At 46.7% G+C, this 57671-nt stretch carries 57 protein-coding genes and 1 other annotated feature (1 of these 58 only partly in view); of the genes, 10 read left to right on the top strand and 47 right to left on the bottom strand.

Translation table 11 applies throughout. The features are described 5' to 3' along the window. The 13 genes from motS to BTA31_RS09725 form a co-directional block, all read right to left on the bottom strand. On the bottom strand, positions 1–13 hold the 5' portion of the coding sequence (gene motS, locus BTA31_RS09785; protein ID WP_076791153.1) for a flagellar motor protein MotS. The gene continues 680 nt to the left of window position 1, outside the view; the window shows 13 of its 693 coding nt (coding positions 1–13); it begins with the start codon at positions 11–13; the stop codon falls past the left edge of the window. Continuing rightward, positions 3–821: a flagellar motor protein MotP gene (gene motP, locus BTA31_RS09780; protein WP_076791151.1), complete on the bottom strand. Its 819-nt coding sequence runs from the start codon at positions 819–821 to the stop codon at positions 3–5. The genes motS and motP overlap by 11 nt, the downstream gene beginning before the upstream one ends. Positions 822–916: 95 nt before the next feature. Beyond that, complete coding sequence (gene ccpA, locus BTA31_RS09775) at positions 917–1918, bottom strand: catabolite control protein A (RefSeq protein WP_043928630.1); 1002 nt, start codon at positions 1916–1918, stop codon at positions 917–919. Between the two features lie 317 nt (positions 1919–2235). Beyond that, a complete protein-coding gene (locus tag BTA31_RS09770) occupies positions 2236–3312 on the bottom strand; it encodes a bifunctional 3-deoxy-7-phosphoheptulonate synthase/chorismate mutase (protein WP_076791148.1) in 1077 nt (358 codons plus the stop codon). A 213-nt stretch (positions 3313–3525) separates the two neighbouring features. Next, entirely contained in the window at positions 3526–3954 is a 429-nt protein-coding gene (locus tag BTA31_RS09765) for a hypothetical protein (protein WP_076791146.1), read from the bottom strand. Positions 3955–4101: 147 nt separating this feature from the next. Then, complete coding sequence (gene ytxJ, locus BTA31_RS09760; RefSeq protein ID WP_003184451.1) at positions 4102–4428, bottom strand: bacillithiol system redox-active protein YtxJ; 327 nt, start codon at positions 4426–4428, stop codon at positions 4102–4104. A 20-nt stretch (positions 4429–4448) separates the two neighbouring features. Next, positions 4449–4865: a YtxH domain-containing protein gene (locus BTA31_RS09755; RefSeq protein WP_076791144.1), complete on the bottom strand. Its 417-nt coding sequence runs from the start codon at positions 4863–4865 to the stop codon at positions 4449–4451. Positions 4866–4868: 3 nt separating this feature from the next. Next, entirely contained in the window at positions 4869–5291 is a 423-nt protein-coding gene (locus tag BTA31_RS09750) for a DUF948 domain-containing protein (RefSeq protein ID WP_076791142.1), read from the bottom strand. 167 nt (positions 5292–5458) lie between these two features. Next, complete coding sequence (gene murC / locus BTA31_RS09745) at positions 5459–6757, bottom strand: UDP-N-acetylmuramate--L-alanine ligase (RefSeq protein WP_043926826.1); 1299 nt, start codon at positions 6755–6757, stop codon at positions 5459–5461. Between the two features lie 265 nt (positions 6758–7022). Continuing rightward, positions 7023–9821, bottom strand: coding sequence for a DNA translocase FtsK (locus BTA31_RS09740; RefSeq protein WP_076791140.1), 2799 nt, complete (start codon positions 9819–9821; stop codon positions 7023–7025). Between the two features lie 185 nt (positions 9822–10006). Next, a complete protein-coding gene (gene ytpR / locus BTA31_RS09735) occupies positions 10007–10612 on the bottom strand; it encodes a YtpR family tRNA-binding protein (protein ID WP_076791137.1) in 606 nt (201 codons plus the stop codon). A gap of 18 nt (positions 10613–10630) precedes the next feature. Continuing rightward, entirely contained in the window at positions 10631–11440 is an 810-nt protein-coding gene (locus BTA31_RS09730; RefSeq protein ID WP_076791135.1) for a DUF1444 domain-containing protein, read from the bottom strand. Between the two features lie 19 nt (positions 11441–11459). Further along, positions 11460–11780 (bottom strand): thioredoxin family protein, encoded by a 321-nt coding sequence (locus tag BTA31_RS09725; protein ID WP_003184462.1) that lies wholly within the window; start codon positions 11778–11780, stop codon positions 11460–11462. A gap of 290 nt (positions 11781–12070) precedes the next feature. Between BTA31_RS09725 and BTA31_RS09720 the strand changes: the two genes are divergently transcribed. After that, positions 12071–12517, top strand: a complete 447-nt coding sequence (locus BTA31_RS09720; protein ID WP_020452614.1) for a YtoQ family protein — start codon at positions 12071–12073, stop codon at positions 12515–12517. A gap of 52 nt (positions 12518–12569) precedes the next feature. Here the strand turns inward: BTA31_RS09720 and BTA31_RS09715 are convergent, their stop codons facing one another. After that, complete coding sequence (locus BTA31_RS09715; RefSeq protein WP_043926821.1) at positions 12570–13643, bottom strand: M42 family metallopeptidase; 1074 nt, start codon at positions 13641–13643, stop codon at positions 12570–12572. Positions 13644–13779: 136 nt separating this feature from the next. Between BTA31_RS09715 and BTA31_RS09710 the strand changes: the two genes are divergently transcribed. Beyond that, on the top strand, positions 13780–14094 hold the full coding sequence (locus tag BTA31_RS09710; RefSeq protein WP_020452616.1) for a PepSY domain-containing protein: 315 nt from the start codon (positions 13780–13782) through the stop codon (positions 14092–14094). A 35-nt stretch (positions 14095–14129) separates the two neighbouring features. Here the strand turns inward: BTA31_RS09710 and BTA31_RS09705 are convergent, their stop codons facing one another. The 3 genes from BTA31_RS09705 to trmB form a co-directional block, all read right to left on the bottom strand. Next, positions 14130–15827 carry an NAD-dependent malic enzyme gene (locus tag BTA31_RS09705; protein WP_167370606.1) on the bottom strand — a complete coding sequence of 566 codons (1698 nt, stop codon included), beginning with the start codon at positions 15825–15827 and terminating at the stop codon, positions 14130–14132. Between the two features lie 72 nt (positions 15828–15899). After that, a complete protein-coding gene (locus tag BTA31_RS09700; protein ID WP_043926834.1) occupies positions 15900–16745 on the bottom strand; it encodes a YtnP family quorum-quenching lactonase in 846 nt (281 codons plus the stop codon). A gap of 95 nt (positions 16746–16840) precedes the next feature. Continuing rightward, on the bottom strand, positions 16841–17482 hold the full coding sequence (gene trmB / locus BTA31_RS09695) for a tRNA (guanosine(46)-N7)-methyltransferase TrmB (RefSeq protein ID WP_076791130.1): 642 nt from the start codon (positions 17480–17482) through the stop codon (positions 16841–16843). Positions 17483–17660: 178 nt separating this feature from the next. On the opposite strand from trmB, the gene BTA31_RS09690 reads away from it, so the two are divergent. Continuing rightward, positions 17661–17939, top strand: a complete 279-nt coding sequence (locus BTA31_RS09690; RefSeq protein ID WP_043926818.1) for a YtzH-like family protein — start codon at positions 17661–17663, stop codon at positions 17937–17939. On the opposite strand, the gene BTA31_RS09685 is transcribed toward BTA31_RS09690, so the two are convergent. From BTA31_RS09685 to thpR, 5 genes are all read right to left on the bottom strand, one after another. Then, positions 17934–18737 (bottom strand): phosphotransferase family protein, encoded by an 804-nt coding sequence (locus BTA31_RS09685; protein WP_076791184.1) that lies wholly within the window; start codon positions 18735–18737, stop codon positions 17934–17936. The genes BTA31_RS09690 and BTA31_RS09685 overlap by 6 nt on opposite strands. Positions 18738–18925: 188 nt before the next feature. After that, positions 18926–21058 (bottom strand): type I pullulanase, encoded by a 2133-nt coding sequence (gene pulA, locus BTA31_RS09680; protein ID WP_076791128.1) that lies wholly within the window; start codon positions 21056–21058, stop codon positions 18926–18928. A gap of 26 nt (positions 21059–21084) precedes the next feature. Continuing rightward, positions 21085–22005 (bottom strand): YegS/Rv2252/BmrU family lipid kinase, encoded by a 921-nt coding sequence (locus BTA31_RS09675; RefSeq protein WP_076791125.1) that lies wholly within the window; start codon positions 22003–22005, stop codon positions 21085–21087. A gap of 52 nt (positions 22006–22057) precedes the next feature. Further along, positions 22058–22999, bottom strand: coding sequence for a hypothetical protein (locus tag BTA31_RS09670; protein ID WP_076791123.1), 942 nt, complete (start codon positions 22997–22999; stop codon positions 22058–22060). Beyond that, a complete protein-coding gene (gene thpR, locus BTA31_RS09665) occupies positions 22983–23588 on the bottom strand; it encodes an RNA 2',3'-cyclic phosphodiesterase (protein WP_076791121.1) in 606 nt (201 codons plus the stop codon). The genes BTA31_RS09670 and thpR overlap by 17 nt, the downstream gene beginning before the upstream one ends. Positions 23589–23727: 139 nt before the next feature. Between thpR and cysK the strand changes: the two genes are divergently transcribed. Further along, positions 23728–24660 carry a cysteine synthase A gene (gene cysK, locus BTA31_RS09660; RefSeq protein ID WP_043926814.1) on the top strand — a complete coding sequence of 311 codons (933 nt, stop codon included), beginning with the start codon at positions 23728–23730 and terminating at the stop codon, positions 24658–24660. 40 nt (positions 24661–24700) lie between these two features. Here cysK and BTA31_RS09655 read toward each other — a convergent pair whose 3' ends face one another. The 3 genes from BTA31_RS09655 to pepV form a co-directional block, all read right to left on the bottom strand. Further along, positions 24701–25891: an MFS transporter gene (locus BTA31_RS09655; RefSeq protein ID WP_043926813.1), complete on the bottom strand. Its 1191-nt coding sequence runs from the start codon at positions 25889–25891 to the stop codon at positions 24701–24703. Positions 25892–26005: 114 nt separating this feature from the next. After that, complete coding sequence (locus tag BTA31_RS09650; protein ID WP_076791119.1) at positions 26006–26479, bottom strand: DUF2691 family protein; 474 nt, start codon at positions 26477–26479, stop codon at positions 26006–26008. A 16-nt stretch (positions 26480–26495) separates the two neighbouring features. Continuing rightward, positions 26496–27887 carry a dipeptidase PepV gene (gene pepV / locus BTA31_RS09645; protein WP_076791116.1) on the bottom strand — a complete coding sequence of 464 codons (1392 nt, stop codon included), beginning with the start codon at positions 27885–27887 and terminating at the stop codon, positions 26496–26498. Between the two features lie 107 nt (positions 27888–27994). Between pepV and BTA31_RS09640 the strand changes: the two genes are divergently transcribed. Next, a complete protein-coding gene (locus tag BTA31_RS09640; RefSeq protein ID WP_043926246.1) occupies positions 27995–29302 on the top strand; it encodes an NCS2 family permease in 1308 nt (435 codons plus the stop codon). Between the two features lie 20 nt (positions 29303–29322). Here the strand turns inward: BTA31_RS09640 and BTA31_RS09635 are convergent, their stop codons facing one another. Both BTA31_RS09635 and BTA31_RS09630 read right to left on the bottom strand, forming a co-directional pair. Then, positions 29323–30483: an ABC transporter permease gene (locus BTA31_RS09635; RefSeq protein WP_076791114.1), complete on the bottom strand. Its 1161-nt coding sequence runs from the start codon at positions 30481–30483 to the stop codon at positions 29323–29325. Beyond that, on the bottom strand, positions 30480–31187 hold the full coding sequence (locus BTA31_RS09630) for an ABC transporter ATP-binding protein (RefSeq protein WP_422109652.1): 708 nt from the start codon (positions 31185–31187) through the stop codon (positions 30480–30482). The genes BTA31_RS09635 and BTA31_RS09630 overlap by 4 nt, the downstream gene beginning before the upstream one ends. A 271-nt stretch (positions 31188–31458) precedes the next feature. Here BTA31_RS09630 and BTA31_RS09625 point away from each other — a divergent pair, with 271 nt between their 5' ends. Further along, positions 31459–31680: a DeoR family transcriptional regulator gene (locus tag BTA31_RS09625; protein ID WP_043926249.1), complete on the top strand. Its 222-nt coding sequence runs from the start codon at positions 31459–31461 to the stop codon at positions 31678–31680. Between the two features lie 119 nt (positions 31681–31799). Here the strand turns inward: BTA31_RS09625 and BTA31_RS09620 are convergent, their stop codons facing one another. Together BTA31_RS09620 and BTA31_RS09615 are read right to left on the bottom strand one after the other, a co-directional pair. Continuing rightward, complete coding sequence (locus tag BTA31_RS09620; protein WP_076791109.1) at positions 31800–32522, bottom strand: pseudouridine synthase; 723 nt, start codon at positions 32520–32522, stop codon at positions 31800–31802. 41 nt (positions 32523–32563) lie between these two features. After that, positions 32564–34192: a putative polysaccharide biosynthesis protein gene (locus tag BTA31_RS09615; RefSeq protein ID WP_043926251.1), complete on the bottom strand. Its 1629-nt coding sequence runs from the start codon at positions 34190–34192 to the stop codon at positions 32564–32566. 234 nt (positions 34193–34426) lie between these two features. Between BTA31_RS09615 and BTA31_RS09610 the strand changes: the two genes are divergently transcribed. Then, a complete protein-coding gene (locus tag BTA31_RS09610) occupies positions 34427–35701 on the top strand; it encodes a BaiN/RdsA family NAD(P)/FAD-dependent oxidoreductase (RefSeq protein ID WP_076791181.1) in 1275 nt (424 codons plus the stop codon). 230 nt (positions 35702–35931) lie between these two features. After that, positions 35932–37467, top strand: coding sequence for a glycine betaine transporter OpuD (gene opuD / locus BTA31_RS09605; RefSeq protein ID WP_094777423.1), 1536 nt, complete (start codon positions 35932–35934; stop codon positions 37465–37467). A 298-nt stretch (positions 37468–37765) separates the two neighbouring features. Here the strand turns inward: opuD and BTA31_RS09600 are convergent, their stop codons facing one another. The 10 genes from BTA31_RS09600 to BTA31_RS09555 all read right to left on the bottom strand — a co-directional run bounded on the left by BTA31_RS09600 (position 37766) and on the right by BTA31_RS09555 (position 44830). Then, positions 37766–37948, bottom strand: a complete 183-nt coding sequence (locus tag BTA31_RS09600) for a sporulation protein Cse60 (RefSeq protein WP_003184510.1) — start codon at positions 37946–37948, stop codon at positions 37766–37768. A 175-nt stretch (positions 37949–38123) separates the two neighbouring features. Beyond that, positions 38124–38438, bottom strand: coding sequence for a rhodanese-like domain-containing protein (locus BTA31_RS09590; protein WP_076791100.1), 315 nt, complete (start codon positions 38436–38438; stop codon positions 38124–38126). 82 nt (positions 38439–38520) lie between these two features. Further along, positions 38521–38655, bottom strand: coding sequence for a hypothetical protein (locus BTA31_RS23550; RefSeq protein WP_256700609.1), 135 nt, complete (start codon positions 38653–38655; stop codon positions 38521–38523). Further along, the gene (locus tag BTA31_RS09585; RefSeq protein WP_076791098.1) at positions 38652–39758 is read right to left on the bottom strand and encodes a response regulator aspartate phosphatase; all 1107 of its coding nucleotides are present in this window, start codon (positions 39756–39758) and stop codon (positions 38652–38654) included. The genes BTA31_RS23550 and BTA31_RS09585 overlap by 4 nt, the downstream gene beginning before the upstream one ends. Positions 39759–39866: 108 nt before the next feature. Then, positions 39867–40226 (bottom strand): DnaJ family domain-containing protein, encoded by a 360-nt coding sequence (locus BTA31_RS09580; protein ID WP_043926255.1) that lies wholly within the window; start codon positions 40224–40226, stop codon positions 39867–39869. Between the two features lie 37 nt (positions 40227–40263). Beyond that, positions 40264–40911 (bottom strand): YesL family protein, encoded by a 648-nt coding sequence (locus BTA31_RS09575; RefSeq protein WP_076791095.1) that lies wholly within the window; start codon positions 40909–40911, stop codon positions 40264–40266. Positions 40912–40927: 16 nt separating this feature from the next. Further along, entirely contained in the window at positions 40928–42205 is a 1278-nt protein-coding gene (locus BTA31_RS09570; RefSeq protein ID WP_076791094.1) for a Gfo/Idh/MocA family oxidoreductase, read from the bottom strand. An 18-nt stretch (positions 42206–42223) separates the two neighbouring features. Then, entirely contained in the window at positions 42224–42718 is a 495-nt protein-coding gene (locus BTA31_RS09565) for a lipoprotein YteS (RefSeq protein WP_076791091.1), read from the bottom strand. Next, a complete protein-coding gene (locus BTA31_RS09560; protein ID WP_076791089.1) occupies positions 42715–43836 on the bottom strand; it encodes a glycoside hydrolase family 88/105 protein in 1122 nt (373 codons plus the stop codon). Before BTA31_RS09560 ends, BTA31_RS09565 begins: the two co-directional genes overlap by 4 nt. A 28-nt stretch (positions 43837–43864) precedes the next feature. Further along, complete coding sequence (locus tag BTA31_RS09555; RefSeq protein WP_043926260.1) at positions 43865–44830, bottom strand: ABC transporter permease; 966 nt, start codon at positions 44828–44830, stop codon at positions 43865–43867. A gap of 215 nt (positions 44831–45045) precedes the next feature. Here BTA31_RS09555 and BTA31_RS09550 point away from each other — a divergent pair, with 215 nt between their 5' ends. After that, positions 45046–47355 carry a helix-turn-helix domain-containing protein gene (locus BTA31_RS09550; RefSeq protein WP_076791087.1) on the top strand — a complete coding sequence of 770 codons (2310 nt, stop codon included), beginning with the start codon at positions 45046–45048 and terminating at the stop codon, positions 47353–47355. 31 nt (positions 47356–47386) lie between these two features. Here the strand turns inward: BTA31_RS09550 and BTA31_RS09545 are convergent, their stop codons facing one another. The 5 genes from BTA31_RS09545 to BTA31_RS09525 all read right to left on the bottom strand — a co-directional run bounded on the left by BTA31_RS09545 (position 47387) and on the right by BTA31_RS09525 (position 52881). Continuing rightward, positions 47387–48892 carry an extracellular solute-binding protein gene (locus BTA31_RS09545; RefSeq protein WP_076791084.1) on the bottom strand — a complete coding sequence of 502 codons (1506 nt, stop codon included), beginning with the start codon at positions 48890–48892 and terminating at the stop codon, positions 47387–47389. 16 nt (positions 48893–48908) lie between these two features. Next, positions 48909–49787 (bottom strand): carbohydrate ABC transporter permease, encoded by an 879-nt coding sequence (locus tag BTA31_RS09540; protein ID WP_076791082.1) that lies wholly within the window; start codon positions 49785–49787, stop codon positions 48909–48911. A gap of 141 nt (positions 49788–49928) precedes the next feature. Continuing rightward, positions 49929–50693 carry an NAD-dependent epimerase/dehydratase family protein gene (locus BTA31_RS09535; RefSeq protein WP_076791079.1) on the bottom strand — a complete coding sequence of 255 codons (765 nt, stop codon included), beginning with the start codon at positions 50691–50693 and terminating at the stop codon, positions 49929–49931. 18 nt (positions 50694–50711) lie between these two features. Continuing rightward, positions 50712–51599 carry a dienelactone hydrolase family protein gene (locus BTA31_RS09530; protein WP_076791077.1) on the bottom strand — a complete coding sequence of 296 codons (888 nt, stop codon included), beginning with the start codon at positions 51597–51599 and terminating at the stop codon, positions 50712–50714. A 31-nt stretch (positions 51600–51630) separates the two neighbouring features. Beyond that, positions 51631–52881, bottom strand: a complete 1251-nt coding sequence (locus BTA31_RS09525; RefSeq protein ID WP_076791074.1) for an APC family permease — start codon at positions 52879–52881, stop codon at positions 51631–51633. Positions 52882–53008: 127 nt separating this feature from the next. Between BTA31_RS09525 and BTA31_RS09520 the strand changes: the two genes are divergently transcribed. Next, on the top strand, positions 53009–53902 hold the full coding sequence (locus BTA31_RS09520; RefSeq protein ID WP_043926265.1) for a LysR family transcriptional regulator: 894 nt from the start codon (positions 53009–53011) through the stop codon (positions 53900–53902). Positions 53903–53907: 5 nt separating this feature from the next. Here the strand turns inward: BTA31_RS09520 and BTA31_RS09515 are convergent, their stop codons facing one another. The 3 genes from BTA31_RS09515 to BTA31_RS09505 form a co-directional block, all read right to left on the bottom strand. After that, positions 53908–54315, bottom strand: a complete 408-nt coding sequence (locus BTA31_RS09515; RefSeq protein WP_076791073.1) for a VOC family protein — start codon at positions 54313–54315, stop codon at positions 53908–53910. Positions 54316–54442: 127 nt separating this feature from the next. After that, on the bottom strand, positions 54443–56857 hold the full coding sequence (gene leuS / locus BTA31_RS09510) for a leucine--tRNA ligase (RefSeq protein WP_076791071.1): 2415 nt from the start codon (positions 56855–56857) through the stop codon (positions 54443–54445). A 112-nt stretch (positions 56858–56969) separates the two neighbouring features. Then, positions 56970–57181 (bottom strand) — a binding site (T-box leader). A 103-nt stretch (positions 57182–57284) separates the two neighbouring features. After that, a complete protein-coding gene (locus BTA31_RS09505) occupies positions 57285–57614 on the bottom strand; it encodes a DUF4257 domain-containing protein (protein WP_016885609.1) in 330 nt (109 codons plus the stop codon). Positions 57615–57671 lie beyond the last annotated feature (57 nt).

Here is a 57671-nt window from a genome sequence, read left to right as displayed (position 1 = left end):
GTCTAAGCTTCATGAGCCCTGTCCTTTTGTTTTATGTGATCCGCCCGCTTTTTTGCCCATTCTTCTTTCGAACTGAAAACGACAAGCTGACTTTCCAGATTTCGAGGATTTCTTCCCGACTGGATGCCGATGATGCCTTCGATCATAACCTGTTTCTTAAAGATTTCATTCTCCGTCTTTTCTTCAAGCTTTGCGGCGATCGGTATAAACAGCATGTTGGCTAAAAGTGATCCGTAAAGCGTCGTCAAAAGGGCGATCGCCATATTCGGACCGAGCGTTTCCGGCTTGTTCAGGTTTTTGAGCATCATGACGAGTCCGACAAGGGTCCCGATCATTCCCCATGCAGGCGCAAATTCCCCCGCTTTTTCAAAGATCCTTCTTCCCTTTCTGTGCCTTTCTTCCATTGCGGCAATTTCCGAGATCATCACATTGCGGATCGTCTCCTCATCCCATCCGTCGATGGCAAGAAGCAGGCCTTTTTTCAAAAACGGGTCTTTCATTTCATTGATATTGGCGTCCAATGATAAAATTCCTTGTTTGCGCGCCTGTTCAGACAGGCTGACAAAGGTTTTGACCAAGTCGCGCACATCGTCTTCCTCCGAAATAAAGACCTGCTTCAGCACAGCCGGCGCTCTTTTTAAGTCTTTCGGGGAAAAGCTGATGAAAACAGCTGCACACAATCCGCCCGTCACAATAAAGAAAGACGTCAAATCGATAAACGAATAAAAACCGGAAAGCCCCGCTCCGGAGACAACGCCGATCACTAAAATGAAAATACCCAAAATAAAACCGACCGGTGTCAGATAATCAAATCGTTTCATTTTTTCATAATCTCTCCAGCTCAAGGAAAAGAAAGCAAGCCATTCACGAAAAAAGCTGTGAACACTTGCTTTCTTTCTCGTTTATTTAATGATGATCATTTTGTTGATTGTCTGAGTTCAATGCGATGCGGCAGTTGGACAATATGCTCTTCGACTTCCTCTTTGTTCATCAGCTTTGTCAGAAGCCTCATCGCTACGGCACCGATATCATACGTCGGCTGGACGACAGTCGACAGCTGCGGTCGAACCATTAATGAAAGCCTTGTATTGTCAAAACCGATCACTTCAAGGTCATCCGGAATAGCCAGTCCTTTATCCTGTGCTGCGTGAATAACGCCGAGCGCCATTTCGTCTGTCGCTGACAGGACAGCTGTCGGTTTTTCATCCAGCTTCAATAATGCCTCCAGCGCTTCCATTCCTGAATCGTACGTATAATCGCCTTCTGCGACATACTCTTCCTTAAATTGCAGCCCCTTATCCTCATGCGCTCTTTTAAAGCCTTGCAGTTTTTTCGCTTGATTGATCGGCTCAGTCATAGGTCCTGATACAAGCGCAAGACGCTTATGGCCTTTTTCAATCAGCATAGTTACCGCATCATAAATCGCCTGTTCATAATCGATCGCAACCGACGGCGTTTCCCCTTTTTCTTCAACAGATGCCGCAAGCACGATCGGAACCGGTGACCGCTTAAATTCCTCCACATGTTCTTCAGTGACATTTCCGCTCATAAAGACAATACCGTCAACTTGCTTTCCTAGCATCGTATTCAAAAGATGAAGTTCTTTGTCCATATTCTGGTCCGAGTTGCTCAAAATAATATTGTACTTGTACATCGTTGCGATATCTTCGATTCCCCTCGCCAGCTCTGAATAAAAGATACTGGAAATATCGGGAATGATTACGCCGACAGTCGTCGTCTTTTTGCTTGCCAGACCCCTTGCCACGGCGTTTGGACGATAGCCAAGGCGCTCGATGGCTTCAAGCACCTTCTTTCTCGTCGTCGGCTTGACATTCGGATTTCCGTTGACGACCCGGGAAACGGTTGCCATACTTACATTTGCTTCGCGTGCTACATCATATATTGTCACATTACTCATTTTTACCACTCCTTCAACTGGGTACACTTTTCTTTTCCTATAGCATAAACATTTTCATGTAGAGAAATGTCAAAATGTAAAACTTTATGTAAAATAAACAGAACACCAGTTTACATTATTTTTCATAACCTGCCAAAACAAAAGGGGCTCTCTGAAATTATACACGGTTTTACCTAATATGAAAACGTTCCCTTTATTTTTATAATTAATTTAAATAAGAATAAACAGCTTTTTAATTAAAAATAAGAAATTTTTTCGACAATTTTTGATGACAACGCAAAAAAAAGGACCGCTCGCAAGCGGTCCATAAACGAAGCTTATGCTTTTACTTGAACGAGCGGCTTCAGTTCATTTAACCATTTTTCAAAAGTCGGGATATCCATTTGCTGAGCAGAGTCTGAAAGCGCGACAGAAGGATCAGGATGGACTTCAGCCATGACGCCGTCAGCTCCGATCGCAAGCGCTGCTTTTGCTGTTGGAAGGAGCAGGTCGCGGCGTCCGGTCGAATGAGTGACATCCACGAATACAGGAAGGTGAGTTTCCTGCTTCAGGATCGGCACAGCTGAGATATCAAGCGTATTTCTAGTCGCTGTTTCATACGTTCTGATTCCGCGTTCACAAAGGATGATTTGATCATTGCCCTGTGACATGATGTACTCCGCTGCATTGATGAATTCCTTCAACGTTGCGGCAAGTCCGCGCTTCAGCAGAACCGGCTTCTTCACTGAACCGGCCGCTTTTAAGAGCTCGAAGTTTTGCATGTTGCGGGCGCCGATTTGGATGACATCGATGTAATCAATGGCTTCTTCAATATGCTGCGGGTTCACGATCTCACTGATGACGGCCAGATCATACTCATCAGCAACACGCTTTAAGATTTGCAGACCTTCAACGCCGAGACCTTGGAAGTCGTACGGGCTTGTACGCGGTTTGAAAGCTCCGCCGCGAAGCAGTTTCAAGCCTTGCTTTTTAGCTGCCGCTGCGACTTCTGCTACTTGTTCATAGCTTTCAACCGCACACGGACCGACGATAAATCTTTGTTCTCCGTCGCCGATTTTTTCGCCTTTCAGATCAACGATCGTATTTTCAGGCTTTTTCTTGCGGGAAACGAGCAGCGCTTTGCTGTGATCGTCTTCCTGCAGCTCAAGCCCGGCTTTGAAAACCTCTTTGAAAATATGCTGGATCGTCGAGTTTTCAAACGGTCCGTCATTATTTTCAATAATTTCGTTCAGCATCGTTCTTTCTCTTACTGGATCGTAGCGGTTGATGCCTTGTGCTTCCTTCGCTTTTCCAATCTCCTGAACGATTCTTCCTCGCTCATTAATCAGCTTTAATATTTGCAAGTTTAATTCATTCGCCTGCTGCCTCAGCAAATCAAGTTCAGTGTTGCTCATGTTATCCATCCTTTCTTTTAACTTCACCCTCTATGAAAATAAGAATGATTCAATTGATTAGGGTTTATTATAAACAATGTTTCTTAAAATGTCACGAAAAAATTCTTTATTACCCAAACGCTTTTAAGTGATAAAGTATCGTATGCAGTTTATCCCTTGCTGTGTGGGTGTTTATCGGGAATTTATAAAAAAAAAGAATCATGCGTTGATTCTTTAACTTGATAACTTGTATAGTCTTTGTATTGCGGTTTCAACGTTAAAAACCCTGTCATTCAAAGCCGCTGCCTTATCATCTGCATATTCGATGATGTTCTCCGTAAATTGTCCGATATTCTCGATGATCGTTTTCGGGAGCTGTTCTTGCCCTTTTTTCAGATCATTTACATCTGTCTCGAGCCTGTCAAGCCGCTCGTCCATTTCGTTGAAACGTTCTTCCACTGCATTGAAGCGCTCATCGATTTCTTTGAAGCGTTCGTCCACTGCATTGAAACGCTCATCGATTTCTTTGAAGCGTTCGTCCACCTCATCGAAGCGACAGTCGATCTTGTCTAAGCGCTTGTCAATCCCATCGAGCCGCTGAGTGATCGGAAGCAGTTCTTCTTTGAGAACCGACTGAAGCATGTCTTTTAATTCGGCATTCATCACATCACCTCCCGCTTGCTTAATTATAACGTACAACGATGGATCAAACGATACATTTTCCTAAAAAGGCATTTCCATGAGGCAAAAGCATCATAACAACATAGAAAACGGCCAAAACGCTATACGTCTTGGCCGTTTTACTGCGGATTATCTGCTGTTTTCCGCAAGTGCTTGAGCGGTAATTTGCGAATGGGAGGCATGCCATTTCACGTTCCCGTTTGTAAAAATGAAGGCTTGAGGACTTTCGTGCTTGATCCCGTACTGCTCAGCGATATAGTTTGACAGCGGTCGGCTTTCCTGCACTTTTAAATAATAAGCCGGTATGTCTTCATGCTGATTGGCGAATGATTCGAATTCTTCAAACGCGCGCCTGCTGATCGGGCATGTCACGCTGTGTTTCAAAAAGATAAATGTATCGTTGTTTTCTGCAAGCCTTTTAAATTCATCCTCTGTTTGAATGAGCTGTTTCGACACGGTGATCTCCCTTTCCTCAGTTATTTCTGGGCGGTATCTGCTGTTTCCCTTGCTTCATCTTCTATTTCATTTTTGGCTTCTTCAGCCTGTTCTTCGATTGCAGACGATGCCTCTTCCTTTAGTTCATTAGCTTTTTCGGCACCCTTGCTTCGCAAGTCTTTGACTTTATCCATAATCTGAGAAGACTGGTCGGCAACAAGCTGTGAAATCGAAGATGTCTTCTCTTTGGCGATGCTGACGTACTCAGAACCTCTCTCCCTCGCTTCGCTTGTAAGCTTTCCGGTCTTATCTTTTAAAACGACGGCCTGATTTCCAAGGTCATCGCGAAGCTCTTTCCCTGACTTCGGCGCTAAAAATAAAGCCGCAGCTGCCCCGATGATTCCGCCTACAAACGTGCCGATTAAAAAATCCTTAGTATTCATTCCATCTTTACTCATATATTATTCCTCCTTCATCTTCTTTTGTTTCCATCTATTCCAAATTTCCAAAGCTGCATTGCTCCAGCTGACAACTTGGGAAATTTTTTCACGATTTTGCTCTGTGGCTGATGTGACGGAGTGTGAAACCTGCTGAATGGAATTGTTAAACTGCCTGACCGATGTACCGACTTCCTGAACGGCATCCACGACCGTATTCAGCTTCAAAGATTTTTGCTGAATATCATCAGCGAGCCGGTTCGTCTTATTCAGGAGCTCCGTTGTTTCAGCGGTGATGCCTTTCATCTGTCCTTCAACACCTTCCAGCGTTGATGCAACATGATTGAGTGTGACTTGAAGCGATTTTAATGTTTTTGATAAATAGATAACCAAAATAAGAAAACTGACAGCGATGAGTGCGGCGCTTAAATATAGAATAATAATCATCTTATCCTCCTCGAGCTAAGGTCTTACAATTGATGTATACCCAATTGTTTAAATCGTAAACCTCTATATTTACTTTTTCTACACGCGCGGGTGAATTCCTTTAACAGAAACTCCCGGCTTCATATGTACAAAAAAGCAGCGGATTGACTCACACTGCCTTTTTCTAATTATGCTAATACATTTTCATATGCTTTTAAATACTTTTGAATGTCACCTGCGCCCATGAAAATTAACACCGCATTTTCATGCTCCTTTAAAATGGATGTGTCATTTTCATCGATCAGTTTCGCCTGCGGGATTTTCTCCTGCAAATCGCCGATCGTCAACTTTCCTGCGTTTTCCCGGGCAGATCCGAATATATCGCAAAGATATACATAATCGGCTTTCTTGAGGCTTTCGGCAAACTCATTCAGGAACGACTGCGTGCGCGTGAATGTATGCGGCTGAAATACTGCGACAATGTCCCGTTCCGGATACTTCTGTCTGGCTGCTTCAATCGTCACCGTGATTTCAGTCGGATGGTGGGCATAATCGTCAATCAGCACTTGGCTGCCGGCATGTTTTTCGTTAAATCTGCGTTTAACGCCGCCAAAGGTTTGCAATCCTTCTTTAATGATATCGACATCGACCTGTTCATAATGGCAGAGAGCGATGACGGCCAAAGCGTTCAGAACGTTATGGCTGCCGTATGCCGGTATATAGAAGGTGTCGTAGAATGTGTTCCTGACGAAAACATCGAACGTTGTGCCCTCAGTATTTTTGATGACATTTCTCGCCTGAAAATCGTTTTCCTCGGCAAAGCCGTAGTATACGACTGGAACGTTCGCATGGATTTTCATCAAATACTCGTCATCTCCGCATGCGATAATTCCCTTATTCACCTGTAATGCCATCGTTTGAAATGCATCAAATACATCATCGATATTTGCGAAATAATCGGGATGATCAAAATCAATATTTGTCATGATCGCATAATCGGGCTGATAGCTCAGAAAATGCCTTCTGTATTCACAGGCTTCAAGCACAAAGTACTCGCTGTTTTCGCAGCCTTTTCCAGTCCCGTCTCCAATCAGATAAGAAGTCGGTTTTGCTTTTTGGATGACATGAGACAAAAGGCCCGTCGTTGACGTTTTGCCGTGTGCCCCTGTAACGGCAATGCTCGTAAACTTCTTCAGATAGTCGCCGAGAAATTTATGATACCGCACGACTGGCAGGCCTTCGGCATGCGCTTTTTCAATTTCGGGATGAGTGTCGGGAAAAGCATTTCCGGCAATAACAGTCATTCCCGGCTTGATATTTTCCGGATCAAATGGATAAATCGGGATATTTCTCTCCTCTAAAGCGGTTTGTGTAAAAATGTACTTTTCGATATCCGATCCTTGGACATTATATCCATTATCATGGAGAATTTGGGCAAGCGGACTCATACCTGTCCCTTTTATTCCGACAAAATGATAAACAGTCATAATTGTACCTCCAACAAACGTCTATCTGCTTCCCAGTATATGACGCTTATTTCAATTTGCAACCTAAAGTCCGGCCGCATCGTTTTCTTCAAAGTCATAATTATATTCAGTATCAGGCATTTTCAAGAGTGAATAAACCTCCTGCGTAAAGGATTTTTTTGAACCCCTTCACGGAAGTGCTCTTAAAAACGGATTAAAACGCCGCTGACGGCGCTTTAATATGCGGCGCTCTAAAAAAACACGCCCATCAGCTATCATACCATGTTTAGCTGAAAAGTGAACTACTTTCTATTAACTGTTCCAGATCAGCCTTTGTAATCAGGACTTCTCTCGGCTTGCTCCCTTTCGCCTCAGAAATCATGCCTTCCCTTTCCATCATATCGATTAATCTGGCAGCTCTGTTATAGCCGATGCGGAAGCGCCGCTGCAGGCTTGAAGTGCTGGCGCTGTTTTGTTCCACGGCAAATTCGCACGCTTCAAGAAACAGTTCATCCTGATCAAATCCGGCCGGATTTTGTCTGACCAATTGTTCCTGTTCAAATAAATAGTTCGGCTCCTGCTGCCGTCTGACATGTGAAACGACACGATCAATCTCCCGGTCGGAAACAAAGTTGCCCTGCAGGCGGAGCGGTTTACCTGAACCGTTCTCCAAGAACAGCATGTCCCCTTTTCCAAGAAGCTTTTCAGCTCCCGCCATATCGATAATCGTTCTTGAATCGACAGCGCTTGAAACAGAAAACGCTATTCTTGTTGGAATATTGGCTTTAATCAAGCCGGTAATGACATCAACTGAAGGCCGCTGCGTCGCAATCAGAAGGTGGATGCCGCACGCTCTTGCTTTTTGTGCGATTCGGCAGATGCTCTCTTCCACTTCATTCGGAGCGACCATCATTAAGTCGGCAAGTTCATCAATCACGACAACAAGATAAGGAAGTTTTTCACCCATATTCTGTTCCCGGACTTTTTCATTAAATCGCTCAATTTCCCGAACACCGGAATGGGCAAATAATTCATAGCGCCGCTCCATTTCCTCGACAACCCATTTTAAAGCGGCAGTTGCCGCCTTTGCATCTGTGATGACAGGGCTGACGAGATGAGGAATTTTATTATACGGAGCAAGCTCCACCATCTTAGGATCGATAAGCAGAAGCTTTACATCCCTCGGCGCCGCTTTAAACAGCAGGCTGACTAAGATCGTGTTGATGCATACGCTTTTCCCTGATCCCGTAGCCCCGGCAATCAAACCGTGGGGCATTTTTTTCAGATCAGCCACGACGGGCTTGCCGGAAATGTCGAGTCCGAGGGCTGCGGTCAGAGGAGACGGATTCGTTCTGAATTCCGAACTTCTGATCATTTCGCGTAAATAAACCATTTTACTGTGCAGATTCGGCACTTCAATTCCGATCGTATTTTTTCCCGGAATCGGTGCCTCGATCCGAATATCTTTCGCTGACAGGCTGAGTTTAATATCATCTGACAGATTTGTAATTTTGTTGACTTTCACTCCGGGTTCAGGATGCACTTCAAACCTTGTCACAGAAGGCCCCTGGGTGACATGAACAACATTTGCTTTGACATTGAAGTTCTCAAGCGTGACGTCCAACAGCTCGCGCTGCTCGTGTATCCAGGCCTGATCATCCTGCTTTTGCGCCGGCGGCACATCAAGCAAAGACATATTCGGGAACTGATACCCTTGAGGCGCTTTTTCTTTTTGTTTATCTGACGCAAGCATCATGACATTAAACGGAACAGAGCCTTTCTTCGATCCCGGAGCGGCTCCTGCTTCCAGCTTCCGCGGAGCTTCAGGCCGACCCTCGTCTGTCCTTGTACTCTCCCGGTTCTGTTCGCTGCTTTCGGCTTCACCCGCGCTTGGCGCTGTCTCTTCCGTTTCCGGTGAAAAAGGTGCCTGCTCTTGTTTCCAGCCAGCCTGGCTGCTTCCGCTTGTTTCTTCAAGAACGTCAGCCGGCGCGTTGGAATCTGTCCGGTTTTTGATATCGGAAGGCCCATCGCTCTGGACGGATATTTCATAGTCGCGGCCATGAGGGTGCGGCTCTTCCGTAACTGAAGCTTCCGGGTCAGGACGCATTTCGCCCGTGCCGTTTGTCTTCCATTGTTCTTCTGTGACGGCTTCTGCATCCTCTGCCGGTTCCATCTCTTCTTCGGTTTCCTCAATCTTATCCAAAAGCTTTTCGATTTGTTCCGGCGTTTGTTGAGCGGGGATTGCTTCTTCTTCCGTCATGTTCCATGATGCGGAGTGTGTCTCTTCTTCAGCTTCATGCCGCAGCGCTTTCTCTTCGGCGAGCCCGGCACTTTGCTCTGGACGGTTTTCCGTTTCTGCCGGGATATGCGTTGAGACAGGGGTTTCTGTTCGTTCGGATTCATGCCGCAGCGCTTTTTCTTCAGCGAGCCCGGCTCCTTCTGTCTTTTGCTCTGGACGGTTTTCCATTTCTTCCGGAATATCCGTGGATGCCGGCGGGACATCTTCGAATTCGGCATGCCATTTCGGATTGCGGCTGTCGCTTTTGATCAGCGGACGGCCGTTCTTTTCAGTTTGCAAGGAAGCTTCTTCTCGTATCGGCTGCTTTTTTTCAACAAACTTCTGCTCTTTTTCAATTTCTTCGTTAAACAGCGTGACACGCGCTTCAGTTTGTTTTTTTGCACGATATGTATGATTTTCCGGCTTGGCCCTTTTCTGTTCATGAAAGCCGTAAACCGGTGATGGGATGACGGACGGCCTAAAAGGCTTTTTCGCCGCTTTCTCTTCATTATGATATGAATTGCCGGGTTTCGGCTGAGAAGCTGAATGCCGGCTTTCCGGGCGGCGGGTCCTTTGTTCGCGGCTGTCATCCTTTTCCCGCGGCCGCGTGTTTTGATCAGGTATAACCGGGAAGCGGAATTTCCCTTTTGGATATTCATATACGACTTTTGCGTCGGATATTTGCGGCATCTCTTCGTCTTCCTCTAAAGATGAATCCGCCTCAAATTCCTCTATGTGCTTTTTTTGTTTTTCATTATCTTCATCATCGCCTAAAAACAGGCCGAACATTTTATTAAACCAGCTCATGAATCATCACTCTCTAACTCCCTTAAATTTTTCGGGGACGGTTTTAAGTATACCACTGCTTCCCCACCCAGAAAAGGACAAGTCCTTCTCAAGCGTCCGCCCTCCCGAATAAAAAAGCCGCCAAGTTTGTCTACCCAGCGGCTTCTTTTTTACATCTATTCGAAAGTTTTGTTCATTTTATGCCGTTAAAATGCAAAGGCTTCTCCTGCTTTACGGCTGTCATCAAGGACAAGAATGCCTTTTTCCTTCGGCGCGTCTGGAAGATTAAGCTCCTTGGCAGAACAAATCATGCCGCTTGACGCCACTCCGCGAAGTTCAGCATCTTTAATGATCATGCCGCTTGGCATCACGGCTCCGACTTTGGCTACGACGACTTTTTGGCCGGCTTCAACATTAGGAGCTCCGCAGACGATTTGCAGCGTTTCGCTCCCTACATTCACTTTGCAGACACTCAATTTATCGGCATTCGGATGCTTTTCTTTTTCTTCGACATGTCCGACCACAAACTTCGGAGAAAGGTCGACGGTCAGCTCGTCTTTCAAACCGTTGCGGACCAGAATTTCATTCACATCTTGGACAAAGGATTCGGAAAGTGCAAGAGCTCCGCTTTCCTCAATGCTCAAATATGAGGAGGCATTAAAAATGTTATAGCCTGCTGTTTCCTTTGTGTCTTTGTGAAAAATTTTCACGACGTCTCCGTACCGCTCAAAAGCGATCTCTTCGCGCGGAATATCGTTCAATGAGATGAGCAGCGTATCGCCTACGCCTTCTGGATTATAAAATGCGTTCATGAGAAAAATTCCTTTCTATCATTTCTTTTCAGGGCGGTTTTTAGCCAGAATAAAGATCGGTTCAAGCTTTCCATCCTCATACAGGAAAGAAAGCGCAGTGATCGGCACTGTTCCGTTTGCAAAAAAGCTCATCGACATTTGCCCGAGAATATCGTATCCGGCATTGTTGCGGATGTCGGCAATAATCAGCACATCCTGGTGAGGGATTGACACGGCGAGGGTCCCTTCCGCGCTTTTCTCATACTCTGCGAGAATCGATTCGTTCAACACCCTGCTGGCGTCATAGCCGTCATTTGCTCTGAAAAAGTAGAAGTGATTGCCGGCGACTGCGTCTTCTTTGACAACGGTCTGGAGCGAGCGAAGGTTAAAGGAAGCCGTTTCCCGAATCCTTTCCTTTGTCCAGCCCTCTTTTTCAAGCATTTTTTCATCGATCAGCCGGTATGTGTTGCCAAGGTCGAGCGCATAGTAAATTCGTGTTTCAGCCGTGTGGCCGTCAAAAACCAAGGGAACGCCTGCGCTGGACTTCTCGGGAAAAGAAGTCGAGCGGATGACGGGATAGATCAGACTTTCCCGCCCTTCCATTTCCTGCGACTGACCTTTCATGGCATTGAGCGCTTCCTCAGTATAATAGACGACTTCGTCAATCGCATCATCTTTTTTCTGCTCCCATTTGGCGATGATCCCGGGGAGCTCGAGTGTAATGCCTTTTCCAGTGTTTTTATCCTCGATTCTCAAGCTGTCTTTTTCCCTGTCGAAATGAAAGGACCAGTTGTCATTTTGCAAACGTTTTTTTAATATATCGGAAAGTTTCCTTGACGTCATTTTCATAGGTGAACTCTCCTTTCGGCTACTTATTCAGTGAATCTGTCAAAAATTGCTCGATTTCCTCTTTCGTTTTCCGGTCTTTGCTGACGAAGCGGCTGATTTCATTCCCTTCTTTAAATACGAGGAAGCTTGGGATTCCGAAAATGTCCCACTCCGCGCACGTATCAATAAATTTGTCGCGGTCAACATAATAGAATGTAAATTCCGGATAGTTCGCTTCAAGCTCGGGCAAAAACGGTTCTACAAAACGGCAGTCCGGGCACCAGTCAGCCGAAAACATCAACAAGGATAAATCGTCTTTCACAACTTTTTGCAATTCTTCATTCGTCTCGATCGTTTTCATCACTCAACGCCTCCAATATATGTTCTTATCATCCATTCGGATCATACCAGACAACCGGCTCTATAGCCAGCCTTTTGCTGTCCACCGGCTTTTTTAAAAGATGGACGATTCTTTATGTATCTTACCCGTTTTAAAAAGGGAAAATCTTAACGATCCGCTCCTCCTTCATATCATAAGCATATTTTTTTTGCTTTATCAAGCCATTCTCGTTTAACATGGTAAGTAATGGGGTAAAAATATCCGTTAAGGCGCCTTGCGCCGTGATCTTATGACAGTCAGGAGGAACATGTATGGAATTTATCGTTTATCTTGCCGGAGAAATACATAGCAATTGGCGTGAAGAAGTGAAGGAAAAAGCAAAATCGCTCAAGCTGCCGATCACATTTGTCGGACCGATGGAAAATCACGACCGCTCCGACAACATCGGTGAAGAAATTATGGGCAAGCAGGCTGATTCGATCGCAAAGGATGATGCAGCCTCGGATTTGAACAATTTTAGAACTTCCGTTTTAATGAACAAGGCGGATGTGGTCATCGCTCTTTTCGGGGAAAAATACAAGCAATGGAACACGGCAATGGATGCATCATACGCGATCGCCAAAGGCAAACCGCTGATCATCATCCGACCTGAGTCACTCCATCATCCGTTAAAAGAACTGTCAAACAAAGCGAACATTACTGTAGAAACCGTAAATCAGGCAATTAAATCGTTGTCATACGTATTTGAAAGCCGTTAGTTGTTTTTTCAAAAAGAACCCCTGTGCGTAAAGCTGCACAGGGGTTCTTTGTTTAATCATTTCTCAATATCGACTGTACGGCAGAACTGTCGCAAGCTTTGACAAGCTTGATCAACAATTCTTTTGCAGCAAGGTAGTCATCAACGTGGATAATGGAAGCAGATGTATGGATGTATCTTGAACAAATACCGATCACAGCCGAAGGAACGCCTTCATTTGAGATGTGAACACGGCCGGCATCGGTTCCTCCCGGGGAAACAAAATATTGATACGGGATGTCATTTGTCTCTGCCGTATCCAGCACAAAATTTCTCATTTCGCTGTGCGTCACCATGGTCCGGTCAAAAATCCTCAACAGCACCCCTTTGCCAAGCTGGCCAAATTGATTTTTGTCGCCGCTCGCATCGTTTGCCGGACTTGCATCAAGCGCGAAAAACAAGTCAGGCTGTATCATATTGGCCGCAGTTTGCGCGCCTCTTGTCCCGAGCTCTTCCTGGACGGTCGCGCCTGAGTAAAGAGTGTTCGGAAGTTCTGTTCCCTGCATTTCTTTCAGCAATTCGATGCTGAGTCCGCAGCCGTAGCGGTTATCCCATGCTTTCGCAAGGATCTTCTTTTCATTTGCCATCGGAGTAAACGGACAGATCGGCACGATTTGCTGGCCTGGTTTGACACCGATGCGTTCGGCATCTTCCCTGTCATCCGCACCGATATCAATCATCATGTTTTTGATATCCATCGGACGTCTCCTCTGCTCATCTGTCAAAAGATGAGGAGGCGTGCTCGCGATAACGCCGGGGATCGGGCCGTTGTCCGTATGGATTTCCACCCGCTGGGCCAATAAAACCTGGCTCCACCAGCCGCCCAGCGTTTGAAATCGAAGCAGGCCGTTGTCTGTGATTGATGTAACCATAAATCCCACTTCATCCATATGGCCGGCCACCATGATTTTCGGGCTGCCTTCCGGTCCATGTTTAACCCCGAACACGCTACCAAGTCTGTCCTGGATGATCTCATCAGCATATTTTTCAAGCTCTTTTTTCATGAAACGACGGACAAGATGTTCGTTTCCCGGAGCGCCGGGGAGCTCCGTCAGCGTTTGAAAAAGCGTTCTCGTTTCCTGATTCATCTGTTTCCCTCTTTTCTTATGTATCTCTCTACATTTTACATAAGTGTGCGATGTGTTTCCAGAAGAGAGCCCATCCTTAACACGGACGGACATGTTCTGTATAATGAAAAAAACAAGCTTTGGAGGTGCTGAAAAGATGAAACTGCGCCATTTTCTTCTTGGGGCCGGCATCGGCATTGCCGCGGCCGTTGTTGTCAAACAATATGTCATGCAGCCTTACATTTCTTCTGAAAAAGCGCTGCGCATCGTCAAGTCCGCTTTTAAACAGAGAGGCCCGATCGACGGTTCATGGATATATACCGTTCCGGAAGCCTATACCGTAAACGGCGAAACCGTCATGGTGTACAAAACAGGCATTACCCGTTCCGCTTTCGGAGAGCTTGAACAGTACGAAGTCATGGTTGATGCAAAAACAGGCATGATCGTAGATGTGATTGATACCGCAGCATAGCATCAAAAAAATGCGGCCAGAAATGGCCGCATTTTTTATATGGCGCGAATCGGCCGGTAGACCGGATGCCACATCGCATCCTGCACCGCTTGAATCACATCGTCCGGCTCATTTTCTGCAACTCCGTCTTCTATGGCTGCTTTGATGACAGCCGTTGCTACGGTTGCGGAAACCGTGCGCAAATCCTCTACCTCCGGAAGAAGCGCGGCGCCGGGCCGGGCGGTATCAACCATGCCCGCGATCGCAGCTGCGCTGGCGTAAAACATGTTGTCCGTAATCAGCGTTGCTTTTGATACGAGCGTTCCGAGCCCAAGGCCGGGGAATACAAAGGCATTATTCGCCTGGCCGATCGCATAACGGGTGCCGTTGTATTCCACAGGCGCAAACGGGCTTCCAGTGGCGACGAGCGCCCGCCCTTCCGTCCATTTGATCAAATCTTCAGGCCTTGCTTCAGATAACGGCGTCGGATTGGACATCGGGAATATAGCCGGCCGTTTCACATGCTTTGCCATTTCTTTTACGATTTCTTCTGTAAATGCGCCCGATACAGTCGAGGTTCCAATCAAAATGGTAGGCTGCACTTTTTTAACCACTTCGAGCAGATCGATTGTATCCCCCGGGCCGTTCCGGCTGAAGTCTTTTACCTCGTCAGCAGGCCTTGCATACAGCTGTTGAATGTCCTGCAAGTCGTTCATATCATCTGTCAGCAAACCGTTCCGGTCAACACACCAAAAACGGCGGTATGATTCCTCTTCCGACACTCCCTCTTGAACGAGAGCGGCGCGAATTTGCTCAGCGTTGCCGATCCCGGCCGTCCCTGCTCCGAATATGACCATTTTATGATCCTTTAGCGGCATTTTGGATATTTTGACGGCCGCAAGCACCGCTGCGAGGGTTACTGCTCCCGTGCCTTGAATGTCATCGTTAAAGGTGCAAATTTTGTCTTTGTATTTTTTCAAAATCTGACGTGCGTTCTGCGTTCCGAAATCTTCCCAGTGCAGCAAAACGCCTGGAAACGTCTCGGTTGTGATTTGAACGTATCGATCAATAAACGATTCATAACGCTCACCCCTGATCCTGGAATGCTGATTCCCGACATAAAGCGGATCATTGAGAAGCCTTTCCTGGTTTGTCCCCGCATCAATGACTACGGGCAGAACCCTGTTAGGATCGATGCCCGCAGCCGCAGTATAAACGGCAAGCTTTCCGATCGAAATGGCGATACCGCCGACTCCCCAATCCCCAATTCCGAGAATTCCTTCAGCATCAGTGGCCACAATTAAATCGATCCGGCTTCTTTTAGCGGCCAGATTTTCAAATGCCGTTTTCATACCTTCAGGGTCATTAACCGACAAAAACAGCCCCCGCGGTTTTCTGTATTCATGGCTGTATTGCTGTATTGCCGTTCCGACAGTCGGGGTATAAACAATCGGCAGCATTTCTGTCATATGGTCGTTCAGAAGCCTGTAGAACAGCACTTCATTTCGATCGTGAAGCGCTGTTAAATAGACGTTTTTGCTCAAGTCATCAGGCTGTGATTGGAACTGTTTATACGCCCGTTTTGCCTGTTCTTCGAGCGTCAGCACCTTGGGAGGAAGCAATCCTGTCAAGCCGAGAGCTTCCCTTTCCTCCGGAGGGAAGGCGACCCCTTTATTCAACAGGGGAGTCGCAAGGACTTCAAATCCTCTTAATCGCGTCTCGATCACTTGTTCATTCAGTTTATTGTGGCTCACCCGTCGTCTTCCTTTCAAATGTTAGTTACCATTAGGATGGATAACAACAAAGCAAACCATTCACCAAAATAACTAGCGCCTTTCTCTTTTTACTGACTCTCCAATATCGCCGTTTTCATCCCATTTTAAAGCTCTGTAAAGGGCATCATGGTAAAAAATGTACCAGGCGTTTTTCTCGGCGGCCTTCGCCTGCCATGCTTGCTTCGCAGCAATCGATGTCATCGGATAATCGTCGTACGCCAGCACCCAGAGAGGATTTTGATGGGCATGCGTCGGCATAATGTCAGCCATATGCAGGGCCGTTTCACCGGCATCTTCGAGAACGATCACGGAATGGCCGTCGCTGTGGCCGCCTGTATGATACATCGTGATTCCGGGCAAAACTTCAAGCTTCTCGTCGAAGGTTCTCACTTGATGCTGAACAGCTTCCCAGTTTTCTTTCCAATATGTATTTTTTGAGCGGATATTCGGATTTCTCATCTCTTCCCATTCGATCGCAGACGTGTAAATCGCTGCATTCGGAAACACGGAAACAAGGCTTTCTCCCTCATAGCGCGTCAATCCGCATGCATGGTCAAAATGGAGATGTGTCATCAGAACGGCGTTGATATCTTCCGTTGAGAGCCCGAGTGCTTTTAACGAGTCATCAATTGACGATTCTTCGGTGACCCCGTAATTTCGTTTTTGCTTATCCGTCAGTTTGCCGCGCCCGATACCGGAATCAATCAGCAGATTCGTGCCGTCTTTCTGCACAAGTATAGGGTCTGTTCTAAGTTCGATTTGATTTTTCTCATTGGCGTCATACTTTTTTGACCAAAGCGGCTTGGGAACAACGCCGAACATAGCGCCTCCGTCCATGTGCGTGACGCCTCCGTTCAGCCATGTCAGCTTGATTCGTCCGATTGTTAAAGTTTCCATGATCATCCCTCCTCCTCCTATCGTAGCAAAAAATACAACTTGAATCAGCTTCATTTGAAAGCAAAAAAACAGACCGCAGGAAGCAGTCTGTTTTTTTATGTTCGCCATTCAGCTTCGACTCTGTAGATCGGCTGGCCTTTAGCGGCGAACTTTTCTTCGTATTCGGTCATCACATTTCCTTCAAATTCGCTTTGATGCAGGTCAAGGCTGACGAACGTCAAAACGAGTCCGTATTCGGAAAAACTGGTGAGAGAGTACTCAAATAACCCGCGGTTATCGGTTTTAAAATGAATCGCTCCCTTGCCTCCGAGCACCTGCTCATACTTTTTCAAAAACGCTTGATTGGTCAGACGGCGCTTTTCATGGCGCTTTTTCGGCCACGGGTCGGAAAAGTTCAAATAGACCCGGTCGACCTCCCCGTCTGCAAAAACGTCTGAAAGCATATTGGCATTGATGTTCAAAAGCTTTACATTCGGCGCCTCTGCCTGCTTTACTTTATCAACAGCGGTTACGATGACGCTTTTAAATAGTTCGATTCCGATATAGTTTACATCCGGGTTTTGCAGGGCCATTCCTGAAATAAATTGCCCTTTTCCGGTTCCTACTTCGATGCGGATCGGGTTGTCATTTCCAAAAACGGAATGCCATTTCCCTTTGTATTGAGACGGCTCGCTGATCACAATATGAGAGTTTTCAGCCAGGTAGTCATCCGCCCAAGGCTTGTGACGCATTCGCATGTACTTACACCTCTATCTGTTATATCGTCTTACAACATACCATGAAATGCGGGAATCCCGCAAGGCTCTTCCAAAGCAAAAAAGACCGAAGATCGGCCTCCGGGCTTTCGCGTATAAATTACAGCTTTCTGAACATTTTAATCCATATACTCCGAGAATGAAGGGAAGTGCCAATATTATGGGCTTAAATCAGCAAAATCAGATTCATCTATTAAAAGACATTCTCTCAGACCATCAAGCGGACTGCACCGGAACCGTCGCTGAATGCGAACAGCTGGAGCGGATTATCAAGTCTTTAATGGCAAATACGAATCTTGACGCCGGCTTGAAAGGCGTTTTGGAAGACATTTATTTGTACAGCCAGAGGGGAAGATCGTCCGCTTCGATCAACAACCACATTCAGGAGCACCAGGATCATCTTACACAATGGGTGGAAGATATCGACTCATTTTCATGAAGATCCGGCGAGACGCTCCATCAATGCGTGCAGCTGTTCCAGCCCCTGGTGAAAGCCTTCCTGATTGCCTTTCGCTTTTTGCCAGAGTGTTGTCATTGTCTTTTCCGCCAATACGTACCAGGCCATTCTCAGCCTGAGATTATCCGTTAACGAAGAGCCGTAGCGTTCGAGCCAGCTCCCCCATTCCCGCTCTTCAACGTAATGATAAAGAAGCGGCCCCAAATCGATCGCGGGGTCTGCAATCATCGCTCCATCCCAATCGATTAAATAAAGCTGGTTCTGATCTGTAAGAAGCCAATTGTTATGATTGACATCGCAGTGACAGACGACCTTTTCTCCAGACTGAACATCTTTCAGATGGTGCTCCAGATATAAAAGGGCTTGGTCCAGCTGCGGTATCGGATATTGCCGGGCCTGGATAAACTGCTTCAATTGAGTGATTACAGAGCTTGGCTGAAAAGGCTGTTTGCCGAGTCTCTTCAGCATGTCTAAAAGCTCTTTGGAGCTGTGAATTTTCCGAAGCATCTCAGCCACCGCCTGGCTGTTCATATCCTTCGGCTTCAGCTCTCTTCCCTTGAGCCAGTGCTGTGCCGTAATCACATCCCCGTTTTCCATTCGTTTTGTCCAAACGAGCTTAGGAACAATTCCTTCCGCGGACAGGACAGCCAAAAAAGGAGAGCTGTTGCGCTTTAAAAAAAGCTGCTGTCCATTATGTTCTGCATAATATGCGTCTCCTGTAGCTCCTCCTGCGGGGGAAATCTCCCATTCGCTACCTAGTAATTGTCCCAACCAGTTCATATCGATTTTCAACCCATCATTTCATTAAAAGATTTTAAAAAGCATCTGCTCCCTAGAGCGGGCAGCAAACCGCTTGTATTGTCGTCTCTTTATATTCAAATAAAAAGACGGCTATTGAGAGTCATTTGTGCTAAACAATAGCCGTCTTTTAAATTTTAGCGCTAGACGCCAAACTTCGTCAAGCAAAACTAAAAAATCCCTTTTGGTTCATATAAAACATAGGTCCCGATGCCGTTCAGCCGAAGCCTTTTTTCCGTTTGAACCTGCCCATTGAAGAACGTAAAAGGATCGCAGTGCAGCAAGTACTGTTTCTGATCGGGCAGCTCAAGCGTCTCCATTTTTGCAAATGGACAATGCACCACTATGATTTCGTTCCATGGATCAAATGCTGCAATGTTCTTCAGCTTGTAAGCCGCCACCTCTCCTGTGCCGCTCATAAAAGAAAGATGTTCCTTGACTTCCTCCTCTTTTTGCAGACGAAAGGCGGGATGGCTTCTCCGCAGCCGGATCAGCTGGCGCACATATTCGACATCCTCACAAAGCTCCGCCCGCTTTTCCCAATCGAGCCTGTTGATGTCATCTCCCGACCTGTAGCTGTTGCTGTCCCCATTCTTTGTTCGGCAAAATTCCTGCCCGGCGTGAATAAATGGAACCCCTTGTGAAAGCAGGACGATTGACAACGCGAGCCTTTGCCTGAGACGTTTGGAGTACGCATCTTCTTCCGAACAGAAGGCTATTTTATCCCAAAATGTATGATTGTCATGGCACTCCACATAATTGATTGACTGTGCTGGCGGCAAGAATCCGGGTGAACCGGCAATACCGTGCTGAAGCGCCGCTTTTTTCCCTGTGTCCCCTAACGCATATCCGCGGTCACTAAGCTCAAATGTGCTCCCTTTGACTGCGTTTCTGAACCGATCATTAAAAAAGCCGACCGCCGGAACTTTTCCGGCATTTTGCAATGTTGCTTTTTGCCCGCTCTCAAGCGGGGTATTTAAATCCCAGCCTTCTCCGAACAGGAGCACGCCCGGCTTCACATTCTCGGCAAGCTTGCTGATTTGGCGGACGGTTTCAATATCAAGAATGCCCATTAAATCAAAACGAATGCCGTCGATATCATATTCTTCCAGCCAATAGCGGACAGAATCGAGGATATATTTTCGCACCATCAGCCGCTCAGAAGCAATATCATTTCCGACGCCCGATCCATCGGATGGAAAACCGTATTCATTATGTCTGAAAAAATAACCGGGAACCGTTTTTTCAAAAGGGGACGTTTCCCTCTTGTACACATGATTATATACGGCATCCATGATCACGGAGAAACCGTGTTTGTGCAGCGACTGAATCATCGTTTTCAGCTCGGTGATTCTGCTTTTGGGATTCTGCGGATCGAGTGAATAGCTTCCTTCAGGTGCATGAAAGTGAATCGGGTTATAGCCCCAATTATAAGATTGATCAGGAGCAAGCTCGTCAACTCCGGCAAAATCGTGAAAGGGCAGAACCTCGATGTGGGTGACGCCGAGCTCTTTCAAATAGGCAATTCCCGTTGAGAAGCCGCCGGACGTTTCAGTTCCGTCCTCTGTAAAAGCAAGATATTTGCCTTTATGGCGCATACCGCTGTCTTCATGAATCGAGAAATCGCGGATGTGAACCTCATATATAACCGCATCGCACGGACTGTGAAGGCTTGGCGCACGGTGTTTTTCCACCTTGACTTCATCAGGATCTAATACAACGCCTTTTTCCCCGTTTGCCGTTACGGCTTTTGCATAAGGATCGACTGTCAGTAACGGCGTCCCATTTACATAAAGCTCGTATAAATAGGACCAGCCGTTCAAATCGCCTTCGACCGTTACCTCAAAAACACCTTTTTTTCTGCGCATCATTTGAAAAGTATTTGTTTGAAGCGAATCAGGGCTCTCCAGCTTGATCGCTGCCGTACTCGCGGTCGGCGCCCATACCTTAAATAAAGTACGCTCTTTTGAATAAAAAGCGCCGAGACGGCCGTCATAAAAAAAAGCCTTGTCAAACGCCGCACTTCTCGTAACAGAGCCGATTTGCAGGTCTGTCCAGACGCTTTCTTCACAGCATACTTTGTGAACTCTTCCGAACGGAACGGTGCGGCTGCTTTCGAGAATATACTTAAATTGTTCCTCAAGCTCCTCCGTCGCTTTTACCGAAATCTCTATCCTCTCTCCTTGATCATCTTCAAGAAAAAAAGGGGGGGTGCAGCTTGACGCATGGCTCTTCGGAACTAAAACAGTGATCGTTCTCATTTCATCGAGATAAGCTTCAAACGGGCGGCTGATACCCGGCATCTCAGTCTCTCCTTCATTCGAAAGATTTATGCTCTTAACCGAAGGGATTCGGTCCCTGTTTTAATGAAAACGGGCGCCCAGCCGATCACCTCTCCATCCGCTTGAAAGAGCACCCGCTCATTCGTATGAAAATAGATGTCTTTCGTCTTAAATGCCGTAACACCGTTTTTGCCGACATGTTTGCCGAATATCATCGCAAACAAGAGGCCGGCTTTCTTCAAGACGGGCAGGTCTTCAATAATGATCACGTCTAAAAGCTCATCCCGCGGATTCGCGTTCGGTGCGATCTTCATTCCTCCGCCATAGTAAGGGTGATTTGAAACCGACGCAAACCAGATTTTTTTAAACGTACGCTTGTCATCCCCGTTCTCATACGATAGAACAAACGGTTTAAACGTAAACGCCGTAACAAAGAAAATCAGCGGCTGAATCAAATGATTCAGCCTGAGAGCAGCCGTCCATTTCGGCAAAGCAGTCACCTTTTTGACGGCGCAGGCATCAAATCCTAGGCTGAGATGATTGGCAAAATAAAGTTCGTTTTCACTGTCTTTCGTATGAAAGCTACCGAGGGCATAGGTCCGGGTCAGCGATTGCCCTTTTCGCTTCATTTCTTTGATGACATTCGATTTTTTCACGGTAAAGCCGCGTTTAAAATCATTGCTTAAGCCTGACGGGATGACGCTCAGCTGAATGTCCCGCAAGCTGACCAAGCCATTGAGCACTTCATGGACGGTTCCGTCCCCGCCGATCACCAGCAGGCGCTTCAGCCTGTCATCCTGCATTGTTGATATTTGCCTTGCCAACACTTCAGCATGCCCGGGATGCTGAGTCATAAACGAGCGGTACGATATATTTGCCTTTTGGAGGTCTTTCTGCAGTGATTTCCATACTCTTAAGGCCGTCGAGTTTCCCGCCTTTGGATTTATGATGATATACCAATCGCTCATGATTCCATTCTCCATTTTATAGTATGAAAAAGCCGGGATAACGTTCTGGCGGTCAGCTCAGCCATTCCTGTCTCCGCATCGAGTCGGAGACGCCGTGCGACAACAGAATTTTCGCCGTTTTCAGCTGCTGGCTTTTAATCGGGGCGAAGTTCTTTTGCTGTTTCTCCAGCCACTCTTTCCAGTGTCTCTTGTCGCAAATGCCGATTCCGTACGGGGGTTCCGGATAATCGATGTACGATGTCCGGCTGACGATGACTTTGCGCACAGGCAGTTCGATCCCCGATCCCTTTAACAAACCGGAAAGAACCGTGCCTGTCCTGAGAAGCTCGACAGCCGGATTTAACAGTGACCGTTCCCTGCCCCTTACCGTTTTTTCTTTCCAAAAACGATCTTTAGAACCGATAAATGCGCTGTCCCTCTCACCTTCAAGAAATGACATACAGTAGATCTCAAGAGGCGTGAGAATCAAGACGCTGAGCTCTACCGCAGCCTGATTCACCTGCAGCACCGGCCGATACATGATGAAATATGAATCCGGCAGCTGCTGTGCCAAAATGTGCAGGATTTTATCGCTTTTTATTTCCCGGGAAAGTCTGGATATGTCAGAGATTGTCGAGCTTGCCCATTTCAGCTGAAACTCGTACACGTATTCTTTAAAAAACGACGCGAGTTCTTCCCCTGCCGCAGGAATTCTTGCGATCAAGCTTTCATCCGTTTCTCCGTCCAGTCCGTTAAACCATTCATCGGCTTCTTTTCCTTTATTAATATCGGATGCTTCTTTTTTTCTCTTTAATGTAAATGTATTCTTTCTTTTTCCGACCGTTTCATCACCGGCGGCTCCTTTATCGTGGTGAAAGCTTTCTTTCTTTTTTTCAGCCATCTCTTTAATTGACTGCCAGCGCTGCTTTTTCAGGCGGATAAACTGGTTTATATAATGATAAGGATCCTGTTCATATCTTGAAATACAGTCCTGTATTTTAATAATCTGTGCCATCTGCGTTCATCTCCGAATCTTGCTTTTCTGCAGCCGGCCGTTCGCCGAAATGGAAAACGGCTTGATGCTCGTATTTGGGAAGCCTGTCTAAATGGGTTTGAAAAATGGTGAAATGCCGGGCTGTAAATGACAACTCGTCTTCAAGCGGCTTCAGGCGGCCGTTAAAAGAGGCCGACCCATTCCACTTTCTGGCGACCGTCACATGTGGATGAAAAGGCCGTTTTTCAATATCAAAGCCCGCCTCATCTGCAGCATGCTTCACCCGTTCCCTCACCTGAAAGAGAGCGGCTGAGTATTCCGGTTCTACATGAAGAATTCTCGGTTCTGACGGCTTGCCGAACGTTCCGAAACGTTTCAAGGCAATCTGAAACGGAGCCGTCTCATCGGAGATCAGCTTGAGGCTTTCAGCGAGCATAGCCAGCTGCTCCTCTTCAGCAGAGCCGAGGAACACGAGGGTGATGTGGTAATCCAAAGGATGCACCCATCTATGAAAAGAAAATTCCGGACGGCTGCTGACCGTGTGATAAAGCGGCTCACTAAGCTCCGCCGGAATTGGAATTCCAATAAAGTAATGCGGTTTGACTGACATATGTATGGCTTCCTCCTCATTCGTCTTCTCTATATTTTAACAAAAAATATAAGGACTTATAACCTCTCTATTTTCCACTTTCCAAGGCCTTATGATAGGATATTGACAGAACCATGTTTTTTAGAAAGGGTGCACAGTCGTGAGAGCCGTTCAAAATATTGCAGAATTAATCGGGGAAACGCCCCTTGTCAAGTTGAACCGCGTTCAGCCCGAAAACGCGGCCCAAGTTTATATCAAGCTTGAATCTTTTAATCCGAGCGGAAGCGTGAAAGACCGCGCGGCCTACCAAATGATCCTGGATGCCGAAGAAAAAGGCCTGCTGAAACCGGGTTCAACCATCATCGAACCGACGAGCGGGAACACCGGCATCGGCCTTGCGATGAACGCGGCGGCAAGGGGCTACAAAGCCATTCTTGTCATGCCTGATACGATGACAAAAGAGCGGATCAATCTTCTGAAAGCGTACGGGGCTGAAGTTGTCCTGACGCCCGGGGACGAAAGAATGCCAGGCAGCATCAAAAAAGCACAGGAGCTCGCTCGGCAAATCCCAGGCAGCTTTATTCCGATGCAGTTTGATAATGAAGCCAATCCGGAGGCTCACCGGAGATCAACCGCTCTGGAAATTGCCCGGGCAATAGAAGAAATCGGCAAACCGCTCGCCGCATTTGTTGCAACAGCAGGTACAGGCGGAACGATTACCGGAACAGGCGAAAAGCTGAAAGCGTTATTTCCGGGAATAACCGTTCACGTGGCAGAACCTGCAGGATCGCCTGTTTTATCCGGCGGCAAACCTGGAAAACACAAGCTCGTCGGGACAAGTCCGGGATTTATTCCAAACATTTTAAACGAAAACGTCTATGACGAAATCTTAAAGATCAAGGACGAAGAAGCCTACGAGATGACGCGCAGATTGGCGCGGGAAGAAGGAATCCTTGTCGGCCCTTCTTCTGGAGCCGCTTGCTTTGCTGCTGTTGAAACGGCCAAAAAGCTCCCTCCCGACAAAGTGGTCGTCTGCATGACAGCCGATACAGGGGAACGCTATTTATCAAGCGATTTATTTCAATTTAATTAAGAGAGAAAAGCCTGATTTCTGTTTTGAAACCAGGCTTTTTTCATGAAGAAACCGATGACTGCACGGCTGCCGTCTTTTTTGAAAAGGTGTTGATCATCACGAACAACAGGAAAGAAAGAGAAGATAAAACACCGAAGAACAAATAGACGGACAGCGCTGAATAGCGTTCATAAATCAGCCCGCCGGCAAATGTACAAAACCAGTTGCCAAAACCGTTTCCGACGGCTGTGTACAGACTGATCGCTGTAGCGCCCAAATGGCCGGGAGCCAGCTTTCTTACGTATTGCAGCGCGGCCGGGATAAACAATCCGATGGAAAAGCCTTGTACAATACATGTCGCATAAACGAACGGCAGCGACGGCATGATGTAGTAAAAAAGCCAGCGAAGCGAGGAAATGAGAACCGCAAACAGCAGTACCCTTTCTATTCCAAACCGTTGAATCAAGCGGTTCGCGGCTTTCATAAAAGGCGCTTCACTGCCGGCAGCGACCAAAAACGCGATCCCCACTCCCGCAAGCGTGCCTCCGATTTCATTGATATAGATGCCAAAATAAATGTTATGAGCAAGTGTAGGTCCCATCATCAAAAAGGCGGCAAGCAAAAAGATCAAATACTTTCTGATTTTGAATAACTCTTTGATCCCGCTCTTCAAATCGACCTTCATCGCTTTATTTTCTTTCGGAAGCCTGTGAGCAAATAAAGCTGAGGCGATCAGGAACAAAGTAAACGTATAAAAAATAACGGAAAGATGAAAAATTTCAGCAAGCCTGCCCATCACAAAAACGGCGGCGGCAAAGCCAAGGGCTCCCCACAGCCGAATCGATCCGTAGGGGATTTTTGATTTTTCAGAAAAACTAACCGCTATGCTGTCGGACAGCGGGACGATGGCGCTTTGAAAAGCAGCAAGAAAAATCATCGCGAGAAGCAGCCATTCATATGATTTGAAAAGTGAGAACAAAAAGGCAAATAAAGCCGTCAACAGTAAAGCCATCGTCAAAAGCACGGTAGGCTTTCTCGTTAAATCGCTCATGATTCCCCAGACAGGCTGGATGAAAATCATGACAACGGGGCTGATCGACAAGATCAGGCCGATTTGCCCGCCTGACAAATGAACGGCATCTTTTAAATACACGGAAAGAAGCGGATAAAACGCCCCGTAACCGAAAAAGAACAAAAAATAAAATGAATAAAACCGTTTCCTCACATGAAGCAATTCCTTTTCCTGCTTCAAAAAGCCCCTCTCCTCTCGGACGCCTGTACGCACCTTTACTATATTCGTTATCCTTGAAAACAGCAATGTTTTTCAGCAAAAAAGCCGCTCTATAGAGCGGCTGTCTTTGTTGCGCTACACATGCATCCCTGTCCTGGCATCGTTGTGATCCGTTATATATTCAATACGCTTGAAACCGCAGTCCTTTGCATTTTGATACAGAAGCTCCAGCTTTTTTTGATCTTTGCAGTATATCGTGACAAAACTCGAATCGGCTGTAAGTACAATCAGCTCGCAGCTGCTTTTCATATATGATTCATATGTGCTGACATCCTCAGGATGACCATCCCGAGGAAAAGCCTTCAAATCAGCGAAGATGAGATAGTATCTTTCGTCTTCCAGCCTTTTTTTAAATGCTTTTCCTATCAGCACCTGCGGTTCTTGGGGAAAAAGATTTTCATCTGACAACTCACCGTTTTGCACGAGATAGCATTCGCCATCGGCAAGCAGCCAATTGAAACCTGCCGGATCAACCGGTTTCAGCATATCGAGAAGAAAGCGCCCGTACCCGTTCGGGATTTCAAATAATACGCCTCGCTGATGTCTCATATCATCACTTTCTTTGCTACTTCGCCAATTCATAAATAGCCTGTGCATAAATCGATACAGCCTTCAGCAGATCATCGATTTCCATATACTCGTCTTTCTGATGGGCAACATCAGGACGTCCTGGAAACAGCGGTCCAAATGCCACGCCGGCTTTCAGTGATCGTGCATATGTCGCCCCGCCGATGGAAATTAACTCTGCCGTTTCCCCTGTCTGCTCCTCATAGACCCGCTGCAGCGTTTTGATCAGCTCATGGTCTTTTGCTACATGATGGGGCTTGCTGTCTTTAAAGCTGATAAGGCTGGCGCCCTGTATTTGTGACAGCCCGGATTTCACCCGGCCGCTCTCTTCAGTCACAGGATAGCGAATATTAATATGGGCCTCCCCGCCTTTTTCCTGTTCATACTGCAGCCGGCCGACATTCAACGTCAGCTCTCCGCTGATGTCATCACGGCAGTCGATGCCGATCTTTTTCCCTCTCGTATCTCCGGCAAAAGCCCCGCTAACCGTTTGAACAAAATGGAGACCGGTTCTGTCAAGGGATTGTGTATGTAAAAACTCGGCCAAAATGAGACCGGCATTGACACCGTTATTAGGCTCCATGGCATGAGCTGATTTGCCGTACACGGTTATTGTCAGTCTGCCGCCTTCTTGAAGAATACGCCCTTCTGCGCGCTTTTCTTTTACAAACCGGGCAAATGACTCTTCAAATCCTGACGGGGCAGTTCCGGCCAGAACGGCTTCGGCATCATCAGGCACCATGTTCAGACGCCGGCCGGACCGGAAAGTCTCCAATACCAAGTCCGCACCTGTTTCCGCTTGATCAGTTTCAATTTTTAAAGCTGCGTCAATCAGCCCTTTTTCCGCATAGATAATCGGAAAATCAGCATCAGGCGCAAAACCGGCTGAAGGCATCTCTTCGTGTTTAAAGTAATGCTCCACACAGCGCCAGTCGCTTTCTTCATCGGTGCCGATAATCATTCTGATTCGCTTTGATAATGGGAGGCCCGAGTCTTTGACAATTTTTAATGCATGAAACGCGGCCATTGTCGGCCCTTTATCATCAAGCGCTCCCCTTGCATAGATGCGCCCGTCTCTGATTTCTGCAGCAAACGGGTCGCTCGTCCACCCATCTCCGGGCGGAACGACATCAATGTGGCAAAGCACGCCGATGATCTCCTCGCCTTTCCCCCATTCGATATGGCCTGCATAACCGTCAAGATTTTTGACCGTAAACCCGCTTTCTTCCCCTTTATTGAGAAGCGCTGTCAGGCATTCTTGAATTTCTTTTCCAAACGGCCGGCCCGGACCCGCCGTCTCTTCATCAAGGACGCTGTTGATTTTTAAAACACCTTGAATATCCTCTACGATCTCATTCCGTCTTTTTAAAACTTCCTGTTCCCAGTTCATAATTTCGCCCCTTCTTTTTTCAGTTTAGCCAAAAACCCTTGCAAAAACACCTGATAACGAATAATATAGATATTGTTTTGCTATAATGTTCGTTATTGGAGGAAATGATGTTTAACATAAAAGAAAACCAAACCACAGTCAAAAAAGAAATCCTCGCCGGTATTACAACCTTCTTTACAATGGTTTATATCGTCGTGGTCAACCCGAGTATCCTTTCCGGCACAGGCGTCCCGTTTGATCAAGTATTCACCGCCACAATCATCGCCGCAGTTGTCGGAACGCTTTGGATGGCGCTTGCCGCCAACTTTCCGATCGCGATTGCACCCGGGATGGGACTGAACGCGTATTTTGCAGTGTCAGTCGTCGGCTCGTCCAACGGCGAAATTTCTTACCAGACGGCGTTCAGCGCTGTCTTCGCGGCCGGTATCCTCTTTATTATCTTATCGCTAACACCTCTTAGAAAACAACTGATCGAAGCGATTCCGGCCAATCTAAAATACGGGATTACCGCCGGAATCGGATTGTTTATCGCTTTTGTCGGTCTGAGAGGAGCCGGAATCATTACCGCCAATGAAGCCAATTTGGTCGGGCTCGGCAATCTGCACTCGCCCGGCGTGATACTGGCACTAATCGGCTTGGCTTTCTCTGTCGTTTTGATGGTCATGAATGTGAACGGCGCTCTATTTTTCGGTATGATCTTAACCGGGCTGATCGCCTTTTTTACCGGCCAGCTTGAGTTTACCAAAGGGATTCTGTCAATGCCTCATCTGCCCGAAAAACTGATCGTCACAAACCCTTTCGCCGCTTTTGGCGATGTCATCCACTACGGCCTTTATTCAGTTGTCTTTTCGTTTCTCCTCGTCACGATTTTTGATACGACAGGAACGATGATCGGTGTCGCTGAGCAAGCCGGGCTCATGAAAAACAACAAACTGCCGAATGCAAGAAAAGCCCTTCTTGCCGATTCGACAGCGACGACGATCGGCGCAATGTTCGGGACAAGCCCGACGACCGCCTATATCGAATCATCCGCCGGGGTTGCCGCAGGCGGAAGAACAGGGCTTACGTCTTTAACAGTCGCTGTGCTTTTCGGCGCGGCGCTGTTTTTCAGCCCGCTTGTCAGCGCGGTCTCCGGGATCGCAGCGATTACGTCACCGGCATTGATCATTGTAGGAAGCATGATGATCGGCGCTGTGACCAACATCCGCTGGAAAGAACTTGACGAAGCATTTCCGGCCTTTCTCGTCATTTTGACAATGCCGCTGACATCGTCTATTGCGACAGGCATTTCCCTCGGGTTTATCTCTTATCCGATTGTGAAAGCCGCGAAAGGCAAATGGCGCGAGATACATCCGCTTGTCTTCGTGTTTGCCGTTCTCTTTTTCATACACCTCTTCTTTTTGGAAGGGCATTAAACGACTGAACCCCGTCTTTTTTAAAAAGACGGGGTTTTTAGCATAAGGCTGAGTGCGATGACGAGGCCGCACCAGATCAACCCCGGATAGAAAAGCCAGTCAATGGAACTCCGCCTCGCTTCATAAAAAGCATCGCTTTCATTATCTGCCCCCAGCAAAAAAACGCGTTCCATCACCTTATCAAAATGGACGGATAACAGACTTCGATAAGCGAATGCAAAAACCAGGAGAGCACCTGCTTTCATCCAGATCGGTCCAACCAGCATCAGCGCCGTAAAAATGCCGATCATTTGCATAAGCTGTCTTTTATAGTCCGGATGGCGCAGCATCACTTTTAAAAAGATTTCCTTAAAGCCATTTTGCACTGTACGAGCTTTAAAGATTTTCTGAGATTTTTTAAAGAACAGCCGCGGCCTTTTCGCCCCTCGTTTCCCCGGCTTCGGCACGCTTCCATCCAGGTTCAGCGACAGGAAGAATTTTGCGAGTCTCAGCTTTCTTCTGTGATCAAATTCAACCTCTTCATAAAATCGAAACATGTTTCCGAGAGTGCCGCCGGCGGTCTTCACCGCAGCCGTCAACAGCACCAGACCGCTCAAGAGCACAACCGGCCAGGCAAAGAACAAAACAACTGCACAAGCCGACAGCCACACGAAAAAGATCAGCCCGGCGTTCAGCACCCGGTGTTTCATCTTGTACTGCCGTCCGATGTTCCGCTGCTTCAAGACGGTGATCAAGGAATTGAGACAGAAATAAAAAAAGAATACGGCGAGACAAGCAGGCAGATCAATCCCAAATTGTCTGACGAACAGTGGAGTAAACACGACCGCCGCAAACAGCCATTTGCCAAACTGGACAAACAGACAATATAAATAGCCGCATCTTTTCATGTTCAACACGAGCATCTTTTTTTGTAACAAATAAAGCTGATCGGCTTCCATTAAGAATGTCCTCACAGACCCAAACAGCGTAAAAACGGCCGGAGCCAGCACAATCAATCCGGCCTGCCATCCGTTATGAAACGAACCTCCATTCAGCCATTTGATATATTGATAAACGCCGATTCCGGCCACAGGCAGCACAATATACAGCGCAACCGTCCAATCGATGACCAGTTTTATGATCCGCAGCTGATAAAGACAGTCCGCCTTCAGCCTGCTGATAAACAGCGACCGGCCGCTCATGCTGGCGCACCCTTTACAGCATAGTAAAAACAGTCAAGCAGAGAGCCATCCGAAAGGCCGGTTTTCTCCTGCAGCTCTTCGAGTGTACCTTCCAGCATCAGACGGCCATTTGAAATCAACAAAAAACGGTCACAGATCTTCTCGGCGGTATCCAGCACATGCGTACAAAGCAAAATACCCGCTCCCCGCTTCTGCTCTTCTTTCAGCATATCCAAAAAGAGGCGGCTTGCGATCGGATCGAGCCCGATAAACGGTTCATCGATAATATATAGATCAGGCTGCATGAGAAAAGCATGGATCAGCATCAGCTTTTGCTGCATCCCTTTCGAAAAGGTCCCCGGATAATCGTGAAGCGCATGCTCCAGCGAAAATCGCTCGATGAGCCGATTCGCCCTCGGCAAAAACGAAGACTCGTCCTCCTCTAAAAACGTCCCTAAAGCCGTGATATGCTCCCATAAAGTCAATTCGTCGTAAAAACTGGGCTGTTCAGGTATGTATGCATAGTTTGACGTTTCAGGCCATTCAATCTGTCCGGCCATATGCCTTGTTAAACCGAGTATCGTTTTAATTGTCGTGCTTTTCCCCGCCCCATTCGGGCCGATTAATCCGACGAGCTCGCCTTCCCCCACAGCAAATGATATATTTTCGATCGCCGATTCCCCTTCTTCATAACCGGATTTTTCGATATGCACTTTTAACTTCATCATCTTCACCACCTCTCTTTTATTACGTATGAAGCAAGAAAAAGTTTAAATTTTTTTATCAAAAAAAACGTGATCGTAGTGCATGTTCTGCTCACGATTTTCATTTTTTCATTAATTTGGCTCCGGCTTTTTTCTGGATATTTGGCAAAGAGATCGTGTATAATATTTATTGATCATTTTCAAGAAATGGTCGCTAACCGTCCATGCTGCATTTTGGAGTCGAAAGTTGTGGTAGTCAAGTCCATTCGATCATACGATAGGGAGTGGTTGTTTGAAACCTTCAACAAACCGAATGCTAACCAGGATCAAATCAGTCTACATGTTCATTCAAGAAAAAGGACTCGTTACAACCCAGGAACTGGTTGATGAATTTGGCATTACACCGAGAACAATCCAGCGTGATCTGAATGTGTTGGCATACAACGATCTAGTACACAGCCCAAGCAGAGGCAAATGGGAGACTACAAGAAAAAAAGTGAAAATCTCCTCATAGTAATATTCTGAAAAATTGAACTTTAGCGCTGAATATCATATAAGACAGCCATCAAACATAAAAAGCATCAAACTCGATTAAGTTCGATGCTCCTCAAACCACTTCAGACACTCGATGAATCAGAGTGTCTTTTTGTTTTGCAATGCGGCAAGCTCGTGTTCAGAGAGCTCCCTGTATTCCCCTGGCAAAAGCTCTTCATCGAGATCGACATCCCCCATTTTCAGCCGCTTTAAATAGATGACGTCATGGCCGACCGCCTTCAGCATTCTTTTCACCTGATGAAATTTTCCTTCAGTTATTGTCAAAAGCAGACGTTCCACGCCGTTTTCGCTTTCCAAAAGCGACGCTTCAGCCGGTTTTGTGACATAGCCTTCACCGATATCGACCCCTTTTTCAAGCTGGTCAAGAGCCGCCTGATCAATCGGCTTATTGACATGTACTTCATACGTTTTAGGCACGTGTTTTTTCGGGGATAAAAGCTGGTGTGCCAACTGTCCGTCATTCGTCAAAAGCAGCAGCCCCTCGGTATCCTTGTCAAGCCTTCCGACCGGAAACGGCTCAAAACTCAGCAGCTCCGGATCGAGCAGATCGACAACCGTTTCCTGCCGGCTGTCTTCTGTTGCAGACAGCACTCCTTGCGGCTTGTTCATCATCAAGTAAATAAATTCCTGATAAATGACGGGCTCACCGTATACCGTGATGTCGTCTGATTCCGGGTCAACTTGCTCTTTGGCGTCTTTGACCAATTGATCATTCACGCGCACCGCGCCGTTTTTCAGCATTTTTTTGACTTCTTTTCTCGACCCGTAACCGCTGTTTGACAACAGTTTATCCAATCTCATGAAGACACTCCCTTTTTTCTGCATAAAAAGAAAAGCCCTTTTTAGGAGGCCTTTCTTTTGAAAAAGCGATTCAACCGCTGACCGAAGATTTTTTCGAGCAGCTTCACACGGTAAGCCAAGTACAGATAAACTGATCCGCCGACCGCGCTTGTGATGAAAATGACGACAGCAGACCTGATCTGTCCGCCTTCATATGAAATAAACAGACTCAGAAGCGCCTGAACAAGCAGCAAAATGATGCCCATGACCGCCGTCAGAATCAGCATCAGCAAAAACCGTTTAAACAGTTTGCGATACGAATAGCCGGCATGGCGTTTAATCATGATAAATCCATAAAGGAGTGACGCTGAATAGCCGAGCGCCGTTGCCAAAATCGACCCGCTGCCTTGAAATAGCTTGATGAGCGGAACGTTAAGCGCGATTTTGATCACAATCCCCATCATCAGGCTGACAACCGCAAATTTCTGCTTGTTCACCCCCTGCAAAATCGCAGCATTGACGGTGAATAGCGAGAATAACAGCGCCACAGGCGCGTACCAGAACAAAATATCTCGTCCCATTTCAGGGAGCAGGCTTTCCGAGCCGTAAAAGAACGTGTAAACCGGCCCCGACAAAAGAGCCATACCGACTGATGCCGGAAGAACGATGAAGAGAATGATCTGCATCGCCTGATCAATCTGTTTGTTTAAAGCAGGGAAATCTTTGTTGGTGAAATTTTCAGTCACCGCCGGGATCAATGTCAGGCCGAATGCCGTCGCGAGAGATACCGGAATCATCACAAGCTTTGGCACGTACAGCGTCACGATCGCCATCAAATCCTGGCTGATGTTTTGATAGCCGGCTGCAATCATCGCTCTATTAAACGTATTCGTATCAATGTACTGATAAAGCGGTATCGCCAGTCCGACAAAGACGTAAGGGGCGGCATAGCTGAACAGCTCCTTAAACATTTGCCGGTACGTAATATTGGCGGAAGGAACAAGGTTCGGCTTCAGCGCCAGGAGCGCCCCTTTTCTTTTCTGCCAGGAAAAATAAAGAGTGAACAGCCCGGCGAACGCGCCGATCAAAGCCGCAAAAGTCGCATAACCGACAGCGACGACAAGCCCGCCGTTTACTACTTTGATCACCAAATAAGTGGCCGTTAATAAAAAGACGATTCTGGCAATTTGTTCAACGACCTGTGAAACGGCTGTCGGCCCCATCATCTGGTGACCTTGGAAAAAGCCTCTGATCAGCGCCAAGATCGGCACAACAAGTAAAGCGAGACTGACCATGCGGATGACATACACGACATGTTCAATCGTCAGCCCGTTGTTTTCTGTTCCGCCAAGGGCCATTTCCGCAAAAAACGGGGCGGACAAATATAGAATGGAGAAAGCAATGATGCCTGTGACGAGCATCATCGACATTCCGGCGCGGAGCATCCTTCTCGTTGTTTCATAATCACCCATCGAGTTATATTTCGAAACAAACTTGGACACGGCCGCCGGAAACCCCATGGTCGCAATGCTTAAAAAAATCGTATATTGATTATAACCGTACTGGAACAGGGCACCGCCGGTGGCACCGACCATGGCTCCGAACGGAATCAAATAAATCATTCCGAGGATCCTTGAAATATAGGTACCAAGCGTTAATACAAATGTGCCTCTTAATAGTTTGCTTGACATGTTCCCAATCACCATTTTTCTTCAATAGATTCAACTTTTCTATTTTAACATACAGGCGCATCACTCAGGTAATAATAACATGGCTAAATTTTAACACGCCTTTGTTTTATCGTTTTTTCATCATGGCGTTCTTTCGTTATAATAAGAAGATGGAGCGCGGTTGTTGTCTGATGCAATCTGCTCCGCCTGCACAGAATGCAGGCTCTACAAGACAGGAAAGTTGAGGATATGGGTATGAAGTATTTTGATGTCATCGTCATCGGCGGAGGCCCCTCCGGGCTGATGGCCGCCATCGCGGCCGGTGAACAGGGGGCGGACGTTCTCTTGATCGACAAAGGAAACAAACTCGGCCGTAAGCTGGCCATTTCAGGAGGCGGACGGTGCAATGTGACGAACCGCTTGCCGGTTGATGAGATCATCCGGCATATTCCCGGAAACGGGCGCTTTTTATACAGCGCTTTTTCTGAATTTAACAATGAGGACATCATCAAGTTTTTTGAGCGTCTGGGCGTCAAGCTGAAAGAGGAAGATCACGGAAGAATGTTTCCCGTCTCTGACAAGGCGCAAAGCGTAGTGGATGCACTTTTAACAAGGCTTGAACAGCTTCATGTAAGCGTACGTACAAACGAAAAAGTGAAAACTGTCCTATACAATGAAGAAAAAGCATGCGGGATCGTGACGGGCAGCGGCGAAGAAATTGCAGCGGGATCTGTCGTTATCGCTGTCGGCGGGAAAAGCGTCCCCCATACGGGATCGACCGGAGACGGCTATGAATGGGCGGAAAAAGCCGGCCATACGATTACGGAACTGTTCCCGACAGAGGTTCCGGTTACGTCTGACGAGCCATTTATCAAGCAGAAAACATTGCAGGGTCTATCACTGAGAAACGTCGCCCTCAGCGTATTGAACAAAAAAGGAAAGCCGGTCATCACCCACCAAATGGATATGATTTTTACCCATTTTGGACTGTCAGGGCCCGCTGTCCTCAGATGCAGCCAATTTGTCGTCAAAGAGTTGAAAAAGCAGGAAAAAGTCAGACTGAAAATCGACTTGTTCCCTGACATTCATGAAGAACAGCTTTTTCAAAACATGCATAAAGAATTAAAGGACGCTCCGAAAAAATCACTCAAAAACGTGCTGAAGCCTTGGATGCAGGAAAGGTATCTGCTGTTTCTTCTCGAGCGTAACAAGATTGACCCTTCTGAAACTTTTTCATCCCTTTCCAAAGACCGTTTCAGAGCTTTCGTCAAAGACTGTAAAGAGTTTACCGTCAATGTGAACGGCACCCTTTCGCTTGACAAAGCCTTTGTGACCGGCGGAGGAGTTTCCGTAAAAGAAATCGATCCTAAAAAAATGGCGTCCAAAAAAAAGGAAGGGCTTTATTTCTGCGGAGAAATCCTCGATATTCACGGCTATACGGGTGGGTATAATATCACATCCGCACTTGTCACAGGCAGACTTGCAGGCTTGAATGCAGGCGGATTTTCGATTCACCTGAGAAAAAAATAAAATTGCTCCAAACCCTTGACAAATGTGGAATAGCAGAGTTTCAGCCCAGTGCTGAGACTTGTGCCTTTTTTGAAAAGTATGTTACGGTTAAAGAGTTTTGTTTCACCTGATTGTGGGGTAATAGGGGAAGCTAGGTCAAACTTCCTAAGAGAGAATGATTTTTATATGTGCAACTCATACTAAACATAATGATGGGAGTAAGGACGAAAAATGATTAGAGGGTGAGGATGATTTTGAAAAATATTTCAAGCGTTTTTTGGATTGTGATTGTTATCACAGCAGCAGCTGTATTATTGGGAATCGTTGCTCCGGATAACCTTCAGGCGTTAACGACTTCGATTCAAGGTTATGTTACGAACACACTCGGATGGTATTACTTATTGGTGGTTTCTCTGTTTGTCGCATTCAGCATCTTTTTGATCTTCAGTCCGATCGGAAAGATCAGATTAGGGAAACCTGAAGAAAAACCTGAATTCTCTCGATTATCTTGGTTTGCCATGCTTTTTAGCGCAGGTATGGGCATTGGTCTCGTATTTTATGGCGCGGCTGAACCGATCAGCCATTATGCCATTAGCTCTCCATCAGGTGAAACAGAAACAGCCCAGGCCTTCAGAGATTCTCTGAGGTATACATTTTTCCACTGGGGATTGCATGCTTGGGCGATCTATGCGATCGTTGCCCTTTGCATCGCATACTTTCAATTCAGAAAAGACACGCCTGGCTTGATCAGCGCGACGCTGTTTCCGGTCTTCGGCGACAGAGTAAACGGACCGCTTGGAAAAGGGATTGACTGCATCGCTGTATTTGCAACCGTCGTCGGTGTAGCGACTAGTCTCGGAATCGGCGCCACGCAGATCAACGGCGGACTCCATTATCTATTCGGAGTACCGAACAGCTTCCAGGTGCAACTGGCAATCATTGCAATCATCACCGTTCTGTTCTTAATTTCCTCATGGAGCGGAATCGGAAAAGGCATCAAGTACTTGAGCAATACGAACATGGTGCTGGCCGGCATCCTGATGATCTTTATGCTGTTCGTCGGACCGACGGTATTAATTATGAACTCGTTTACGGACACGATCGGAACGTATATCTCCAACGTGGTGCAAATGAGCTTCCGCCTTGCGCCTAATGATCCGGACAGCCGTGAATGGATCAATTCATGGACGATTTTCTACTGGGCTTGGTGGATCTCCTGGTCGCCGTTTGTCGGTATTTTCATCGCCCGCGTATCAAGGGGGCGCACAATCAGGGAATTTTTGATTGCCGTCTTGTTTGCGCCTACTGTGCTGGCGTTTCTATGGTTTTCAATTTTCGGGGTTTCAGCGATGGATCTACAGCAAAAAGGGACCTTTAACGTTGCAAAACTGTCTACAGATACGATGCTGTTTGGAATGTTTGACCACTACCCGCTGGCTATGATTACATCTATCGTTGCCCTGGTGCTCATTGCCGTATTCTTTATCACTTCAGCAGACTCGGCAACATTTGTTCTCGGAATGCAAACGACTTACGGTTCACTGAATCCTGAAAATTCGGTCAAGATATCATGGGGCATCATCCAGTCAGCAATGGCTGCGGCGCTTCTGTATTCAGGCGGACTATCGGCGTTGCAAAACACCGCCATCCTGGCCGCACTGCCGTTCTCAGTCGTCGTGATTCTCATGATTGTATCGTTATATAAATCTCTGTCACAAGAACGAAAAGAGATTAAACAGGCCGAGAAATTCCAGAAGCCAAGAAGCCCGAGGGTGAAAAAAGCATAAACGAAAACAGCTCTTCTCTCTGAAGAGCTGTTTTAAATTGTTGACAAATCCCAAAACGACTTTTAGTTTTCGGATTTTGTCATCCTTTCAGTGTGACCCCGCAACTCTTGCAGTCTAGAAAGGGCGAGCACCGGAGCTGACTTTCACAGGATGTGATGACGGCGGCGTTCGGGCAGGACGCCTGGGCGTTAGCCGCCAATCCTTCTCCTATTCGTGAGCACCGACTTAGCAGGCCTGACAACGAATGCGAAGGTTTGTCGACACGCTGAACAGCTCTTCTCTCTGAAGAGCTGTTTTTTTATGTCCTGTATAAAATTAACGCTGAAAAACAGTAAAGCTGTTCGCCTTGAGGATCGCATGCGGCTGATACGTCATATTTTATATCGACCAGCTGGTCTTCCGACAGCTTTTTTAAGAATTCATTGATTTCATGCTGCAAATCTTTTTCGTGTTCTTCATCAAATACGGCCACCTTCAGCATACGCTCTCTCCTTTCTATAATGAAAGGTATTCGCACACAGCCGAAGTTATGCTTAAAATCCTTATCGAAAGAACTTTGAACGTTGTCAGCAGACGCTCCGGACGTTTCCTGACATTTGATGATTCATTTTCAATAAAAAAACTTCTTACCTTTACAGATAAGAAGCCGGATTCGCTTATTTTGTTTTCGGCTTTGTGTTTCCGGTCCATTCGAGCATGCCGCCGACCATATTGGTGACATCAAAGCCTTTATCCTGCAAATAGAAACAGACATTTTCGCTGCGCTTGCCTGATCGGCAGACAAAGATATAAGGCTGCTCCTTTTGGAAGACGTCGAGTTTTTCAGGGATATCCCCCATTTTAATGTGGACGGCTTCAGGGATCATTCCTTCAGCCACCTCTTCATCTTCTCTGACATCTATAATGTTCAGCGTTTCTCCTTTTGCAAGCCGGTCTTTCAATTCATCAGGCGAAATCTCTTTTATCGTCATCGTTACTGCTCCCTTCAATTGCCTTTAGGTGAGACTATTATAGCAAAAGTCGGGAGGCAATTTCTATTTCGGCAGGTTTTCTCTATCGTCCGCTGTCAGGAAACACCGATTTGCCTAATGGCTGAAACGATCCGTCCTGTGCTGCAGAATCAGCTGTGAAGCTTCCCCCTATCAGACAAACAAGCATGACGGCAAAAAAACAAATGGATTTCTTCATATGAGCTCCTCCTTCATTTTATATATTTGATTTTTCGCATGCTGCGATTTTTCCAGGTAAAGCGCGCTTTTTTCATGGTCGCCTGACTTCATGTAGTAGTCGGCTATATCTTTTGTCAGTTCAGCAACATGCGGCCATAGCCGTTTATCGCTCATATATTCAAGCGAAAATTCAATATCGAGCGGATGGCCCGCGTCATACAGGGCAAAAATCAGCCTGAACTTCGCTGCGTATTCATCCTCTCCTTGTTCCGCCGATCTGGTAAATCCCTCTTTGCAGAGACGCCTCGCTTCTTCGGGAGAACCGTATTTATACATGAGGTGAGACAGCTCAAAAAGGGTGTTGATGCCAAAGACCGATTGCTCATGGACACCGATTGAAAGGGCTTTTCTAAACTGCTCCTCCGCCAAAAGCGGCAAGCTGCATTTGGCATAGTTCAGTCCCATATTATGATAGATCAGCCCGATGATTCGCCGGTTTTGGAGGGAAACGGCTTGATCAAGCGCCCGGCCGTAGTGCTCCTCCGCTTGTTTGATGCGGAACAGTTCAAACTGAACCGACCCGAGAATCATTTCGCACCCGATCGTTTTGTCTATGTATTCTTTATGCTTGCTGAAAAGTGAGAGCGCTTTTTCGGAGTAGTTCAACGATCTGAAATGATCGTCTATTTGGTAGTAGGCGGTCGCGATTTTATAATAAAATTCCGCTTTTTCAATTTCATCGGTCAGTTTATGCAGCTTCGTTTCCGCTTTTTTGTAACAGCTGATCGCCTCAAGATAGTTTTTCTCATAAAACTCATACATGCCTGAAAAAAAGAAAAAATAGTACTGAATGATGTCATCCACGCTCTTAACCGTTTCCTTCTGCCTTTTAATCTTCCGGAAGAGCTCGGCTGATTCTGCAAACTGCTCCATCATCAATTTGCAGCGGTAGTCCAAAAGCTGAAAATAAAGCTCCAAATCCCTGTTTTTCTCCATTTTAGAAAGCAGGTTTTGGATCTCGTACCTCAAAGATACAGCCTGGAGCGCTTCGTGGCGCTTGATCATGGTGTACCACTGATTCAAGAGCCGGGCCGCTTTTTCGTATGCCGCTTTCGCTTCCACTTCTTCATTCCATCCTTTCTCCTTTTTAAAAGCATAAATATTACCTTTATTTTACATAAGATGATTGTTATTGGCAATTATTTTTATGAATAAGTGCAGGGAATGGCATCAGCTCCAATATTTGAGCTGACTTTCGAGGTTTTTGGCTGAAACAAGGCCTTTTTGGAATTGGTTCGGACAGGTGAGGTTGTATTTTTTAATTTTTTGGTTGATGTCATCAATCAGCACGTCGCGCTGATTCGATTTGATCGCTTTTTCAATCTCTTGTTTAATTTCCTTTTGCAGCTTCAGCCACTCCGGCAGATAACGGGCGTTTTTAAGAGTTGACGAAAGCGCATCCCCCTCGAGCGCCTCTTTGCTAAGCGGTTTTCCATAACCGGGGAGGGACTTGAAATCGTCTTTCTTTTCGCTCTCCTTCACGGCTTGATCAATCCAGTGAAGATATCGTTTTTCAAATTCTTCACCCATATAGGCCAGCTCCTTTCACCACACCTAAAACAAAGGATCAGGTGTGTCTTGTCGTTATGACGGTTTCCCTCTGTTCTGCGGCTTCCGCTTTTTTCAACACTTGATATGCCAGCCACATAACCGCATAACTGAGCAGACTGGCGCTGAAAAAAGGAACGATCCCGGGCAGAAAGGCAAAAGCGATATAAAGCACTGCAGTGACCGTCATCATCGTTAATGTATACTGCAAATACGATATGCCCAGAATCAGCGAAAACTTGAAATACATCCGCTTCTTCCAATCGAAATGGGCGAGCAGCGGGAACATATAAAACAGCATGATCAAAAACAAAAATCCAAAAACCATAATGACGAACCGGAGAACGTGCAATAGGAGATGATCCGGATAAATAAAAGCAAGATCTACATAAATGATGATGCCGACCGCCGCCAGAATGAGACCGATGGCGTTGGAACGAAAAAACTCGCCGCGGTACGCCTGCCAGAACGTTTTGAATATCGGAATATCGGTTTTGCCCATAATCCATTTTCTCATCACGGAAAACAATGCAGTCGTCGCCGGCATAAACCCGAAGACGCCAAGGCCGAGCATGGTGAAAACAAACCACAGCAGGTTGGCGTAAAAAAACTTCAGCACCCATTCACAAAAGCTCAGCACCCTTCCCATGGAGACGTTTTGTTCCACGAATTTCTTTCCCCCTTTATGTATATTGCCGGGTATACAGAAGTTCACTGATTCCTATCGGCTTTTTTTCTTTGATAGAGCGCCACAATGCCTCGCCGGCTGCAATTGAATAGGCGCCTGCTTCGGCACCGGCCAGAATGTCGTAATTCCTCAAAGAATCTCCTCCGCCAAACAGCTCTTCCAAAAGCAGCGGGTCTCCTCCGCCATGCCCGCCGGGCTGCCTGACGACGCGAATCGTTTCCTTCGATTCAAACAGCGGATAATAATCGATGGTCTGTTCTGGAACTTCAAATGGAACTCTTGCCGGCGCATGATATTCCTGCGTTTCAAGCCTTCCCTTTGTTCCGTTGATTGCAAGCCGGTAGCCTTCATATGGGGCTGAAAAATGAACGGAGTAATTCAGCAGCGCCCCTTTGTCGTATTTCAAAACGGCTGCATACGTATCCTCGATATCAATTTCTTCATCGAAAATACACGCATCAGGCCTGTAATCGGTATAGAGCTGATGCTTGTTTTCGTTGGTCTTGACATGGTCGTCCTGCGGGTCGCCTGCCTGCCACCTCATATAATAGCGGCATTTCTTCTTGACATGGCATGTTCCGCAATAGCGTTTTTCCCCTTTTTCAGGATTCATTTCGCCGCCGGGTCCGTAGTAGTACAGACCGCCGTAGGCAAAAACCTCGCGGGGCGTTTGATCAAGCCACCAATTGACAAGGTCGAAATGATGGGTTGACTTATGGACGGAAAGTCCGCCGGAGAATGCTCTCATCCTGTTCCAGCGTTTAAAATAGCTTGCACCGTGATACGTATCGATGTACCAGTTCAAATCAATCGACGTAATCGTGCCGAGCTTTCCTTCAAATATCAGCTCTTTGATCTTGCGGTGGTACGGATTGTAGCGGTAGTTAAACGTAACGGTCACTTTTCCTTTGCTCTCGGCTTCGGCTTTTAACACGGCTGCCGCATCCTGTGCCGTTGTCACCATCGGCTTTTCAGTGATCACGTCAATATCTGCCCGTAAAGCGCCCAATATATAGCGGACATGCGTATCATCACGGCCTGCTACAATTATGGCGTCCGGCTTGATTTTGCCAAGCATTTCCGTAAACGCTTTCTCTTCAAAAAACGGGACAGGACGAAGCGCCGGAAATCTTTCTTTGCAGACTTCTTCCCTCAGCGGATCGATGTCCAAGAGCGCAACGATGCGGTTTTCCTCCCCGTATTTTTCCAGCAGAGGCTCGATAAACATGTTAAAAGCGCGGCCGCTCAGACCGCATATCGCATATGTTTTCATCGGCCCTCCCCCTTTCATTCATTTTGATCGAAGCGCTTCGATGAGTTCCGTCGCTTCAGGGGTTTTCTTCGCGTAAACCGGTATGAAAGCTGCCATATCTGTATTTAGCTGAAATGTATAGCCGTTCAAACGTTTTTCTCCTTTTTCGATGACAGCCGCATACAGCTGTACTTCCCCGTTTTTGCCCGGATCGCTGTACGGCTCTTTTTCTTCCGAAGCAACATTCAATGGCTGAAGTCCTTCAGGATCGTAAAAAGGTTTAAACATGTCTTCTGGAACGATAAACAGATCTCCTTCTTTCGCCGCAATTTCAACAAGGAGTTTTTCCGGTGCAGCTGGGAAAACGATGATGTTGAGCTGTTCTTTCTCGGCAGCGCGCTGTACGTTTTCCTTTATTTCAGCCGGTGCATCCGAAAAGATCAATACGTCTGTTCCCCGGTTACCATCCTTTCCGCATGAGGAAAGGAGAAGCACTGCTGCAAATAGAAGGACGGAGAAGGCGAAGTTTTTCACTTCGCTTCCCCGCAGGAAAAACGGCCGGTCTTTTCGAGTTCTACAAGAGCCATGATCAATGCACCTACACCGTGCAGATCGTTGGTGCTTTTCTCCCGTCCGACATAATAATCGTATGTCCCTGCAGAAGTTCCGACGCAAATATCTTTTAAAAGCAAGCCTTCTTTTGCGCTCAGCTCGATTTTTTCTTCGCCGAGTCCTTTGAAAGCCTTTGCCGCTCTATCAATATATGATGAATCAATATAGCCCATGCGAGCTCCTTTGGTCATCGCATACATATACAAACACGAGCAGGAGCTTTCAAGCCAATTGTCCGGAAGTCCGCCTTTATCGACAACCTGGTGCCATAACCCTGTACTTTCATCTTGAAAATCAGCAATGCTTTTGACCATCTCTTGAAGCGTCCGGGTCCACTCCTGTCTTGTGTCATGCCCCTGCGGGAGCAGTTCGATCATGTCGCTCAGTGCAAGCGCGTACCAGCCGATTGACCTTCCCCAGAATTCGGGAGAACAGCCTGAGACGGGGTCGGCCCAGGGCATTTGCCTCTTTTCATCCCACGCATGATAATACAATCCCGTCCTGCAGTCTTTCGTATGGTTTCTCATCAGTTTTTCCTCGAGGATGACCATGTCGTACAGTTCAGGCTCATTGAACACTCTTGCATACTTGAGTGCGAAAGGCCCTCCCATGTACAATCCGTCAAGCCACATTTGGTAAGGGTATTTATCTTTATGCCAAAAACCGCCTTCTTCTGTTTGATTCAGCGTTTCAAAAAGGCCCTTCAGCTTTTTTGCGGCTTTACGGTAGCGTTCATCGCCCGTCTCATCATACAAAGGATAAAGGATAAGTCCGGCTTGTATGGCGTCCAGCTCATCCCTCCTGAAATAAAAATTTCCGCAGTCATCGATGAGTTCATCGGCATATTCTTTTACATATTTGAAGTATGCTTCTTGCCCCGTCTCTTCCCAGAGGCGAATCAGGCCGCACAGAAATACGCCCTGATGGTAGTGCCAGCGTCCGGCCGGCGGCAGCCCCTTCGGCGTATACGCTTTCATTATTGTTTTGGCCGCTTCTTCGGCAATGTAAAGAGGCGATCTTGTGATGAGAGATTGATTCATGTCATTCAATTCCTTTCATCAAAGAATATTAATAGATCCCTTCTTCTCCAAATTTCTTCGCCATCCTGTTTGCAAATACGACAAGAATGAGACCGACAGCTGCTTTAAATAAACCGACGGCTGTACTGTAGCTGAACTGTCCCTGCTTTAATCCGGCCGTGTATACATACGTATCAAAGATTTCGGCCACTTCGCGGTTCGTTGCATTCAAAAGCAGATACACATGCTCAAAGCCGAGTTCGAGCGTATCGCCGATTTTCAGGATCAGCAAAACGACGATGACGCTTCTGATCGCAGGAAGTGTGACATGCCACATCCTCCTCAGACGATTGGCCCCGTCCATTTTCGCCGCTTCGTAAAGCTGCGGATCAACAGCGGTAATCGCCGCCAAATAAATGATTGTCGACCAGCCGGCTTCCCTCCAGATGACCTGAAGAATGTACATCGGCCTGAACCAGCTTTCATTCAGCAAAAAGTTGATCTTTTCTCCGCCGAAGTAAGCGATGATCTCATTGATCAATCCTCCGTCAACAGTCAACAGGACGAATGAAAGCGATACGACAATGACCCATGACATAAAATGCGGAATATAGATCAGCGTCTGGACAAACTTTTTGAACAATGCGACTCTGACTTCATTCAATAAAAGCGCCAAAATAATCGGTATCGGAAAGAATACAACAAGGTTGAGAAAAAACAAAATCAATGTATTCTTCAACAGCATAAAAAACGTCGGTTCGGTAAACAGCCTTTCAAAATGCTTAAAGCCCACCCATTCGCTCCCCGTTATGCCGAGAAACGGCTGGTAATCTTGAAACGCTATGACAATCCCCCACATCGGCACATACTTAAAAAGCAAAAAATAAATCAGTCCCGGCAGAATCATCAAATATAAATATTTTTGCTGGAGAAGCTTTTCCCAAAAACGCGTCTTTCGTTTTTTTCCAACAATAAGGGCCGGATTTTTTCCGGTCTGGACATCGGCTGCTTTCATAAACGGCCTCCCTTCGTGATGTTTGCTTTCACTTTATCCCACCATGAAAAAATAAATCTACAATCATATCATCACATCGGCCGCACCTCGCCCGGCAGCCGGCAAAACCTGATAAAATGAAACGATGGTTAGAAAATGATTATTGACAAATTCACACAAAAGTCGGATTAATTATATATGAACAACTCAAACGAAGATTTGTTGGGGGGGAATTTATGAAGAGAAAACAATATAAGTTTTACTATAAGCTGGTGACCTTCTTTCTCGTTCTGAGCACCATTCCGGTCATCATCGTCGGCTTTTTTTCCTATCAGAGATCAGCGGAAACGATTGAACAAAACGTTACAAACGAAAAGCTCCAAACCGTTGGCCAGACACAGCTAAATATTGAACATATTTTAAAAACGGTTGACCATTCCTTCACCAATTACGTCCGTTCCTATCCTTTAATTCAGACGCTCAGCCGCACCATTACACCAGAACGCTTTCAGCTGTACAACCAAATCAACAAGGAATTAAACGAACTGCAGACATTCGATACCGATCTGTCGGATATCACGCTGATCAGCCAAGAAAAAAAGTGGTATATCAACAATTCCGGTTTATATCCTTTAGATCAGGGAAAACAAGCCATCACGCTCTCACTTTACAACGCTTTAAAAAGCCGTTCCAGCTGGGTGCTTGAAAAAAACAACGACCTTGTCGCCACAAAAGAAGGGGCTTCGGGAAACTGCCTGTACAACGTCAATCTGGTCAAACAGCTTCCCCTGAACAGCATGGAAAACAGAGGCCTTGCGATCGCGAGCATTCCTTCTTGTTCGCTTGTCAAGCGCATGCCTCATCATTCAAAAACAAACAGCATGATGGTGCTTGATGACAACGGACGGATCATCCTACACTCAGACAAGTCAATGATCGGGCAATCGATCAAACAAGAAGATTATTTCAAAACGATCCGCCGGCACCAAGAAAAAAACGGCCAGTTTGATACAGTAGTTAGTGACACCGCCTATAACATTACATACCAGAAATCTGATTACAATAATTGGATATACGTTTCATTAACGACCATTCCGGAACTCTATCAGCAGACGGCATCAATCGGCTGGTTCACGTTTACGATCTGCGTCATTTTGTTAGCGCTTTCATATCTGTTTTCCTGGTTTGGTTCACGTCATTTTTACAGGCCGATCAAGGTTTTATACGAATCCGTCTCCGGCTTTTCTGCAGGAGCCGATTCCGGCCAAGAGAAACCGAAAAACGAATTTGAACTGATTGAACGGAATATTAAAGAAATGAAAAATAAAAACCATGATCTGAAGGTGCGTGTCGAACAGCAGGTCACCCAGCTGAAGCAGTATTTTTTAACAAGGCTATTGCTCGGCAAGCTTAGCGAAGAAGAAATCAAAGACCGCTTTACAGGGCTCGGCTTCCCTGAAGATTGGAGCCACCTGTCCGTTTTCACACTGCAAATAGATACATTGAAAGACACGTCATACGAAAAAAAGGATCTTGATGTCCTGCTGTTTGCGATCAACAGCCTTGTCGAACGATCTGTGCCCAAGAATAAGCGCCTTCCGCCGGTTGTCATTGATAAAACGCAGACCATCATCTTGCTGAACCGCGGACAGCCGCTGGACAGGTTTCAGGAAGACTTGGAGCATACCGCATCATCCATTAAGGATAAAATCCATGAAGAGCTTGGGTTGTTCGTCAGCATCGGCATCAGCCAGCCGTTTACAAGTCTCGCAATGTCAAAGCGCGCTTATTTGGAAGGGCTTGAAGCGCTGACATACCGTCTGAAATCCGGAAAACACGCGGTGATTTTCTATGAGCATCTTGACCGCAATAAAGCGTTTTTAACCCAGTTTCCGAAGCAGATTCAAAATGAATTGTTTGAAGCCATTAAAACGTGCAACCGTAAACAAGCGGCCGAACAGCTTCACCTTCTCCTTGAGTCGATTTGTTCTGAAAACATGAATCCGCATCACTGCCAGGTTGCGATTGCAAGGCTGTTGAACAACTTGATTGAATTTATGCATCTGCTCGGAATCGAGATTTTTGAACCGAACGAAAATACGATGCTGTACGATGACGTCTTTGAGCTGACGACCATCGAGGAGATCGAAAGCTGGCTGAACGCGCAGATCATCATTAAAATGATCGATACACTCAGCATCAGAGAAGAATCGCAATACAAAAACATCTCAGAAAAAATCGTCCATATTATCCAGCAGGAATTCGACACGGACTTAACGCTCGAATCGATCGCTGGAAGGCTTCATTACAACCCCAACTATTTAAGCAGCATCTTCAGGAAAGAAATGAAAATATCGTTCAGCGAATACTTGTCATCCTACAGGCATCATATTGCAAAAAGCTGGCTGACGGAAACGAGTCTGTCCGTAAAAGAAATTTCTGAAAAACTGAAATACAAAAATCCGCAAAATTTCATCCGTTCATTTAAAAAGCTGGAAGGAATCACACCCGGCAAATACCGCGAACTGAAAAGTCATTCGGCATAAAAAGACAATCCCGGCTCCCCGGGATTGTCTTCTATTTTTCTGCTTTTTTAAATGACTCCTCATATTCTTCTATGACTTGATTGCCGCCGTTTGTCCGCCATTTTTCAACCGCTTTCTCGAACTGGCTTTCACCCGTTTTGCCGAGGATGAATTGATATGTGGCATCATCAATAATCTTTTGCAGTTCATCGCCTCTTTCAGATGCAGCCGGTGAGTACAGGCTTTCGGCCGGGTTTGAGACGATGATCTCATTATTGTCCTCTGTCAGCTCTTCATATGTTGTGCGGAGCGGATCGCCCGTATTTTTCAAATATTGTTTATCAATGCCGACGAGAGAGACGAGCGGCTGGATTTCCGCCTGCCAGTCTTTCAGTTTTTCATCAATTCGTTTGAATTGTTTATCCCCTTCTTTTTTATAGTGAACCCCTTCGATCCCGTACGTCATCAGGCTGTAAACATCCTCTTCGGCGATCCGGTCGAAAAAGGCCAGAATCCTCTTCAGCTCTTTTTCTGTTTTGACGCTAGTTTTCGGGAAGGCAAAGATTCCGTTATGCCCGCCTGATGCCCAAACGCGTTCCTTTCCGTCCGGCCCTTTGATCCGATTGATGATCTCAAGCTCCATTTTGTCATCGACAGACTGGTCTCTTAAATTGACGGCATCGACCATATTTCCGACATAAATGCCGGCCTTCCCTTGTGAAAACATCTCCTGCTGCTGCGTTTTGCTCGTCACCGGGAAGTCTTTGTTGATCAGCCCTTCATCATACAGCTTTTTCATATATTTCATCGTATCCATATACTCTTTTGTCATGAAGTCAGGCGTGAACTTGCCGTCTTTTTCCTCCCAATCAGTCGGCATGCCCATATAGGACCCCAAAGTTTTAAAAGCACCGTAGATTAAATCGTTTCTGTCCGCAAAGCCGATCGTATCGTTCTTCCCGTTTTGGTCAGGATCTTTTTCTGTAAATGCCTTCGCTGTTTCGTAAAGTTCATCAACCGTCTTCGGCATATCGAGCCCAAGGTTGTCAAGCCAGTCTTTACGGATGACGACCCCCTGTCTTGATAACGGGCGCTCCCTGTAGATGCCGTAAAGCTTCCCGTCGATTGAAGCGTTTTTATTGATCAGCTTGTTCATCTTGCTTAAATTCGGATAATCCTTTAAATAAGGGCCGACCTCCCAAAACATCCCCGACCTGAACGCATTCATGACAGATGAATTTTTAATGTCCTGAATGGTGACGACTTTCGGCAGGTTTCCGGCGGCGAGCGCTGAGTTTAAGCGGTCCTCTTTTACCGCATCAGGCACCCACATTAAATCGAGCTTTGTATTGGTGAGCTCCTCGATTTTTTTAATCGCCGTATCCTTCGGCGGCTGCTGATGGTAAAGGATCACCATCCAGCTCAAGTCCAAAGGCGAGTTCAGATCGACTTTCTCATCCTTTGAAGAAGCCTGATCTGCTCCGCCGTTCGAACAGCCAAGCAGCCCGCCGGCAAAAAGCACGAACGCAAAAATCGGGATCAGCCATTTTTTCCCCATATTGTCCCCTCCGTTTTTATCCTTTAATTGATCCTAAAAGAGCGCCTTTTGCAAAGTGTTTTTGAATAAACGGATACACGAGCAGCACCGGTATGGTTGCAACGACAATGACCGCCATTTTGATCGTTTGTTCCGGCGGCGCCGCGGCTGCTCCCATCTCCGTCATATCCCCTTGCATACCGCTTGATACGATAACAATCTGGCGAAGCAAAACTTGTATCGGCCATTTTGTCGCATCGCTCAAGTACAGAATCGCCTGCATGTACGTATTCCAATAGGTGACGGCGTAAAACAGCGAAATTGTCGCAATCGCCGGCAAAGACAAGGGAAGAATGATGCGGAAGAAGATTCCGATGTCATTGCAGCCGTCGATTTTGGCGGATTCCTCAAGGCTTGACGGTATGTTTTGAAAAAAGTTCTTTAAAATAATCAAGTTAAACGCATTGATGGCGGTCGGAAGAATCAGAGACCAATAGGTATCGAGCAATCCGAGCGATTTTACGACGAGAAAGGTCGGGATCATCCCTCCGCTGAACAGCATCGTGAACACGACCAAGAACATCAGGACACGCCTTCCCATCAGCTCCTTTCTCGACAACCCGTATGCCATTAAAGAGGAAAGAAACATGCTGACCGCCGTCCCTACGGCTGTGACAAGAATAGAAATGATTAAGCTTCTGTACACAATGTCAGTTGAAAAAATATACCTGTACGCATCCAGCGAAAAAGTCGTCGGTATTAAAATAAACTTTTTCGAAATAACCTCCTCCACTGTCGCAAAAGAGGCTGCAATAACGTGGATGAACGGCAGCACACAAACCAATCCGAACCCTGTTAAAAATGAATAATTCAATATATCAAACACGCGGCTTCCAGCAGAATGCCTGATCGTCATTTCCCCCTCCTTGTAAGCGCTGTCAAAATATTACGATATCGTGTCTAAAATGTAGCAAACAGAAAGGAGAGCGTCTATAATCATTTTTTAAGCAGGATCAGGAAAGCGGAGAAAAAGATCATCACCTTAGAAGATGATACGTCAGTCTTCATCAAGGATGTCTGAGGCGCGGACTTTCGGCTTGTACCCCAGTTCCCGAATGGCGGATTCGATCGACCACGGCCGACCCTTATTGTCGCTGACAGCATAATATGTACCATATGTTTTGCCGGATTCGATCGCTGCTTTAAAGATCCCGATGAGGTCGGTGTGGGATAACAGCGTTTTTTTGCTCCTCGGTTTTGTGCGCAGCGTTTCTTGCTCATTTTCAGCGGCTGTCCCGATCCGTAGATTGATGACGGAAACCTTGGCGTCTAATTGGTGTGAGAAAAGGTAGCCGAGATTTTCGGACGCCAATTTTAGCAAGCCGTACAAGCTTTTCGACTGCGGGTAGTCATCCGTGTTGATCTGCCTCCCCAGCAGAGAATCGCCGTCCTTTTCATATACATCTGTCACATGGTTGCTGCTTGCAAATACCACCTTCGGCACGCCGAGCTCCGCCGCCGCGCGCAAAATCGTATATGTCGCTTTAAAAAAGATATCCGTCATTTTCTCAAACTCCTGCCGATCAAGCAAATCACCCGACGGCTTGACAGCCAAAAGGTTGATCACCGCATCTGTATTCGCGGGAATGCTTTTCACGACTTCATTGTAATCTGCCGCATCCACCCGGACAAAGCGGACAGCCGGCTTTTCATCCGGTTCTTTTAAATCCAGCACTGTCACCTCATATCCTTCGCCTGCCAATCCGCCCGCTAAAACGCGGCCGACCGTGCCGTTCCCTCCGATGATCGTCACCTTTTTCACAGTTATTCACCTCCTGTTTTACAGCCATGTTTTTAAGAAACCGATCGCTTTATGCCTCATTCCAGCAGTCTCGAGATGCCCTGAATGAGAGCGAAACACTTCATAGCGTTCACGGGCGTCTTTTTCTTTATACACATCGGACAGCTTTTCTTCAATGAGGTCAATCCCTTGTACTGGCGTCAGTTTATCTGCGGTTCCGACCAGGCTTAAATGAGGCCTTGGAGTGATCAAGCTTTCGATTTGAGCGGTTGAAAAGTGCTTGACCAGCCCGGGAACATACGAATAGAGATTGTGGCGGTCCAAATTCTGCGTCTTGATTAATGTTCCGCTGTCCACCTGAGCGCATATATCAACGCATACGCTGACCCGCTCATCCAATGCAGCAGTCCACCAGGCCATCAGACCTCCCATCGACATGCCGAGTGAAGCGATACGGCTTTCATCTATGTCCTCCCTCATGTTCAGATAATCGATGGCTCTGATGCTGTCGAAAACCATCATTCCCCACATCACCCGCCCTGTCCAAAGCATTTCTTTAAATATCTCACTCTCCGTTTTGCCCCGCCTGTCTCCGAAAGCCCAATGATCAATCGCAAGCACGGAGAATCCCAAGGCCGTCAATTCCTCGGCGAACGGCGGCGTTTGCAAGTACTCCGCTCCTTCAATCAGCTCCTCCTTTCCCCTTTCGTAACGACCTCCGTGTGAATGACAGTAAAGCACTGCCGGCCGCTTGCCGTTCATCTGTTTCGGTTTTGCAAAATAGGCCGGCACCGCTTCAATTCCGTTTAAATCAAGCAAAAGCGTTTCGAGAATAAAAGATGACTTTTCTTCAATTTTAAGAGTGCTCACCTCAATGCTTTTTTTCCCCGGCAAATCGCCGAGCAGTTTGAAAAGTTGACTGCGCATTGTGTTCCCCTTTCTTTTTTCGTTTGATTCATTAATACGATTTGAAAGGGTGTTTTACCTTTTTCCAGATGATAAGTTGACGGAAGTTCACAACAAACAAGGTGCTGGCAAGCATGATAAACAGTAATACCCAGGATGATGAAAACAAAAGAAGCAGCGCGAAACACCCCATGAGAAAAAGGCATACTTTTTTGTAAACGCGGCCGGATAACAGCTTGTAAGCAGCGGCAAGACCGCACAGCGAGTTGCAGATGAAAAAGGCGTTTGCGATCAGGACCAGCGTCTCAACATTAAGAAAATGAAACATCAGGCAGACGAAAACGATCGTATGGATGAGAAACATAAGCCCCAGCGCTGCCATCGGCTGATTGGCCCTTGATCTGTAGGCAAACAGCCCGCCGGCCTGCGAGGCCACCAGCCTGGCTGCTCCGCCTGTCACCTGAAAATAAGCGCACATGCAGAGGACAGCGGTGAGCACTGCGATCACCGGCAATGCAAAAGATCCGAACAACGGCGTCAGCATCTTCGCCAGCTTCAATTGCCCGTTTGCGAAGAATCCCGGATCAATCCACTGAACAGCTGCCGCAGTCGCCAAATATATGACCGTTACCGTCAGACTGCTGATTACGACGGCCCGGGGAATCGTTTTCCTGCGGTTTTTCACTTCCATACTGTAGTTGCCGATGATTTCCCATCCGACCAATGCCCAGAACAGCAGCAGCAATCCGCGGCCAAAATCGGCAAACTGAAAGGTTCCGTCTACGAGAGGCCCCTCACGGAAGTAAGGCACGGAAGCCGCGCTGCTTCCAAACAGGATGAGTGCCGCGGCAGTCGAAAAAATGAGTGCAACAATGCCGACAAATGAAAGATTAAAGCAAAGGACAACCATACAAAAGATGAAAAAAACGAAGCCGTACAGTTCAGCAGGAAATGCCGTGCCGGCCGTAAGAGAATGAATATATTCGCCGGCCGTCATTAATACGGCGGCGGGGCCGAAACTCGCAGCCATGATAAAATAAAAGACTGCCAGCTTTTTAACACGGGAACCGAACGCTTTTTCAGCCGCATAAGCAATCCCGGCATCATTCGGATACTCGACGCTCAATCTGGCAAAAACCCAGGCAAATAAAAAACCGACTCCCAACATCAACAGCCATGCAAAAATTGCATAGTCCCCCGCTGTCTGATGAATCAGCGGCGGCAGCAGAATGATTCCGGATCCTAAAATAGGCCCCGTCATCAGCCCGCTTAACAATAAAGGACCAAGCTTTTTTTCTCTCATACGGATACAATCCTTTCACAAAGTCGTTTAAAATGATTGTAATCTTGTTCAATTCATCAGTAAAATAGATATTATCGATCTGCAACTTCGAATTTTTCGATATAAGTTAAAAAAGGGGGATGACGAGATGGAGATCCGACATTTGAAAACATTCAAAACCATCGTGGATATCGGCGGTTTTACCCGTGCTGCCGATTATTTGGGTTATGCGCAGTCCACTGTGACTTCGCACGTTCAAGCAATTGAACAAGAATTAAGAAAGCCGCTGTTCTACCGGCTGGGGAAAAAAATGATGCTGACGGAAGCGGGAAAACACCTTCTCCCTTATGCCGCAGAAATGGTCGAACTGTATGAAAAAGCGAGGCACATTCCGGAAAACGACCAGGAGCCGTCAGGAAACTTGATCATCGGCGCCTCGGAATCTTTAACGGTATACAGATTGCCTGCCATTCTTCACGAATTTACAAACAAATATCCGCAGGTCACGGTCACATTAAAGTCTTCCACGTGCTGGCAGCTGAGAGACGAATTGAAGCAGGGAAAAATCGATGTCGCTTTTCTTTTGGACAACGACCGGAAAGAAAACGACCTTCATGTTGAAAAGCTGGTCAATGAGCCGATGGTGTTCATCTTTCCCAAGGAACACCCGGCAGGACAAAAAGCACTTGATGATTTGACTTTTACTGCAAATGAAACGTTTTTATATACGGAGCACGGCTGCAGCTACCGTGATTTTTTTGAGGAATATTTACGTCAAAGGGGAGTCATTGCCGACCATACGATGGAGTTTTGGAGTGTCGAAGCGATTAAACAGTGCGTGATGTGCGGTTTGGGCGTCTCCCTTCTTCCTTTGATCACAACGCGCACTGATATCGAAGAAGGAAAGCTTCAGGGCACGCTTGTCCGCGACGCCCTGTTTTCCACTCAAATGGTTTATCATAAAAACAAATGGCTTTCTCCTGCAATGGCGGCTTTTACAGATATCGTCCGCAGGAAAGCAAGAGACTGGGCACAGACATAACGTTCCTAAATGCCTTCGGTATTCATCAGCACGATCCGCCAGCCGTCCGGATCTTCCACCGTTGCCCCTTTGCCCTTCCAATACGGATTTTCAGGCGGCACTTCGTGATAGCCCATGTCAGCGAGCCTATTTAAAATGCTCATGATATCCTTCAGATCAGGAATATAAAAAACAAGCAGATTGTCTTTAGTCGGTGCCGGACAAGGGCTGCCTCCAATATGGGAGGTGAATTCAAGGTGGTATTGGACATTCGGCAGGCCGAACATGACGCCATTATACCCTTGATGGCCGGAAAAACCGCCAAGCTTTTTCAGGCCCAGCCCCTTTTCGTAAAATGCAACGATTTCGTCAAAACGGTCTGTAGGCCGGGCGATTCTAACCTGTACGGCGGAAAAATCGGAAAAATGCATCATGATCATCTCCTTTTTTCCCATTTTAAGCGGTCATGGATCATTTGAAACGAAGCGAACGGCTGAAATATTTTCATCCTTTCGGCGGAATGACAGAAAAAGCCCCTTCGGATTGAAGGGGCTTTCGCCATTAATTTGCAACAATATTTACAAGCTTTCCAGGTACAGCGATCACTTTTCTGATCGTTTTTCCTTCGAGCTGTTCTTTTACTTTTTCATTGTTTTTCGCCAGCTCTTCAAGCTGTTCTTTGTCCGCGTCGGCCGGAACGTTCAGCTTCGCTTTCACCTTTCCGTTCAGCTGAACGACGATTTCGACTTCGTCATCAACGAGTTTTGCTTCATCATAGACAGGCCATGCTTCATACGTGATCGTTTCCTCATGTCCGAGGCGGTTCCACAGCTCTTCAGCCAAATGAGGCGCGACAGGAGAAAGCAATTTCACAAAGCCTTCCATGTATTCTTTCGGAAGCTGATCAGCTTTATATGCTTCATTGATGAAGACCATCAGCTGTGAAATACCTGTATTAAAGCGCAGACCTTCGAAATGGTCCGTCACTTTCATGACCGTTTCATGGTAGACGCGCTCAAGCGTTTCGCCGGCTCCTTCAACGATCTTCTCGTTTAACCCGCCATTGTCATCGATGAACAGACGCCATACGCGGTCAAGGAAGCGGCGGGCTCCGTCAAGTCCTGTCGTTGACCAGGCAATCGATGCATCCAAAGGTCCCATGAACATTTCGTACAGCCGAAGTGTGTCTGCGCCATGCGTCTCCACAATTTCGTCCGGATTGACGACATTGCCTTTGGATTTGCTCATTTTTTCGTTGTTTTCACCAAGAATCATCCCTTGGTTATAAAGCTGTTTGAACGGCTCTTTCGTCGGAACGACCCCGATGTCATAAAGGAATTTATGCCAGAAGCGCGCATACAATAAGTGAAGTACGGCGTGTTCCGCCCCTCCGATATACATATCGACAGGAAGCCATTCCTGTAATTTTTTAGGGGAAGCCAGTTCGTTCGGGTTTTTCGGATCGATGTAGCGCAGGAAGTACCAGCAGCTTCCCGCCCATTGCGGCATCGTATTCGTTTCGCGTCTTCCCTTTTTGCCTGTTTCAGGATCTGTCACTTCCACCCATTCTTTAATGTTCGCCAGAGGGGACTCACCCGTTCCGCTCGGTTTAATTTCCGACGTTTTCGGCAAGATCAGCGGCAGCTCTTCTTCAGGAACCGGCGTCGATGTGCCGTCTTCCCAATGGATGACCGGGATCGGTTCGCCCCAGTAGCGCTGACGGCTGAACAGCCAGTCGCGGAGACGGTATGTTACCTTTTTCTCGCCCTTCCCGTTTTCCTCAAGCCACTGGGTCATTTTTTCGATCGCAGCCGCTTTATCAAGGCCGTTCAGAAAATCTGAATGGATATGTTCGCCGTCGCCTGTATATGCTTCTTTCTCAACATCCCCGCCTTTGACGACTTCTTTGATCGGCAGCCCGAATGCTGATGCAAATTCGTGGTCCCGCTCATCATGGGCAGGAACGGCCATGACCGCCCCGGTCCCGTATGTAGCCAAGACATAATCCGCAATCCAGACCGGAATTTTTTCTCCGTTTGCCGGATTGACCGCATAAGCACCTGTGAAGACGCCTGTCTTTGTTTTGGCAAGGTCTGTCCGCTCTAAGTCGCTCTTTGATTGCACTTCTTCGATATAGGCGTTGACTGCGTCTTTCTGTTCAAGCGTCGTGATTTTTTGAACCAAATCGTGCTCCGGAGCCAGCACGGCATATGTCGCACCAAATAATGTGTCAGGCCGCGTTGTGAAAACCGTAAACGTTTCATCTGTGCCGTCGACCGCAAAATGAACATGCGCCCCTTCAGAACGGCCGATCCAGTTGCGCTGCATCTCTTTAATACTTTCCGGCCAGTCGAGTTCTTCCAGATCTTCAAGCAGGCGGTCGGCATAAGCGGTAATCTTCAGCATCCACTGCTTCATTGGACGGCGTTCTACAGGATGACCGCCGCGTTCGCTTTTGCCGTCGATGACTTCTTCATTGGCAAGAACGGTTCCAAGCGCAGGACACCAGTTTACAGGGACTTCATCTACATAAGCGAGACCTTTTTCGTAAAGCTTTAAGAAAATCCACTGCGTCCATTTATAGTAGTCCGGATCTGTTGTATTGACTTCTCTGTCCCAGTCATACGAAAAACCGAGCGCTCTGATCTGGCGGCGGAAGTTGTCAATGTTCTGCTCGGTAAAGACGGCAGGATCGTTTCCCGTATCCAGCGCATATTGTTCGGCAGGAAGCCCGAATGCATCCCAGCCCATCGGATGGAGGACATTGTACCCTTGCATCCGTTTCATGCGGGACAAAATGTCAGTTGCTGTATAGCCTTCAGGGTGTCCGACGTGAAGGCCTGCGCCTGACGGATACGGAAACATGTCCAATGCATAAAATTTCGGTTTGGATTTATCTTCACGCGTGGCAAACGTTTTATTATTCAGCCAATAGTCCTGCCACTTTTTCTCGATTGTTTGATGGTCAAAACTCAATTGTAAAAACCTCCTTTGAATATGTGTACGGCTTCTTTGTCTTCAAGTATGGACGGGACTGGCAGCGTTATATTCAGATTATTCTAAAATCAAAAAAACTCTCTCATCCCTAAGAAGGGACGAGAGATTCGATTTCCCGCGGTACCACCCTTGTTAGTGTGCACGCGGCACACTCACTTGATATCTGTAACGCAGATACGCGACAGCAGCTTATCACTGCTGCAACTCTGAGGTGAGTTCGGAAGCTCATTTGATTGACTTTCACCAGCCGTCAACTCTCTGAAACAAAATGGGCTTCTTACTGCTCCTCTTCACTGTTCTTGCCGTAACCGTAATCTTATCTGTATTTTATAGAATTCTGTTCATAAGTGCAAGCAGGTTTGTATACAATGGGAATGTGCTGAAAAAAAGGGTAAGAGTGAGGATCTTAATCGTGTGGAGATTTGTTTTGCCGTTCGGAGTTCTGTACATTTGCCTGCTGTTCTCTGACAAAGTCAAAGCTTCTCAATACAGCTTCACCGCCGTAGCCGGCAATGATCGATAAAACGACAAGCTGAATTCCAGAATCAGGTTCCGCAGATAAAACAAGCAAAATAGAAGCAACCATTCCGACAAGAATATCTTCAAAAAATCCAAGGTAAATGAACCGTTTCGTTGTTCTCGGTTTCTCGAGGCGTCCTCTTTTTTTAACGTGCCCGAGAACCCCCATAATCCCTCCAATCAAACAAGCAACCAAAACTTGATGCAGCATCTTCATCACCTTCCTAAAGCCCTTAGTTTAGTCAAGCGACTTCAGGCCATCGAGCAGCCCCCC

The organism is Bacillus haynesii (assembly GCF_001969855.1).
GTDB lineage: Bacteria > Bacillota > Bacilli > Bacillales > Bacillaceae > Bacillus > Bacillus haynesii.
The sequence above is the reverse complement of the archived record's forward strand: the minus strand, read 5'-3'. Positions and strand labels throughout refer to the sequence as shown.

Bases quoted from the DNA above. Each gene is read 5' to 3' on its own strand.
- motP (WP_076791151.1), bottom strand. From the start codon at position 821: ATGAAACGATTTGATTATCTGACACCGGTCGGTTTTATTTTGGGTATT.
- ccpA (WP_043928630.1), bottom strand. From the start codon at position 1,918: ATGAGTAATGTGACAATATATGATGTAGCACGCGAAGCAAATGTAAGT.
- BTA31_RS09770 (WP_076791148.1), bottom strand. From the start codon at position 3,312: ATGAGCAACACTGAACTTGATTTGCTGAGGCAGCAGGCGAATGAATTA.
- BTA31_RS09765 (WP_076791146.1), bottom strand. From the start codon at position 3,954: ATGAATGCCGAATTAAAAGACATGCTTCAGTCGGTTCTCAAAGAAGAA.
- BTA31_RS09755 (WP_076791144.1), bottom strand. From the start codon at position 4,865: ATGAGTAAAGATGGAATGAATACTAAGGATTTTTTAATCGGCACGTTT.
- BTA31_RS09750 (WP_076791142.1), bottom strand. From the start codon at position 5,291: ATGATTATTATTCTATATTTAAGCGCCGCACTCATCGCTGTCAGTTTT.
- murC (WP_043926826.1), bottom strand. From the start codon at position 6,757: ATGACTGTTTATCATTTTGTCGGAATAAAAGGGACAGGTATGAGTCCG.
- BTA31_RS09740 (WP_076791140.1), bottom strand. From the start codon at position 9,821: ATGAGCTGGTTTAATAAAATGTTCGGCCTGTTTTTAGGCGATGATGAA.
- ytpR (WP_076791137.1), bottom strand. From the start codon at position 10,612: ATGAACGCATTTTATAATCCAGAAGGCGTAGGCGATACGCTGCTCATC.
- BTA31_RS09730 (WP_076791135.1), bottom strand. From the start codon at position 11,440: ATGAAAATGACGTCAAGGAAACTTTCCGATATATTAAAAAAACGTTTG.
- BTA31_RS09725 (WP_003184462.1), bottom strand. From the start codon at position 11,780: ATGAAAACGATCGAGACGAATGAAGAATTGCAAAAAGTTGTGAAAGAC.
- BTA31_RS09720 (WP_020452614.1), top strand. From the start codon at position 12,071: ATGGAATTTATCGTTTATCTTGCCGGAGAAATACATAGCAATTGGCGT.
- BTA31_RS09715 (WP_043926821.1), bottom strand. From the start codon at position 13,643: ATGAATCAGGAAACGAGAACGCTTTTTCAAACGCTGACGGAGCTCCCC.
- BTA31_RS09710 (WP_020452616.1), top strand. From the start codon at position 13,780: ATGAAACTGCGCCATTTTCTTCTTGGGGCCGGCATCGGCATTGCCGCG.
- BTA31_RS09700 (WP_043926834.1), bottom strand. From the start codon at position 16,745: ATGGAAACTTTAACAATCGGACGAATCAAGCTGACATGGCTGAACGGA.
- trmB (WP_076791130.1), bottom strand. From the start codon at position 17,482: ATGCGAATGCGTCACAAGCCTTGGGCGGATGACTACCTGGCTGAAAAC.
- BTA31_RS09690 (WP_043926818.1), top strand. From the start codon at position 17,661: ATGGGCTTAAATCAGCAAAATCAGATTCATCTATTAAAAGACATTCTC.
- BTA31_RS09685 (WP_076791184.1), bottom strand. From the start codon at position 18,737: ATGAACTGGTTGGGACAATTACTAGGTAGCGAATGGGAGATTTCCCCC.
- pulA (WP_076791128.1), bottom strand. From the start codon at position 21,058: ATGCCGGGTATCAGCCGCCCGTTTGAAGCTTATCTCGATGAAATGAGA.
- BTA31_RS09675 (WP_076791125.1), bottom strand. From the start codon at position 22,005: ATGAGCGATTGGTATATCATCATAAATCCAAAGGCGGGAAACTCGACG.
- BTA31_RS09670 (WP_076791123.1), bottom strand. From the start codon at position 22,999: ATGGCACAGATTATTAAAATACAGGACTGTATTTCAAGATATGAACAG.
- thpR (WP_076791121.1), bottom strand. From the start codon at position 23,588: ATGTCAGTCAAACCGCATTACTTTATTGGAATTCCAATTCCGGCGGAG.
- BTA31_RS09650 (WP_076791119.1), bottom strand. From the start codon at position 26,479: ATGAGACATCAGCGAGGCGTATTATTTGAAATCCCGAACGGGTACGGG.
- pepV (WP_076791116.1), bottom strand. From the start codon at position 27,887: ATGAACTGGGAACAGGAAGTTTTAAAAAGACGGAATGAGATCGTAGAG.
- BTA31_RS09640 (WP_043926246.1), top strand. From the start codon at position 27,995: ATGTTTAACATAAAAGAAAACCAAACCACAGTCAAAAAAGAAATCCTC.
- BTA31_RS09635 (WP_076791114.1), bottom strand. From the start codon at position 30,483: ATGAGCGGCCGGTCGCTGTTTATCAGCAGGCTGAAGGCGGACTGTCTT.
- BTA31_RS09630 (WP_422109652.1), bottom strand. From the start codon at position 31,187: ATGAAGTTAAAAGTGCATATCGAAAAATCCGGTTATGAAGAAGGGGAA.
- BTA31_RS09620 (WP_076791109.1), bottom strand. From the start codon at position 32,522: ATGAGATTGGATAAACTGTTGTCAAACAGCGGTTACGGGTCGAGAAAA.
- BTA31_RS09615 (WP_043926251.1), bottom strand. From the start codon at position 34,192: ATGTCAAGCAAACTATTAAGAGGCACATTTGTATTAACGCTTGGTACC.
- BTA31_RS09610 (WP_076791181.1), top strand. From the start codon at position 34,427: ATGAAGTATTTTGATGTCATCGTCATCGGCGGAGGCCCCTCCGGGCTG.
- BTA31_RS09600 (WP_003184510.1), bottom strand. From the start codon at position 37,948: ATGCTGAAGGTGGCCGTATTTGATGAAGAACACGAAAAAGATTTGCAG.
- BTA31_RS09590 (WP_076791100.1), bottom strand. From the start codon at position 38,438: ATGACGATAAAAGAGATTTCGCCTGATGAATTGAAAGACCGGCTTGCA.
- BTA31_RS23550 (WP_256700609.1), bottom strand. From the start codon at position 38,655: ATGAAGAAATCCATTTGTTTTTTTGCCGTCATGCTTGTTTGTCTGATA.
- BTA31_RS09580 (WP_043926255.1), bottom strand. From the start codon at position 40,226: ATGGGTGAAGAATTTGAAAAACGATATCTTCACTGGATTGATCAAGCC.
- BTA31_RS09570 (WP_076791094.1), bottom strand. From the start codon at position 42,205: ATGAAAACATATGCGATATGCGGTCTGAGCGGCCGCGCTTTTAACATG.
- BTA31_RS09560 (WP_076791089.1), bottom strand. From the start codon at position 43,836: ATGAATCAATCTCTCATCACAAGATCGCCTCTTTACATTGCCGAAGAA.
- BTA31_RS09555 (WP_043926260.1), bottom strand. From the start codon at position 44,830: ATGAAAGCAGCCGATGTCCAGACCGGAAAAAATCCGGCCCTTATTGTT.
- BTA31_RS09550 (WP_076791087.1), top strand. From the start codon at position 45,046: ATGAAGAGAAAACAATATAAGTTTTACTATAAGCTGGTGACCTTCTTT.
- BTA31_RS09545 (WP_076791084.1), bottom strand. From the start codon at position 48,892: ATGGGGAAAAAATGGCTGATCCCGATTTTTGCGTTCGTGCTTTTTGCC.
- BTA31_RS09540 (WP_076791082.1), bottom strand. From the start codon at position 49,787: ATGACGATCAGGCATTCTGCTGGAAGCCGCGTGTTTGATATATTGAAT.
- BTA31_RS09530 (WP_076791077.1), bottom strand. From the start codon at position 51,599: ATGCGCAGTCAACTTTTCAAACTGCTCGGCGATTTGCCGGGGAAAAAA.
- BTA31_RS09525 (WP_076791074.1), bottom strand. From the start codon at position 52,881: ATGAGAGAAAAAAAGCTTGGTCCTTTATTGTTAAGCGGGCTGATGACG.
- BTA31_RS09520 (WP_043926265.1), top strand. From the start codon at position 53,009: ATGGAGATCCGACATTTGAAAACATTCAAAACCATCGTGGATATCGGC.
- BTA31_RS09515 (WP_076791073.1), bottom strand. From the start codon at position 54,315: ATGATGCATTTTTCCGATTTTTCCGCCGTACAGGTTAGAATCGCCCGG.
- BTA31_RS09505 (WP_016885609.1), bottom strand. From the start codon at position 57,614: ATGAAGATGCTGCATCAAGTTTTGGTTGCTTGTTTGATTGGAGGGATT.